The following is a 53,850-nucleotide window of genomic DNA, read 5'->3' on the forward strand; positions in this document are numbered from 1 at the left end:
GAGAACCGACCGAGCGTGCACGCCCTCCATCGTCGGTCCCCGTTCTCCGAGACGACGACCGCGCTCATCGCGGGCGTCGCCGCCGCCGTCGGCTACGCCCTGATCGTGCTCGGATACAGCGTCCTTCCGTCGTCGGGTGTCTCGATCTCGGGGACGCTGTGGCACGCGCTTGTGATACAGTCGACGTTCGCGCTCGGAACCGTCGGCGTCCCGATCGTTCTGTGGATTCGAGCGGACCTCCGGAGCCCGGTTGCGCTGCTCGCGGTGATCCTTCTGTTCTGGCACGTGTTGGTCGAGTTCCCGCCGTTCGGGAGCGGGCAGGGCGACTCGCCGGGGTTCCTCTTCGTGTTCGTGTTCGCGCCGTTCTACGTCCTCGCGTACGCGCTGCTCGCGGGCGGCGAGTACTGGCTCAGGATACGTGACGTGTCGATTCCGGACTGAGGGCCGATCGAACGCTCAACGCGGACGGCGGACGATCCGGTCAGGCCTCGACGCCGAGGCGCAGCGCCTCCTCGCTCAGATCGACCGTCACGTCGTTGCTCGTGTGGGTGTTGATCTGCTCGACGTTTCGCGTGAGCACCTCGAGGATGTCCTTCGGCTCGGGATACACGAGCATGTTGCCGTCGTCGTCCTCCATCACGAGCTGCGTGTCCGACAGCTGGATCTGGTTCCCCTCGATGCTGGCGACGACCGCCGGCAGCGCCTGGGCGGCGCCGCTGTCGCCCTCGGTCACCTTCGTGATGTAGATGCTGTCCAGTCCGATGAGGTCCTTGTACTCGCGGACGGTCTCGGCGCACTCGACCATGTCCTTCGACACCTCGGTCTTCGACGGGTTGCCGTGCTCGCCCGCGAGGCAGTGCTTACAGACGCGCAGTTCCATTCGCATACCCCGGCGTCGGCGGCCCGTCCGGATATATATTCGCCCCGCGGCACCGGCCCGGACGTCCCCGAAGGCGGGTCGTCGTCCCCGGAAGATCCCGTCTCGGTACGGACTTTTATTAGGCGGCGGAGTGACCCGCGATTATGGTTTCGACACTCCTGAATACGGTGTACAGCGTCGTGGTGCTCGTCGTGGCGCTCGCCGGGCTGGCGATCGTCTTGCGTATCGGCGGCACCGGCAGCGAGGGGTCGACGCGCATGGAGTTGACCGCGGTGGCGGTGGCGCTGTTCGTCATCGGGCTCGTCGCCAGCATCTTGGGGTACATCTGATCCCGCCGGCGGCAGCGACGCGACCGGGGGAATAGCGATGCTCCGGAACCCTCACGAGTGCGACCGCTGCGGGACGACGATCCGCCCCGGCGACGAGTACGCCGCCGTCGACGGGATCGCTCCCGACGGGGAGATCCGTACGTTGTTGTGCGTGTCGTGTGCGGGTGCCCTGTCGCGGTTCCTCGACGAGGAGTGATCGGACGACCCGGCGGAATCGCCGGACGGACCCGGTTCGCCCGACGGAAGCCTTTACTCGCGCCCGCCGAACCCGGAGGCATGGACGTGGACCTGGACCTCGGTATCCCGCGCGGCGTGCTCGAATCGCTCCCCGACGACGACGGCGCCGCCGAGCAGGACATCCGGCGCGCCGTCGTCGGCTACCGACAGGCGCTGGAGGACGGCTTCGCCGACGCCGCCGACGAGGCGGAGGCCGCCGCGGTCGCGGTCGACTTCTTGGAGTACGCCGAGGACCGCGCGGAGATCTACGACGAGTTCGTCCCGGAACTGCGCGCGTGGGGGCAGTCGCCCATCTACGCGATCGCGTGGCGCGACCTCTATATCGAACTGGCGGCGCAGGTGTACGAGGTCGACTGGCTGGCCGAGCGCATCGACCGGGAACGGAACTATCGGCTCGTGGACGACGGGATCCGGTTCGGGAAGGACTGATCAGGGTTCGTCGACCGTCTTCGTGGCGATCTGACCCCGGCAGCGACAGCGACGGCGACGACAGCCGCGACAGCGACGGCGACGACCGCGAAAGCCCCCGGCCGCCTCGCGGTCGAGTCCTCGCCGCGCTCCTCGGTCGCTCACTCCGTTCGCTCCCTGCGGTGCTCGCGTCGGAGTCTCCCGCGAGACGGCCGGCCCCTTTCAGTCCCACCCGTTGCTTGGACGGTCGATCGTCCCCGGCGGACTGACTCGTGAACAGCCGCGGTCAGTCGGTCCGTCGTCGAACCGCGTCAGTCGTCCGCGGTCGCCGCGTCGCCCGCGCGTTCGCTCACGGGTCGTCCCTCTCCCCGTTCACATCGAGGCCTCACTTCGCTCGGCCTCGCTCCGCGCGCTCGCGTTCGCTGAGGAGGGGGGTCCCGTCGGATCTCGGGCCGAGCGTCGGTCCGAAGGGCGGGCCGTCGTCGGGGTCGATCCGGCGGCGTTCGCGGTAGTCGGTCGAGCGCTCGACGGGGATCCGGCCGACGGAGGTGATCAACTCGACGTAGTCGTCGAAGCTGCGGAATTCGCCATAGGAGCCGCCCGCGCGCTTGGTGATCTCCTCGGAGAGGATGGTGCCCATGAAGTCGTTCGCGCCACAGGAGAGGGTCTTGAGCGCCTTCTCGTCGCCGTACTTCACCCACGAGGTCTGAACGTTCTCGATGTTGTCGAGGAAGAGCCTGGAGACCGCGATCAGGAGTTCGTCCTCGGCGTCCGTGGCGCCGCCGTCGACGACGCCGTGCTCGTACAGCGGCGTGCGCTCGTGGACGAACGAGAGGGGGACGAACTCCGTGATGCCGCCGGTGCGGTCCTGGAGGTCGCGCACCCGCTTCAGGTGCATCGCGCGGTGCATCTCGTTGTCGACGTGGCCGTACATGATCGTCGCGGTGGTGTCGAGGCCCGCGGCCATCGCGCCCTCCATCGCGTCGATCCACCCTTGGGTGTCGATCTTCCCGGGGCAGATCACGTCCCTGACCTCGTCGACGAGGATCTCCGCGGCCGTCCCGGGCGCCGAGTCGAGGCCGGCGTCAGCGAGCGTCCGGTACACCTCCTCGTAGCTCCAGTCGGTGCCGCGGCGGGCGTGGTACGCCTCCTCGGGCGTCATCGAGTGGAGGTGAACGCCGTCGACGCTCATCGCCGCCATCTGCTCGACGTAGGTGCCCGGATCGGTTGCGTACGCCTCCGGGGGCTTGTAGTTCGCCGCGCTCGCGGCGTCGTCGATCTCACGGAGGATCTCGTGGTGCTCGTCGTTTAGGGCGAACGCCGGGTGCAGTCCCGAGACGGACGTGACCTCGTAGACGCCGCGCTCGACGGCCGCCCGGACCGCCGCGCGCGACTCCGCCGGCGTCTTCGTGAACCCCGCGTGCTCGTGCCCGTAGTCGGCCTCGAACTGGTGGGCGGTGTCCTTGAAGTTACAGAACAGACAGCCCGTGTTGCAGGCGGTCGTGACGTTGTTGTTGAGGTTCGCGACGAACGTCACCTCGTCGCCGACGACCTCGGCGCGCCGGCGGTCGGCCGCCTCCAGCACCGCCTCCTTGCGTTCGCGGTCGATTCCGGGGGCGTCGCTGCCGGTCGTGAGCAGTTCGACCGCGTCGTCGACCGTCAGCCGGGCCCCGTCACGCGCCTTCGCCAGCGCGTTCTCGAACGACTGGTCGGTCTCGGGGACGTGCTCGAACCCGAGATCGTCGGGGTCGAGGTCGGCCGCTGACGGTCGCGTCATCGTCGGATCGGTGTGGGTACGGTGTGAAAAACGGGGCGGTCGCGGCCACCCTGACCGTCACGCTCGGACGTGTTCCAATATCTGGAGAAATCGGAACGCGAGCTCGTTCCGCTGGGCGTACGTCGAGGCCGCCGTCGCCCGCAGCTCGTCGACGCGGTCGGCGTACCCGTCGTTGACGACCAACTCGAGCTCGGCGTCCGTCCGCGAACCGAAGTCGGTCGCGACCTCCCGGAGGGCGGCCTCGGACGCCGGCGGAACGTTCGGGCTCCAGAACTGGAACCGGTGCGTCTCGGCGGGTCCGAACACGCGGTCGACGTACCGCTCCGCGTGCTTGAACTTCCTCGCCACCCGCTCGCCGTTCTCCTCGGCGGTGCCGTAGCCGAGGCCGCGGAGGTGGGTCGCGACCTCGCAGGGATGACCTCCCGGTCGCCGCTCGGTTGGATGCCGATCACGTCGACCTCCGTCTGTTCGCCCTCCAGCGGGGAGTGCTGTCCGTACGCGACGATCTCGCACTCCTCGATCAGTTTGAGGTAGGCACCCACCAGCATCTCTCCCGCCCTCGGTTGCGTCGCCATGTGCGGGCTCTCTCGGCGCCCGGAGTAAACGTAGCGGGGAGCCACACGGCGATCGATCCGGGGTGGGACCCATCGCACCGACGCGTTGATGACCGCTCGGATACGCGAGTGTGATAATGTCACGCGAGAGAGCGACGGACGGGCCGCCGGATCCACCCCGCTACGAGGTGGGGTTCCTCGCGGACCTCGAACTGGCAGGGGAGATCAGCCTCGGCGACTCCGACCGCGCGGAGCACGCGAGCGACTACGCCACCGACGACGCCGACGCGGTGCGGCCCGACGCGGTCGTGTACCCGGAGTCGACCGCGGACGTATCGGCCGTCGTCGCCGCCGCGGACGACCGCGGCGTCCCCGTGACCGCCTACGCCGCGGGCACTGGGTTGGAGGACGGCGCGGTCCCGGCACACGCGGGGATCAGCCTCGACATGACCCGGATGGACGCGGTCCACGAGATCCGGCCGGACGACCTTCAGGTCGACGTGGGCCCGGGGGCCATCGGCGCCGACGTGGACGAGGCGGTCGCGGCGAACGGCCTGTTCTTCCCGCCGCTTCCCTCCTCGGGCGATATCTCCACGGTCGGCGGCATGATCGCCACCGACGCCTCCGGCATGCGGACGGTGAAGTACGGCGAGGTGGCAGACTGGGTGCTCGAATTGGAAGTCGTCCTCGCGGACGGGTCCGTCACGACCGTGGGCTCGAAGGCCGCGAAGTCGTCCTCCGGATACAACCTGAAGGAGCTGATCGTCGGCAGCGAGGGGACCCTCGGGATCGTCACGCGCGCGACGCTCGAACTCGCGGGCAGACCCGAGCAGATCAGGGGCGGCCGGGCCACCTTCCCGACGCTCGACGACGCGACCGCCGCCATCTCCGACGCCGTCACCGCCGGCGTCGACGTGGCCAAGATCGAGCTGTTCGACGCCGAGACGGCGATGCTCGCGAACGACTACAGCGACGCCGACCTCCCCGAGTGCCCGATGGTCTTCGTGGAGTTCCACGCGAACCACGGGATCGACGAGGAGATCGACTTCTGCCGGGCCGTCTTCGAGGCCCACGGCGTCGAGGAGTTCGAGATGGCCGGCGGCGAGCGCATGGAGGAGCTGTGGCAGGCGCGCAAGGACATCACCTACGCGGCGGAGGCGTACGACCCCGACCGCGAGATGGGCCAGCCGGGCGACGTGACCGTCCCCATCGGCTCGTACCCGGAGATGATCCGGGCGGTAAAGGACGTCGCCGACGAGTACGACCTGTTCGTCCCGTGCTTCGGCCACGCCGGCGACGGCAACCTCCACTACTTCGTCCTGCAGAACCCGGACGACCACGACGAGGTCGCACGCGCGGAGGCCGCCTACGGCGAGTTGGTCGAGCGCGCCCTGGAGTTGGGCGGCACCGCCACCGGCGAACACGGCATCGGCGCGGGCAAACGGAAGTATTTGGAACGGGAGCACGGCGCCGCAGCGGTCGGGGCGATGCGGGCGATCAAGGAGGCGCTCGACCCGAACGGGACGCTCAATCCCGGGAAGGTCGTGCCTGACGAGCAGCAGCCGCGATCGACCCACAAACGTGGATAAATAGGATCCAGTCTCCGCTGAGATACGCACGTGAGTGGAAGGGTTCTTGCCCTCCCCGCCCGCGCTCTCCACCATGACGAGCGTCAAGGAGTTCGTCGTCGAGCGCGAGCCGACCGCCGACGGCCTCGGCGCCGGCCGGTTCGCCTTCACCGACGACTACTCGGTCTTCGATTGGGGGAAGATGCCCGACCCGATCCCGGGAAAGGGGGCGTCCCTGTGCACGATGGGGGCGGACAACTTCGAGCTGCTGGAGGACGCCGGGGTCCCCACGCACTACCGCGGGGTCGGCCCGAACGCCGAACCGCTGTCGGCCGTCGACGAACCGCCCCGCGAGCTCGCCATCGAGCTGGCGACGGTGCCGGATCTCCCCTTCGTCGACGGCGCGTACGACTACGACGCGTTTCACGAGGAAGCCCGCGAAGCCGCCGGCTCCGTCGTTCCCCTCGAGATCGTCTTCCGCAACACCGTCCCCGTCGGCTCCAGCCTCCGATCGCGGGCGGCCCCCAGCGACGTGGGCCTCGACCACGAGGAATGGCCGGCCGAGGTCGTCGACCTCCCCGATCCGGTCGTGGAGTTCTCCACGAAGTACGAGGAGCAGGACCGCTACCTCGACGCCGACGAGGCCGATCGGATCGCCGGCGCGGCGCCGCTGACGGAGCTGGAATCGGTCGCCCGCGAGGTGAACGACCTGGTCACCGAGCGCGCCGCCGAGGCGGGGTTCGTCCACGAGGACGGCAAGATCGAGTGCGTGTACGCCGACGGCGAGGTCCGCGTCGCCGACGTGGTCGGGACGTTCGACGAGAACCGCTTCGCGTACGACGGGCAGGAGGTGTCCAAGGAGGTCGTCCGCCAGCACTACAAACAGATCGCGCCCGAATGGGTCGAGGCCGTGAGCGACGCGAAAGCGCGCGCGGGCGAGGAGGGCGTCGCCGACTGGCGGCCGCTGTGTGCGGTCGATCCCCCCGCGCTCGACCAGAGCGTGATCGAGCGCGTCGCGGACATGTACGCCGCGGGGACGAACGCGTACACCGGCAGGGAGTGGTTCGACGCGCCGGCCGTCGGCGACGCGGTCGACGCCGTCCGCAACCTCTGAGCGGCCGAACGGATTGCGGTGTCGGCGGTCGATCCGGCTCCCTCACAAGGCGGGCAGCGGATCGGGCAACGAGCCGAGCAGGTCGGTCGTGTAGTACAGCAGCAGCGCCAGCGCGACGAGCGCCACGACCAACAGAAACAGTGTCAGGGCAGCGTCGACGGTCCCCGACGCACCGGAGCGCCCCGGCATAGATATCGAGTGAAGGGGCCGTGGCCGCTAAACGGTGCCGGCGATCGCCCTCACTCCGGTCCCGCCGCGACGCCGCCCAGATCGTAGGCGTCCGGATCGACGCCCTCGCGGAAGTGAGTGCGGCCGCGCCGGACGACGATGGCATCGTCGAGGTGCGCCTGTAGCCCGGCGACGAGGGCCTCGGCCTCCAGCGGCTGGCCACGTTCTTTCAGATCCTCGGGACCGTCGTCGGGGGCGACAGAGAACGCCCGTTGGGCGATGATCGGCCCCTGATCGAGGTCGGTCGTCACGTAGTGGGCGGTGGCGCCGTGGACGCGCGCGCCGCCCTCGACGGCCTGCCGGTACGCCTCCGCGCCGGGGTACGCCGGCAGCAGCGAGGGGTGGACGTTGAGGATGCGCCCCTCGTAGCGGAAGACGATCTCCGGCGAGAGGATGCGCATGAACCGCGCGAGCACGAGACAGTCGACGTCGTACTCGTCGAGCACGCGCAACAGCTCGCGCTCGTCGTGGGAGCCGCCGTCGTCGCCCACGTCGACGAACGGCACGTCGTACTCGTCGGCGAGCGACCGGAGGGTGTCGTGGTTGCCGATCATCACCGGCACCTCCGCGTCGAGGGTGCCGTCCTCGCACGCCTCGAGCACGGCGCGCGGGGCGTGTGCCTCCTTCGTCACGAGCAGCGCGGCCTTGCGCGCCGCGTCGGCGTCCGCGAGGCGCACTCGGATGTCGACGCCGAGCTCGGTTCCGAGGTCCTGCAGGTCCTCCTCCAGCGTCGCGGGCTTGCACACCATCCCGTCGGTGTCGGCGTGCAGGCGCATCCGGAACACCCCGCCGCGCACGTCCTGGTCCAGGTCCTCGATGTTGCATCCCCGCTCGAACAGCAGCGAGGTGACGCGGGCGACCAGTCCCGTCGCGTCGTCCCCGACGACGACGATCTCGGTGTCCCAGCGCCTCGGATTCGGGCGGTCGGCCGCGGTCATACCGACTGTTTCCTCTCCCGCGAGTAAACAGGTGTCGCTCCGCGCGACGACTGCCGTACACGAACGTGGATATCGAATCCGTCCCGAAACGGATTTTGCGCATGAACTCGCAGAGTCGAACGATGACCGGTTACACCGCCACGGTGACGGTCCGCCTGAAGCACGGCGTGCTCGACCCGGAGGCTGAGACGACGCAGCGGGCGCTCGAACGGCTCGGCTTCGAACTGGATGACCTGCGCTCGGCCGACCGCTTCGAGATCGACCTGGACGCCGCCGACGCCGACGAGGCGGGCGAGCGCGCCGGCGAGATGGCCGACCGGCTGCTCGCGAACCCGACCATCCACGACTACGAGGTGGCGGTCGAGGAGCGCGAATGACGGTCTCGGTTCATCCGACTGCGACGCTCAGTGGCCGTCTCCCCGGAGGTGGGACGGCGTGACAACGGTCGTTTCACTCCCTGCTCACGAACTCCACCGGGGGTGGAGTTCGTGACCGTCGCAGTCGTCCAGTTCGGCGGCTCGAACTGCGATCGCGACGCCGTCCGCGCGCTCGCGCACCTCGACGTCGACGCCGAGCGAGTCTGGCACAAGGACGGCCTTCCGGACGACACCGACGGGATCGTCGTTCCCGGCGGCTTCTCGTACGGCGACTACCTCCGCGCCGGCGCGATGGCCGCCCGGCAGCCGATCATGGCGGACGTCCGTGACGCAGCCGAGTCGGGAACCCCCGTGCTCGGCGTCTGCAACGGCGCCCAGATCGGGTGTGAGGCCGGGCTCACCGAGGGTGCGTTCACGACGAACCGCTCGGCGCGCTTCCAGTGTGAGCACGTCCACCTGCGCGTCGAGCGCGCGGACACGCCATGGACCGCAGCCTACGACGAGGGCGACGTGATCGAGGTGCCGATCGCCCACGGCGAGGGTCGCTTCGAGATCCGGGGGGACCGTCTCGAGACGTTGGAGGCGGAGGATCGTGTCCTCTTCCGCTACTGCGACGCCGACGGGAACGTCACCGACGAGGCGAACCCGAACGGGTCGACCGCCAACGTCGCGGGCGTGCTCGGCGCCCACGACACGGTCGCGGTGATGATGCCTCACCCCGAGCGCGCGACCCTCCCGGACGTGGGCGGGACGGACGGGCAGGGCGTCCTCCGCGCGTTCGCGGAGTAGCGACTCCGACGGCGAGACGGACCGCAGTAAGCCGTTCATACTACTGACTAAAGCACCCGAATTCGGCGGGTAGATCACCCTCGGACCGCGGGCTGAGACGAGCTGTATCAGTAGCTCCTTACCTACGTTGACGGCTGTATAACAATCCGGATACGAGCCGGGTGTTCGGTTGTGAATGACGACCGACGGTCCCTCCTCCGTCGACTTGCCGTCCTCTCGGCCGGCGTCGGTCTCGCAGGCTGCGGGTCGGTGACCGACCCCGGGCCGGGCGAGGACGACACACCGACCGAAGGGGCGACCCGAACGACCGAAGGGGCGACCCGAACGACCGAACGATCGACGCCCGGACGGCTCGCCAACGAGTGGGGGTTCGACGACGTGGTCGACCTCGTCGATGCGGGCGCGGATCCGACGGGGGAGACGCCGATCGACGACGTGTTCGAGGACGCCATAGGGGCGGAGACGCTCCTGTATCTCCCGCCGGGGACGTACCGCCTCGAGGGATCGGTCGCGGCCGACGACGCCTCGCGGATCGGCCTCGCGGGCGACGACGCGACGGTCGTTCCGCCGGACGGCAACGACGACGTCCTGTTCGGGTTCGGCTGGTCCGAGCCGATCGACGCGGCGTTCTGCCGGGGGATCACCTTCGATTTCACCGCCGAGAACACAGGCGGACGGCCGCTACTCGCGCGCGCGAACGACGCCGTCTTCATCGAGGACGTCACGGTTCGAGGAGAGGCGGATGTCGACCAGGACCTCGTTCGCGTCGACGTGACCGGCTCGGGCGGTTCGGGAATGGTCAGGCGGCTCCACCTCCCCGACGGCGCGCTGGGTGACACCAAGGTAACCGGCTGTGAGGTCGGCGACAGCAACCGCGGCGACGTGTCGTTCGTCGACTGTCAGATCGACGGCTTCCCCGACAACGGCCTGTACGCGAACCCGCCGAAGGGAAGCGTCCACGTGATCGGCGGGCGCTACCGAAACAACGGGATAGCCGGCGTTCGTGTCGAGGTCGACGACGACGCGATCGTTCGGGGAGTCCACGTCCGCTGTGACGACGCGGAGGGGGCCGGCCAGAACATGCGAGGGATCCGCCTCCGTGCGGGTCACTCGGTCCTCGTCGAGGACTGCGTCGTCGAGATGTTGGAGGTCACCTCCAGTGACGGCGGGATCACGTTCGCCTCCGAACTGGGTGGCGGGACCGTCAGGAACTGCCTGATACGCGTCGACGCCGACGACGTGAACGGGCTCCGGATCAAGCGCGCTGCCAACGCCGAGAGTCAGCACGGGCCGTTCGTTTGCGACTCCATCACTATCACCGGCACCGCCAGCGGCGGCGGCGCCATTCAGGCGTCCGACCGGACCGGGCTGTCCTTCCGCGACATCTGTATTCACCAACCCGGTGCCGACCGAGACGGACTGCACGCGGACTACGTCGACGGGGAGTTCGTCGACTCGCGGGTGTCGGTGACGGGCGACGCGTTCGTCCTCACCGAGTCGCGGATCGACCGGCGAAACGTGACGGTGGCGGACGGCACGGCGGACGACGATGGTGGCGCCAGCTCCTGCGGGGCTGCCGACGTCGGCAGCGACGAGTCTATCGACGTCTGAGCTGCGGGCGTCCGATACGGCGACTCGTCCGCTTACTGCGCGCGCTCGGTCGCGGCCGACTCGGCGCCGGCGCGGTGCCGTTCGAGCGGTCCGACGACCGTTCCACATCCCGGACACACCGGGTAGCCGAGGCCATCGTACTCGATCCCGAACGACGGGGCCGATGCCCCACAGTCGTCGCAGGTGAAGATCGCTCGGTCGACTATCTCCATGTACGTGTCATATGAAGCCAAGGTACATAATTGTATGCCGAGCGTCTGACGACGGTGGAACGGACGTGTGAACCACCCAACAACCCGGTATTCCGAAACCCGTGGCTGTTCGAGTCGATCACGACTGTGAACCGAGAGTCCGGGCCGGCCGGGCGACCGACCCGACGGCGCCGGTAACCCGGCCCGATGGTGCTGTTGACTGACCCGGGGGTGCCCGCTCCGGACTCAGCGCGCCAGCGGCTGATTGAACCCGGTTTCCTCCTCCAGCACCAGTTCCCAGGTCCGTTCGCACTCGCAGGACACCTGCTCGAACACCGACGGGTCCTGTCGGAGGTCGAAGTCCTTGATCGCCGTCTGGACGCGGTCGTCGCACTCGCCGCAGTTGTGGGGGCCGCGGTCGGAGCCGGCGCCGACCGGGTCCGAGACGACGATCGCGTCGGCGTCCGCGGTGCGCTCCAGCACGGCGGCGACCGACCACAGCCACGGCGGGCGGTAGCCGCCGCGGAAGTGCAGTTCGTCGACCATCGTGTACCGCTGGACGTTGCAGGGGTTCATCGAGACGGTGTGGCAGTTGTCGACCGCGGCACAGCGCTCGACCGAGGAGATCATGTCGTCGAGGGCCTCGGATTCCGCGAGGAACGGCGGTTTCATCAGGAGGTACGCCTTCACGCCGGCGCCGGCGTCCGCGGCCTCCGCGCAGGCGTCCTCGAAGTCCGAGAAGGCGAAGTACTTGTTTACGCAGTCGTGGCGGACGCGGTCGGTGGCGGTTTCGAGCCCGACCGCCACGTCGGTCTCGAGGCCGTGGCCGGTGAACTCCGAGAGCTTCTCCGCGGAGACGAAGTCGGGCAGCGACTCAACGACCATGCGCTCGCGGTCTGCGAACGTCTCGGCGATGGCCCGGCGGCTCTCGGCGGGTACCTCGCGCTCGTCGAGGAACGAACCGGAGGTGTAGATCTTGATCAGGTCGGCTCGCTCGGCAGCGTCGACGGCGTCGCCGTCTTCGCGTGGCGTCTCCGACGCCCCGATGTTCTCGGCTTCGTGCTCCAGACACACGTCGATCTGGTCCATCAGCGCCTCGTGGGAGACGCTGCCGCCCTCGACGGACTCGGCGACGTAGCCGCACATCGTACAGCCGCCCGCGCGGGCCCACCGACAGCCGCCGGTGTTGAGGATGATCGTGAGGCTGGTCTTGACGCCGTCGGGGGTGTTGTCCTCGTCGAGCCACACGCGGGTGGGCTCGTGGGCGTCGTACGTCTCGTCGCGCTCGGCGCGGATGTCGCGCATGACCGCGTTGTGGGCGTCCATCCCGCGGTCCCGCTCGTGGACCTCGGGGCTCGGCTGGCTCATTGTCTGGTCTGGGCGGCAGCCGCGGAAAACCGCTTCGCTCACGCGACGCGGGTTCGCACTGGCGACTGTTCACCGCCCTCGTGGCGTCGCCAACGTCGTCGCTACGGGTCGCCGCCGCGCCGCCGCCACAGCAGCGCCCCGACGACCGCGCCGACGGCGTTGGCGATGCCGTCGAGCAGGGAGGGGTCGCGCCCGGGGACGGTACCCTGCGCGAACTCGACGCCCGCGCCGACCGCCGTCGCCGCCGCGGCGACGCCGACGAGCACGATGATCGACGGCCCGTTCCCGTCGGGTCGTAGACTGTTCCCGTCGCGCCGGAGCCGCGCCGGGAGCGCTCGCCCCAGGGTGTACGCGACGGCGGCGTAGCCGACGCCGTGGACCAGTTTGTCCGCCCCCGACGGCACCGGAACTCCGTCGACCGCGGACGCCTGGCCCGACGTCGTCGACATCGGCACGAGCGACGAGGTAACGACGATACCCGTCACCGCGGCAAATATGACGAGCCGTCGAACGCGGGTGTCCATCGATCGGATCCGGCGACTGCACGGGAAAAACCCACCCCATCTCGACGCGGACGGCGACCGGAGTGTGTAACCAACTACGGTTACGCCGCTGTGGCAACGGCTAACAGAATCCGGTCCCATATAACTAGCGTAGATTACCATGACAGACCTCGGTGGCTTTCAGGACCACGTCGCGCACGTGGACCTCTCGGCGGGCGACGTATCGTACGCGGGTATCGACGACGAGGACGCGAAGAAGTACATCGGCGCGCGCGGCCTCGGCGTGAAATATGTCTTCGAGGCGGGACCGGACGTGGACCCGCTGGGCCCGGAGAACCGACTGGCGTTCATGAACGGGCCGCTCACGGGCACGCAGACCGTGATGAGCGGCCGAATCGCGGTCGTCACGAAGTCCCCGCTGACGGGCACCGTCACCGACAGCCACCATGGCGGCTGGTCGGGTGCGCGACTGAAGTGGTCCGGCTTCGACGGCCTCGTCTTCGACGGCGCCAGCGACGACCCGGTGTACGCCGTCGTCGAGGACGGCGAGGTCGAACTGCGCGACGCCTCTCACGTGGCGGGCATGGGCGTCCACGACACCATCGACACCCTCGGCGAGGAGGTCGACGGCACCGTCGGCCGCAACGTCTCGGTGATGGCGATCGGTCCCGGCGGCGAGAACGGCGTCAAGTACGCCTGCATCATCAACGAGGACGACCGCGCGTCCGGGCGCGGCGGCACCGGCGCGGTGATGGGCTCGAAGAACCTCAAGGCGGTCGTCGTCAAGTCGGGTACCAGGATGCCCAAGCCGGCGAAGCCCGACGTGTTCCAGGAGGGGTATCAGCAGGCGATGCAGGTCATCCAGGAGTCCGACGTGACCGCGCCCAACGAGGGCGGCCTCTCGCTGTACGGCACGAACGTCCTGATGAACGCGGGCGAGGAGATGGACGGCCTCCCGACGAAGAACGGGAAGTACACGTCCACGGCCGCGATGCGCGACGCCGAGGGCGCAGACATCGACGCCGAGCGCGTCTCCGGCGAGAACGTCCGCGAGAACATCCTCGTCGACGAGCCGACGTGTCACTCCTGCCCGGTCGCCTGCAAGAAGGAGGTCGAGGTGTCGGTGATGCACAAAGGCGAGGAGCTGAACGTCCGCACCGAGTCCTACGAGTACGAGTCGGCGTACGCGCTGGGCCCCAACTCCGCACACACCGAGCGCGACGAGATCGCCGTCATGATCGAGCGGTGCAACGACATGGGCGTCGACACCATCGAGATGGGGAACATGATGGCCATGGCGATGGAGATGTCCGAGGAGGGCAAGCTCGACGACCTCGACGAGCAGCTCGACTGGGGCGACACCGAGCGCATGATCGACCTCATCGACGAGACGGCCCACCGCGAGGGCGAACTCCCCGACGCGCTCGCCGAGGGCGCCAACGGGCTCTCCGAGCGCTTCGACGCCCGCGAGAACTCCCTGGACGTGAAGGGACAGACCATCCCGGCGTACGACCCGCGCTGCATGAAGGGCATGGGTATCGCGTACGCGACCTCCAACCGGGGAGCGTGCCACCTGCGCGCGTACACGCCCTCGGCCGAGATCCTCGGCATCCCGCAGAAGGTCGACCCCTACGAGTACGAGGGTAAGGGTGAGCTCACCGCGACGTTCCAGGACCTGCACGCCATCTCGGACTCGTTCGACATCTGCAAGTTCAACGCCTTCGCCGAGGGGATCGAGGAGTACGTCATGCAGTACAACGGCATGACGGGCCTCGACGTGACGGAGGAGGACCTGTTCGAGGCGGGCGAGCGGATCTACACCCTCGAGCGCTACTACAACAACCTCAACGGCTTCGACGGCGCGGACGACTCGCTGCCCGCACGGTTCCTCGAGGGCGGTATCCCCGGACAGGGCGCCTCCGAGGGCGAGTACTGCGAGCTGCCGGAGATGAAAGCGGAGTACTACGAGGTCCGCGGCTGGGTCGACGGCGTCGTCCCCGACGAGAAGCTGGACGAGCTCGGCATCGACATCGGGCCGGGCACGGGCGTCTCCTCGGGCGACTCGGGCGTCGCGCCCGCTGACGACTAGCGACCACTTTTCCGGGGGCATGTCCTCGCGCGCCTCCGGCGCGCTGCGGCCAGACCCCCGCAAAACCCGTCGATGATCAAAAGGCCGCTCGCTCGGGCCTGGCGGCCCTCGCTCGCGGTACAACTGCTGGTGCTCAGTGGCTTCTTGGGTCCGACGCTCATCGCCCCGATTTATCACCCCTCCGGGAGGATCGCGACCCGTGTCCAGCGAGTCCCCGCCCACCCTCCGACAGTCGCTGAGTTCCCGAACCGGGATCGCAGCGGTCGTCCTGTTCGTCCTCGTCAGTCTCTATGCGATCCTGATACAGGCGCAGATCCTCGCGATCGTCTACTACGCCTCGGTCGCGCTGCTGCTGTGGCTGCTGTACCGCTTCGTCCGCGCCCACGAGCGCATCGCGGTCGCGCAGGAGCGCCGCGCCGCGGCCGCCGCGAGCGACCGGCGGCGCGACGAGGACCAGTCGACCGCCGGCGGCGACGCGACCGCCGACCCGGCGCCGACGGACGCCGACGGCGTGGACCGTCCCGCCTCAGGCGTCGCCGAACCGGGCGATCAGCCAGACGGTGAGCGCGACCGCGAGGAGTGAGACGCCGGCGACCGCGAGGAACGCTGCCCGACGCCCGGCCGTCTCGATGAGGTAGCCGAACGCCGGCGGCGCGACCGCGTTGCCGAGCATGACGCCGACGGTGATCACCGCGAAGCTCGTTCCGGTCGACCCCGTCGGCGCGAACGCGTCGGTCAGCTTCGAGCGCGCCGGCCCGGCGATCGAGCGCGCGCCGCCGACGAGGAGGACGAGCCCGACGGCCGCGAGCGGGCCGACGGTCCCGAGCGCGAACACACCCACGAGGACGCCCACGGTCGCGAAGCTGGCGATCAGCACCGGCCCGGCGCTGATGCGGTCCGAGAGGTCGCCCCCGACGAAGACGGCGACCGCGCCGACGAGGTACGAGCCCGTGAGCGCGAGGTTCGCCCGCGACAGCGACAGCCCGTAGCCGTCCTGCAGGAAGACGACGACGTAGCTGGTGAATCCCCAGCCCGAGGTGGAGCTGACCAGCGCCAGCAGCGCCAGCGCGAGCACGCCCGGCGCGGCCGCGAGCTCCCGGAGGTACGCTCGCGTTCGCGCGATCCACGAGCCGCGCGAGCGGGAGCCGGCCGAATCGGCGCCGTCCGCGTCGCCGTCGGCGGCCACGTTCGGCGCGGTGACCGCGTCGTCGACGCGGGCGGCGAACAGCCACGTGACGGCGACGGCGTACACGAGTCCGACGGCGCCGATGAGACCGACGCCGATCCGCCAGGAGTAGCCCGCCGAGACGACGCCCGCGATGAGCGCGGGCGGGGTCGCGAAGCCGACCGATCCGCCGAAGCCGTAGAGGCTGTAGGCTCGGCCCATCAGGTCGTCGGGCGTCGCATCGGAGATGAGCGGGTAGTGAGCGGGGTGGTGCCCCGCGACGCCGATGCCGATGACCGCCTGCGCGACGAGGAGCCACTCGTAGGTGGGAGCGGCGGCCGCGGCGAGCACTCCGACCGCCCCGAGCACCGACGAGAGGCCGAGCGCGATCGTTCGGTCGTAGCGGTCCGCGAGCCGGCCGAACGGGAGCTGAAACGCGGTGTTGGTCGCGCCCTGGACGCCGAGGGCGACGCCCAGCGCCGCCAGCCCGACGGTGAACTCCCCCGAGAGCACCGCCAGGATCGGCGGGAACAACACGAGATACGCGTGGTTGAGGTACTGCGAGGCGGAGACGGCGCCGACGACCACCCACGTCTCGCGTGGCGCCCGTCGGGCGGCCGACAGCAGCGACTCGGTCATCGGCGGGCGTTCCGCCGGGAGGGAGGTGTACGCGCGCCCTCCGGCAAGCGCCGCCGTCTCCGCCCGGCTCCGGTCGTCGGTTCCGAGGTCACAACAGGAAGCGCGCGAGGTGGAGTCCGGCCATTCCGGCGGCGACCGTCCACAGCACGTCCTCCGTCCGCCAGGCGGCGGCGATGGCCGCGGCGCCGCCGAGCAGCTCCGGCGTGAGCGCCGCCTCGACGGTCGCGCTCGCGGGCGCGAAATCAGGAGCGACGAGCGCCGCCAACACCGCGGCGGGAACGTACACGAGCGCGCGCTCCAGCCACGGGGGGACCTCGTCGACGCGACCGAACAGGTGGATGAACGACAGCCGGATCGCGAACGTCGCCAACCCGCCGGCGACGATCACCGCCCAGATCGACAGCGGCCCGTAACTCGTCGCCATCAGTGTCCCTCCGCGGGGTCGGAGTCGCCTCCTTCGCCGCCGGCACCGGCGCTTCCGAGATCCGACTCCTCGAGTGCGATCCCCGTCGCGACGCCGACGACGGCACCGACGATCAGCCCGGCGTTGAACGGGAGGCCGGCGCCGAGCACCGCGACCGCGCCCGCGACGACGGCGGCCCCGAGGCTCGGCGCGTCGGAGACCGCGGGGACCAGCAGCGCGAGAAACACGAGCGGGACCGCGAAGCCGAGGCGCCAGCTGTCGGGGACGGCGGCGCCGAAGACGACCCCGACGACGGTGCCCGTCTGCCAGACGATCCACAGCGTGAGCGCGACGCCGAGATAGTAGTACGGGCGCCGGGTCGTCGTACTACGGTCGCGGTCGCCCGCGTAGCGGGCCAGCGCCAGCGCGTACGCCTGGTCGGTGAGGACGTACGCGCAGCCGGCGCGCACGCGTGCCGACAGCTCGCGGAAGTACGGCGCGATCGACGCGGAGTACATCAGCATTCGGAGGTTCACGACGACGACGGTGAGCACAACGACGCCGAGGGCGGCGTCGCGCCCGAGCAGATCGATGGCGGCGAGCTGGGAGGCGCCGGCGAAGACGACGACCGAGAGGCCGACCGTCTGCAGCGGGGTGAGTCCCGCCTCGACGCCGGCGACGCCGGCGACGAGGGCGAACGGAACGATCCCGAGCAACAGCGGGAGCGCGTCGCGGATCCCGTCGCGCAGGTCGGGGGGAACGCGGCTGTCCATGTGTGTGCGGCGGCGCGCGCACTCAAGGGGGCACCGGTCTCGGCAGCGGAAGCGGGGGACGGCTCGCGCTTGTGGGGAGATGATCCTTGGCGACGGCGACTGCCGCTTCGCGGACGATCACCCTCCGATGACGACCGCTTCGCGAAGCTCTAACGCCGACTCGAACTCCCGCCGTCGGCGTCGCTTCGTCCCGAGCCGCAGGAGGTGCTGCTCGTGGGCCCGTCGGAGCGCGTCGGTCTCGCGGCGCTTCAGGCCGAGCTCGTCGCCGATCTCGCTCCAGTGGCCGTCGGGGACGAGGTACGTCGCGGTGCCGGTGTCGTCGGCGTCGTCGGCCTCGTCGACGCACTCGTAGCTCCGGTCGTACTCCTCGCGTCGCGCTCGGAGGTGCTCGTCGGCGGCCCGGAGGAGTTCCGGGAGACGTCCGGCGCCGACGCTGGCCGTCGCCGCCGCGATCATGAGCGCGTTGGGATCGATCGGGTGTCCCGCCGCTCGTGTGTCCGGATCGTACGACGTATCGGCCGCGTCGTCGGCCCTATCGGGGTCACCGTCGCCGTCGCCACCGTCGTCGCGACCGGACATCACCCACCGGCGCGCATCGCCTTCTGTCCGAAGCGATCGACCAGGTCGTCGAGCACAGCGGGGTCGCCCTCGAAGGTGACCGTCACCTCGGTGAGCGTGATGGCGCCCGCGGCGGCGACTTTCTCCGCGGCGACGGACGCCCGCCAGCCGTCGCCGACGACCTCCCGTACCTCCTCGTCGGGGCCGCCGGCCTCGCCGCCGAGGTGCCGAAGATACCGAACCGCGAGGCGCCGCGAGATGCCGCGGTACGCCTCGACTCGGCTCTCGGTCTCGTCGCCGCCGTCGGTCCGCGCGCCGGAACCGCTGGGGTCGTCGCCAGCGCGGTCGCAGTCGACGGCGCCGCCGGCAACCGGCGGGAACACCGCGAGGGTGTCTCCGTCGGAGACCGCGGTTTCGACGCCGTCCATGTGGAGGACCTCGCGGCCGTTCAGCAGGACGTTGATCTGGGGCTTGAGATCTCCGTCCTCGAGTAGGTTGCCCGCGAGTCCGTCGTACTCGGACTCAAGCGCCGTGAGCACGTCCCCGACGGTGCTCGCGTCCGGAAACGAACGGTCGACGATCTTCGAGCCGACCGCCTCCCGAAAGGTAGCGAAGAACTTCAGCGTGAGCTCCATGCGGACACGTGGGTGGAGGCGAACAAAAAGCTACGCGGGGAGTGCGCGGTCGAACGCAGTGAGACCGCGACAGCGAACGGCGAACGGGGTGAGCCGTGAGAAGTGCGAGGCCGAGCGAAGCGAGGCCCCGAAGCGAACGGGGAGCGAAGGCGAACGGGGAGCGAAGGCGACCCGCGAGCGAGTACGAGCCCGACCGAAGGGACACCGCGAGGCGAACGGGGAGGAACGACCCGCGAGCACGGCGCGGTCGACGCGAAAACCGTCATCGGTATCACTCCGGTGAACCGACAACGCGGTATGACCGACGCTATCGACCAGGACCTCTACGAGCGGACGAAGGCGCTGTTGGAGCCGGGCGACATCGAGCTCCTCGGGATGGTGGTCCACACGTCGCTGGGCGGACAGGAGGACCTGGAGATGCAGGAGCTCACCGTCGATCTCAACGAGGTCATCGCCGAGCACGCCGGCAAGGGCGAGTCGTACATCTACGCCGGCAACGACGACACGGACTTCTCATCGAACCAGTTTCAGGGGCTCACCCTCGAGGACGAGGAGTTCGTCTGGGAGTGCCAGCAGCTGCTCCGCGAGGGGACGTTCGACCTCGTGTTCTACTACGAGGCGGGCGTCGACCAGGGGGCGCTCGGCGAGGACGTGCGCGCGCTCGACGGCGTCACCGACGTGACGCTCGTTCCCTGAGGGGATCTGCGGTCCGGTATCGGGTCACACGAACGCGACGCTTATCCTCACGGCGTCCCGAGCGCGAGTATGGACCAAGTCGGGACGGACGCCGACCTCTCGACGCTCGAGCGCGCCGTCGTCAACGCCTTCCAGGGCGGCTTCCCGGTGACCGAACGCCCGTGGGAGCCGGCCGCGGCGGCGCTGTCCGAGCGGGGCGTCGACGTCGACGCCGACGAACTGCTCGCGACCGTCCGCGATCTGGACGAACGCGGCGTGCTCTCGCGGTTCGGCGCGCTCGTGAACGCCGAGGAGATCGGCGGCACCGCGACGCTCGTGGCGATGCACGCGCCCGAGGAGCGCTACGAGGAGGTTGCCGAGACGGTCAACGGCTTCCGCGAGGTGGCGCACAACTACGAACGCGAGCACCCCCACCTCAACATGTGGTTCGTCGTCAGTGTAGCCAGCGAGGACGAGGTCGAGCGCGTGCTCGCGGACATCGAGGACGCAACCGGGCAGGAGACGTACAACCTCCCGAAGCGGGAGGAGTTCCACGTCGGGGCGAAGTTCCTGCTCGACGGCCCCGTGAGCGATGGCGACCTCGACCTGTCACACCTCGGTCCCGAGGTCGATCCCTCCGAGAACCGCGGGATCACGGCCCGCGAGCGCGACCTCGTCGTCGAGGTACAGGGCGGCCTGCCGATCACCGAGACACCGTACGCGGACGTGGCCGAGGCGATCGACCAGCCCGTCGAGTGGGTGATCGAGACGATCAAGCGCTTCAACGAGGAGGGGAAGGTGCGCCGGGTCGGCGTCATCCCGAACCACTACGCGCTCGGCTACAGCGAGAACGGGATGACCGTCTGGGACGTGCCCGACGAGCTGCTCTCGGAGGTCGGCCCCGCCGTCGCGTCGCTGGGGTTCGTCACCCACTGCTATCACCGGCCGCGCCACGAGGGCGTGTGGCCGTACAACTTCTTCGCGATGACCCACGGCCGCGACGAGGCCGAGTCCCAGCGCCGGATCGAGCAGGTGCGCGAAGTGATGACCGACTTCTGGGACGTGGACGACGACGAGTGGGACTCGCTGTTCTCCACGCGGATCCTGAAGAAGACAGGCATCCGGCTGGACGAGCGCGCCGACGCACAGGTGCGAAGCGAGGACGCCGAGCCCACGGACGCGTGATCGCGATCGAAACGCGGTCGCCGTCCATCGGGACGTGGTCAGGGCCCACCGAAACGCGGTCGCGCTCCACCCCGGGGGGACAACGAGCGCGGCCGCCGGCTCGCCCCGAACAGGTTCGCCCGCGGTCCACGGATCGCGATCCGGAGAGCGACCTTTATGTAGTTCGGGCGAAATCGCCGGACAATGCGGAGGCAGACCCGTGATCCCGCTGCTGCACGACTTCGAGGGGGAGACCGTGCTCGTCGTCGGCGGCGGGCCGGTGGGCGCGCGCAAGGCCCGCACGTTCGCGCGGGAGGCGCGCACCGTCGTCGTCAGCCCCGCGTTCGCCGATCGCGACTTCGGCGACGCGGAGCTGGTACGCGCGGCGCCGGCGCCCGAGGGCGTGACCGACTGGGTCGAGCGCCTCGCTCCGGCGCTGGTCGTCGCGGCGACGAACGACGACGCGGTGAACGAGGCGGCCGAGCGTGCAGCCCGCGAGACGGGGGCGCTCGTGAATCGGGCGGATCGGGCGGGCGGGCGCGACGCCGGCAGCGTCGTCGTCCCGGCGACGGTCCGCGACGGGTCGGTCGTCGCGGCCGTCGCGACCGGCGGCGCGGCGCCCGCGCTCTCGAAGGAGCTGCGGCGGCGGCTCGAATCGGAGATCGAGGGGGCTGGACCGATGGCCGACCTACTCGCGGCGATCAGAGCCGACCTGAAGGCGGCCGATGTCCCGCCGACCGACCGCCGGGAGGCGGTTCGAGCGGTAGTCGGGTCGTCGGACGTTTGGAAGGCTTTACAAGAGGGACTCTCCAACGCCCGGCAGGAAGCGGACCGAGTCATGGAGGCGACCAATGATTGACACCGGCGTCATCGCGGGCGTGAGCGTGAGCCACACGAACGCGTCCGTCGAGGAGATCGAGTCCGCCCAAACCGTGGACGCGACGACGCTCGTGTCGGATCTGCTCGCGCGCGAGGGGGTCGAGGAGGCGTTCGTCATCCAGACGTGCAACCGGGCGGAGGCGTACGTCGCGGCGAACGACGCCGCCGTCGCGCGGGCGGCGGTGGAGGCGCTCTCTCCCGATGTTCGTGAGGGCGTCATCGGTCACCTCGACCACGAAGCCAGCCTGCGACACCTCATGCGCGTCTCGGCGGGGCTGGAGTCGCTCGTGCTCGGCGAGGACCAGATCCTCGGCCAACTGCGCGACGCTGCCGAGGCTGCCCGCCGGGCCGGCGGACTGTCGGGCGGCGTGCTCGACGACGCGCTCTCGAAGGCTCGGCAGGTCGGCAAGCGGGCCCGCGCCGAGACGGCGATCAACGAGGGATCGCTGTCGCTCGGGTCGGCGGCCGTCGAGCTCGCCGCCCGGGAGATCGACCTCGCCGACGCCTCGGCGCTGGTCGTCGGCGCCGGCGAGATGGGCCTGCTCTCGGCGCGGGCACTGGACGCCTCGCCGGTCTCTCGGATCGTCGTCGCAAACCGGACGCTCCGGACCGCCGAGCACGTCGCGTCCGACCTCGACACCGACTCGACGGCGATCGAACTCGACGACCTGTCCGGGGCGGCCGCGCGCGCGGACGTCGTCATCGCGGCGACCGGCGCGGACGACCCGACCGTCCGGGAGGAGACGCTCGCCGACGCGGGCGAGACGCTGTGTATCGACCTCGGACAGCCCCGCGACGTCGTCCCGGACGCCGGGGACGAGCGCGTCGCCGTCCGCGACATCGACGACCTCGAGACCGTCACCGACGAGGCGCGCGAACGGCGCGCCGCCGCGGCGACGGCCGTCGAGGAGATGATCGACGCGGAGTTCGATCGGCTCCTCGAGGAGTTCAAGCGAAAGCGCGCCGACGACGCCGTCTCCGCGATGTACGAGTCGGCCGAGCGGACGAAACAGCGCGAACTGCGCGAGGCGATGGGGAAGCTGGAGACCCACGGCGAGCTGACCGACGACCAGCGCGAGATCGTCGCCGGCCTCGCGGATGCTCTCGTCGGACAGCTCCTCGCGGCGCCGACGAAGAGTCTCCGCGAGGCGGCCGCCGAGGACGACTGGGCGACCATCCACACGGCGATGCAGCTGTTCGACCCCGAGTTCGACGGACCGCCGTCGACGCCCGGCGGCGCGCGATCGCCCGACGGCGGCGTGGACGCTCCCGACGGCGTGCTCGAACAGCTCTCCGAGGACTGAGCCGCGGTCGTTCAGTTTCCGACCGACGTTCGAGAGAATATTTCGTTCCTGTGTCCCCTAGGGGAAACTGTGATGTGCGATGCCGTCACACGTGGATGTATGCAAGGAGCGAGCCACGGTGTCGGTCGACTCTCGACCGAACCGGTCGAACTGGGGGTCGAGTCGGTCTGCCGGGCCACGGCGTGCGGACATCCGGACGTCGCCGTCGGGCTCGCCGTCTTGGGGATGACGGCCGTGCTCGTCTTCGTCGCGGGGGCGGTGCTCACGCGGCTCGACGGCGCACGCGAGGCGCTCGCGCGGGAGGCGACTCGCACGCGCGCCGAGCGGGACGCGTTCGAGCGGTTCCGGCGCCGCGTCGCGAACCTGGAGTCAAGCGAACGCGGGCGTCCAATGCCGACCGGCGGAGGAACCAACGTCCTGACGGTGCCGGCCAGCGGGGCCGCCGTCGGCGGCGACGGGTTGGCTAACGCCCGTCGAGCCTACCGCGAGACTATCATGGCGACGGCCCACTACGAGGAGGAGTACGACGAGACGCTCGCGACGAACGTCGCCGAGGAGTTCTCCGCGCCGGTCGCGAGCGCGCTCGTCGAGGAGGGCGGGACGCTGACCCCGTCGCTACGGACGACGCTCGCGAGCGGCGCCCGGCGGGCGAGCGAGGAGCGCACGGATCTGCTCTCGAAGCTGGAGACCGAGCGGTCCTCGATCGAGGCGGCCGAGTCGACGCTCGCGCCCGCGGTCGATGCGGGCGAGGGCGTCGTCGACCTCGAGCTGTCGCGCGCAACCTACACCGATCTGGTCGCGGAGTACGAGCGCCTGGAGTGGCACGAGGGACGTGTGGAGTCGCTGTTGTCCGATCGGCAGACTCGAATCCACGACGAGGAGGGCGACCGCCGCCACTGGTTCGACTACCTCTACCGTTCGTTATCGTCACCGTATCCGGTGCTGTCTGCGGGTGCGGGAACGCTCTCGTTGATCGACGACGCGAAGTCCGCGCTGGCGTCGGCCGCGTGTAAACGCTGACGCATCCCGGACGCGTCTCGACCCGCTCTGCCCGACCGCTTCTGTCCGACCGCTTCTGTCCGACCGCTTCCGTCCGAGCGTCCGTACCGTTCTCACGGGACGAACCTCCGAGGTACGCTTTTGCCCCGGGCGACCCTCCGTGTACACGTGAGCGACGTACTCGAGGCCGACGAGATCGCGGCGGAACTGCCCGACGGCTGGCACCACGACGCCGACGCCGACGAGATCGCCCGCACCTTCGAGTTCGACTCGTACCTCGGAGGTGTCGGCTTCGCGGCCGGCGCGGGCGGCCTCGCGGAGGAGGCGGTTCACCACCCGTCGATGACGGTCGAGTGGCGCGAGGTCGAGGTCCGGCTCACCACCCACGACGCCGGCGGCGTCACCGGGAAGGACATAGACTTGGCAGAGCGACTGAACCAACTCGTGGAGTGACGGGGGGACGCGATGGACGCGTCGTACGTGTTCCGCGTTCGGTTCACCCTCTCGCCGCGGCGCGCGCGGATCGACCCGGACGCCTTCGAGACGGTGCTTCGGATCCCCGCGCCGCGGCCGGGCGAGGAGGGGTGGCTGCTGTTTCGCGACGCGCTGTGGCGCGGCGAGGCGAACGACGACGAGCACGTCCGCGCGCTGTGTGCCGACCGCCTTCCGGAGGGCATCGAGGTGCTGTCGGCGACGTTCTCGGAGTTCGAGACCGACGAGGCGTACCTCGAGACGCTCCGCGACGCCGTCGGCGACGACCTCGCGGCGTTCCGCGCCGACTCGGTCCGCGAGGCGCTGCACAAGTACTTCGGCTCGTCGATTCGGGTGGACTCGCGGGGAGACAGGGGGAGCGGAGAGCCGACCGACGAGTCGGCGGATTCCGCGGAACGCGGGTAAGCAGTGACAAACCCGGCCGTTAGGGTGCGAAGATATAACAGCGGGAACGACCTACTCCTGGTTCCTCCGATGGTCCCCAACACGTACGACTTCTGGCTGTTCGACCTCGACGGCACGCTCGTCGACGCGGAGTGGTCGTACACCCGCGAGGTGTTCGACCGGGTCGGATCCCGCATCGGCTACGAGTTCTCCGACCGGCAATCGGAAGTGCTGTGGCACGGGTTCGCCGGCGCGCGCGACCCGCTGCTTCGCGAGTGGGGGCTCGACCCGAGCGAGTTCTGGCCGGCGTTCCACGCCGTCGAGGACCCCCAAGCGCGGGCCGAGGCCTCGTACCTCCACGACGACGCCGCGCGGCTGCTCGACGACCTCCACGAGCAGGACGTTCCGGTGGGGCTCGTCACCCACTGCGCGGAGTTTCTCGCGCGACCGGTCACCGACCGGCTCGATCTGACCGCCCGCTTCGACACGTTCCTCTCGTGTTCGGACGAGACGGGGTGGAAGCCCGCTCCCGACCCGCTTCACATCGCGATGGACGACATCGGCGTCGACCCGACGAGCCAGCGGGGCGTCTACCTCGGAGACGGCGACAGCGACGTGGGCGCCGCCTGGAACGCGGGCCTCGACGCCGTCCACGTCGAGCGCCACGGGCACGAGGAGCGGGGGCGCTGCGTCCGGGCGGATCACCGCGTATGGAGCTTCGACGACCTCCCGCGGGCCGGCACCGCCGACGCCGTGTGGAGATCGGGGGCCGCTCGCGCGGACGGATCCGGCTTCGACGGCGACGTGACCGACTGATCGGGCACATCGCTGGACGTGGTCAGTCGCCCGCGCTCGCCCCGGAACTCGAGTTCTCCGCGTTCTCCGTGTTCGCGTTCTCCGCGGCGTCGACCCGTTCGCCGCGCAACAGACGCGCGGCGATGGAGAACGTCTGCTCGCGCGAGCGGCGCGTCGGATAGTGGGCGGCCATGTAGCGCGCGGCGGCGACGAGGCAGTCGCGGCGGTCGTCCGGGTCGTTCCGGGCATCGAACTGCCGACACGCCGCCTCGTACGCCTGAAACGTGTGGAAGTTCGTGTCCTCGACCAGCAGCGCGTTCCCCAGTTCCGCCTTCAGCCGGTCGGGGTCGCCGCCGGCCGCGAGGTAGTCCGCGACGGCGTCGCCCGCCTGCTGTACCTTCCCCTGCTGCTCGAACGCCATTCGGAGCGACTCCACCGCGGCATCCGGATCCGCCTCGGTGTCGCCCGTCGCCGCCGGAGCCGGCGGCGTGTTGAGGAACCGGTCGAGGTAGACGTTCACGGCGGCGTCGAACACGCCGCGATACAGCGCGGTCGACTCCGTCCGCTCGGCCGCGCGGTGAACCGCGTTCGCGAAGGTGAACGTGTGGTGGACCGTGTTCCAGTCGTTGAACTCGTTGCTCGTGGCGAACAGCGCGACGCGCTTGGCGGCCGCAAACGACACCGCGCTCGCGAGCTGTTCGACGGTCGCGCCGTTTCTGATCGCCCCTTCCAGCGCGTCGAACACCGCCTCGGGGTCGGCTGCGTGCAGGCGCTCGGTGAAGTCGTCGGGTTCGCTCCACGTCCTCCCCTCGCCGGCGTCGATGAGGTCGTCGAGGCGGTCGAACGTGTCCTCGCACATCGCCGCGAGGTCGTCCGGCTGCCGCCACGACGAGGTCTCCTCGGCGCGGTCCGCGGTCGCGAGTCCGCGCACGAGCGAGGAGAGCACCTCGGCGGTGAGTTCCTCGTCGTCCCACCCGACGAGATCGAGCGCCTCGGTCGCCTTGTTCACGTAGTCGAAGGTGTGACCCGTGTTCAGGTACCGGTGGTCCGTCGCCGCGGTGACGAGCAACTCGGTCAGCGTCTCGCGGCCGTAGCCGGCGGCGACGGCGGTGCGCAGCACGCGCTCGGCGCCATCGGCGTCGCGGACCTCGACGTTCTCGCGAAACCACGACAGCAGGCGTTCGAAGGGCACGTCCGTGGCGGCGAACGCCTCCTGGTCGAACTTCGGCGCCTCCCCGTCGCAGTCGCCGGCGACCTCCGTGAGGCCCTGGTACAGCGCCCGTTTTCGGTCCTGCTCATCGAGATCCGGAAGGCGGTTCGCCAGCGCCGTGAGGATCGTGAGCCCGGAACTCCAGCCGTCGGCGCGGTTGCGGACGCCGAAGGTGACGCCACGTTCGACCACCTCCTCCGGGTCGACACCGGCGTCCAGCAGCGCGACCGCCGACTTCGCGAGTACGAGCCGGAGGTTCTGCTCGAGACCGTCGTCGAGGCGCTCGCGCCAGTGGACCCCCGGCGGCTCTGCGCGTCGGGGCTTCGGCGAAACGTACACCGTCTCCTCCCGGATCTCGGTCGGGTACGTGTCCACGTCGTCGGCCCACGGATCGAACGTGTCGCCGCAGGAGAGTTCGAACCGGGCGTGGTGCCAGTGACAGGTGAGCACGCCCTCTTCGACGCTGCCCTCCGTCAGCGGAAAGCCCATATGCGGACAGCGGTTGTTCACCGCCCGAACCTCGCCCTCGTGGTAGAACACCGCGATCGGCGTCCCGTCGACGGCGGTCAGCGCGCGACCCTCCTCGCGGAGATCCGCGAGGTCGACCGCCTCGGCGAAGCCGTCTGCCGTGTCATCGACTGCCATGTGTCAGTGGACGGCACGAACCACGAAGAAGCTTCTCGGAACGTCGTTTCTGTAAGAACACTGGGGATTTCTGGAGGTGCGCTCGACCTCGCGTTTTTCGTGGGCGGCTCGCCCGCAAGCTCGCCGTTCACGAGACCTCCGGTCTCGTGAGCGCACAAATCGCGAAACGATTTGTGAACGCCGTTCGTCCGAGACCTTCCTTCGGTCGGTCTCGCGTCAGTCGGCGGTGGCCGGGGTCCGCGACCCGTTCTCCGCCATCTCCAGTACGTCGTCGAAGAAGCTCAGCGAGTCGTGCGGGCCGGGGTTCGCCTCGGGGTGGTACTGCCGGGTGACGACGGCGCACTCGTTGCTTTTGAGTCCCTCGGCGGTATCGTCGTTGACGTTCACCTGCGTCACCTGCAGGTCGCCGGGATCGGCGACCGAGTACCCGTGGTTCTGCGTCGTCATGACGACCTGCCCCGTCTCCAAGTCGCGCACGGGCTGGTTGATGCCGTGGTGTCCGAACGCCATCTTCTCGGTGTCGCCGCCGAACGCGCGGGCGACGATCTGCTGGCCGAGACAGATGCCCGCCAGCGGGATCTCGCCGGAGAGTTCCTCGACGAGCGCCTGCGCCGACTCGAAGTTCGCGGGGTCGCCCGGACCGTTCGAGATGAACAGCACGTCCGGGTCCAGATCCGTGACCGTCTCGGCGTCCACATCGTACGGCAGCACGTGCACGTCCGCGCCGCGCTCGGCCAGCGAGGAGGAGATGGAGCCCTTCATGCCGCAGTCGACGAGCGCCACGTCGTACTCGCCGCCGCCCTCGACGGTGTACGGCTCGTCCGTCGACACCTGCTTGCCGATGTCGAGATGGTCGGACATCTCGACGCACTGCGCCAGCTCTTCTTTGGCTGCCTCGGGAGTCGCGTCCGGCCCGGCGGCGATACCGCAGGCCATCGCCCCCTCCTCGCGCACGCTCGTGACGATGTCGCGGGTGTCGAGGTGGTCGACCGCGGGCACGCCCTCCGACTCGAGCCACTCGGCCACGTCGTCGGTGAACTCGCGGGCGATCGCGGCGTTCGGGTGGACGCGGTCTGACTCGAATCGCTCGTCTCGGACGCCATAGTTGCCGATCAATGGGTAGGAGAACGTCAGGACCTGCTCCTCGTAGGAGGGATCCGTGAGCGACTCCTCGTACCCGGTGTACGCGGTCGTGAAGACCAGTTCACCACGTGTCCGGCCCGGCGCGCGGGCGCGTGCCTCGAAGACACGGCCGTCGGCCAGGGCGACGTAGGCGTCCGCCATTACGAGATACACATCGTCGGCCGGAATATAAGTGCGTCGTTCGAAGTATCGTTACGAAATTCGTAATCTCTTTGCCGGACCTCGGGAAAGGGCGTGCATGGACGACCTGGACCGGCGCATCCTGAATCTCCTTCGACGGGACGCCCGGACGCCGTACACCGAGATCGCCGAGGAGGTCGGCACCAGCGAGGGGACGGTGCGCAACCGCGTCGACCGGATGACCAGCGACGGCGTGATCGAGCGGTTCACCGTCACCACGCGCACGGGGAACGTGAAAGCGATGGTGGAGATCTCCGTCGACATGAACGTCAACACGAGCGCCGTCTCCGAGCGGCTCGCCGACTGGGAGGAGGTGGACTTCGTCTGGCAGGTGTCCGGACAGGAGGACATCGTGCTCATCGTCGACTGCGTCGACACCCGCGCGGTCAACGAGCTCATCTCGCGCGCTCGCAAGCTGGACGAGATCGAGGGGACGAAGACGCGGCTCATTCTGGACGAACGGCTCGGCTGACGCGGGTCCCCCGCGAGTCGTCCCCGTCCCGTGCCCGTCGCCTCACCGATCGCGACCGGTCCCCCGCCGTCGGGCGTGGATAGCGGTGTACGCGCGGTCGACGACGCGCTGGAGGCCGTCGAATCGGAGCGCCGGTTCCGTCCGACCCGCGCGGATCGCGTCCGCGACCGCCCGCGGAGTCGGCTCGTCGCCGTCGACCTCGACGACCGTGTACGCCCGCCCGACCTCGATCGGGTAGTGCGCGTCGCTCCCGCCGACCAGCGGGAGGCCGAGTCGGTCGGCGAGCCGGCGGGTTCGCGCCTCGTGCTCGGGGTTCTTCCCGTTGATCTCCACGGCGTCGAAGTCGGCACCGCTCCTGCGGGCCGTGCTCCCGCGGAACGGGTGCGCGAGGATCGCCGCACAGTCTCGCTCGTGTGCGAGCGCGACGGCCTCCGCGGGGGTGTGCTCCCCGGGCGTCGTCCGCGCCGGCGGGTTCGGCCCGACGATCAGCACGTGTCCCCGCGTCGTCGACACCTCGATCCCCGGCACCGTCGGGAACGTCGTCTCCGCGGAGTAGGCGTAGTCGTGGTTCGTCACGGCGAGCGCGTCGAGGCCGCGTCGACGGGCCATCGCCGTCTGGAGGCGCAGCCCCACCGGGTCGTAGGCGGTCGGGCGGCCGACGCGGCCGTGGAAGAAGCGGGTGTGGCTGTGGAGGTCGACGGCGAACCGGGTCACGGCGGCGATGCTCGCCCCGAGGGCTTCGGTGTTGCGGGTGCCGGCAGAACTTTGTCCGCGCCGTCGACAGCACAGCCATGCGCGTCCTCGTCAGGAACCCCAACAGCGGCGACGGAAAGCGAAGCGCCCGCGCCGCCGATCTCGCCCGCGACCGCGGGTTCGACGTTCGCGACTCGACGAGGGCCGGCGAGACGTACGATCTCGCCCGCGAGGCCGCCGCGGAGGGTGCCGACCTCGTGGCGGCCTGCGGCGGGGACGGCACGCTCAACGAGGTGGTCCACGGCGTCGACGACGCCGACCGCTTAGCCGACACCGAACTCGGTGTGGTCCCCGCCGGCACCGGCAACGACTTCGCCGACAACGTCGGGATCCGCGGGGTCGACCACGCCTTCGAGGTGCTGGAATCGGGCGAGCGGCGTCGGATCGACCTGGGGAGCGTCGACCTCCCGGCGGACCCGGAGATCGACCACGATGACCCGCTCCCGCCGCGACCGTTCCTCAACTCCTGTGTCGGCGGGCTGACCGCCGAGTCGAGCGCGCGGACGAAGCCGGCGTCCAAGCGGCGGCTCGGCGTGCTCGCGTACGTCCTCACGACGATGGCGCACACGCGGAGTTTCGAGGGGATGAAACTGCAGGTCCGTGTGGGGTCCGAGCGCGACCCGACGTGGGAGGGGACGGCCGCGATGCTGCTCGTCGGCAACGGCCGACGATTCCCGGGGGAGCAGCGCCGGCAGGCGAACATGGAGGACGGCAAGCTCAACGTCGTCGTGGTCGAGGACGCGCCCGCGCTCGATTATCTCGCCCGCGGTGCCGCCGACCAGTTCCTGCGGCGCGGCGCGTCCCACCTCACGCGGGTGAAGGCGTCGTCGCTCGTCGTCGACGCCGCCAGGCCGAGACAGTTCTCGCTCGACGGCGAACTCGTGGAACGCCGCCACGTCGAGTTCGGCTGTCGCCCCCGAGCCATGCGGTTCGCCGTCGGCGAGGCGTACGACACCCACCCGGAGGAGAACCCGCCGGACGTTTCCTGACCCGTCGAGGCACCCGTCAGGTCGCGCGGACGCAACCCGCCCACTCCCGCCGCGTCGCGGTCGACCGAAGCGGTCATGGTCCACCCTGACGCAGAACGCGCTATGAGCACAGAGGACGCCGGCGCGAGCGACGCCGCGGCGACCGCGAGCGAGGAGCCGGAACACGAGAACGCCTTCCAGGACGTGATCGCCGTCGACAGCGACGACAACCCGCAGGGCACGGTGAACCGACTGGACGCCCACACCGGCGACGGTATCCGCCACCGCGCGTTCACCTGCCTCGTCTTCGATTCGAACGGTCGGCTCCTACTGGGCCAGCGCGCGCCCGACAAGCGCCTGTGGGGCACCTTCTGGGACGGCACGGTCGCCTCCCACCCCGTCGAGGGCCAGACGCAGAAGGAAGCCACCCGCCAGCGCCTGGAGGAGGAGCTCGGCATCGCCCCGGACCAGTACGACGACGTGACGCTCACCGACCGTTTCGAGTACAAGCGCTACTTCGAGAACGCGGGGCTGGAGTGGGAGGTGTGTGCCGTCCTGAAGGTCACGCTGGAGGACGACGCGCTCGCCCCCGACGAGGACGAGATCGCGGGCCTGCTGTGGGTCGACTACGAGCACCTCCACGAGCATCCCGAGTGGTACCGCCAACTGCGCCTGTGCCCGTGGTTCGAGATCGCCATGCGGCGCGACCTCGAGTAGGTCTCCGACCGTGCCCGCCGATCGCCTCCTGCTGCCGGCGGCCGTCCGCGACGCGCTCCATGAACGCCGGGCGGCGGGCGCGCCCGCGGAGGTATGCGGCGTGCTCGTCGGCGACGTTGGCGACGCGGACGGCGCGGCCAACGCGGACAGCGGGGGCGACGGCGTCGCCGAAACGGACGCGACAGATCGCGTCGCCGAGGCGGTCCCCGTCCCCAACGTCGCCGACGATCCCGAGCGCCGCTACGAACTGGACCCCGCGGAGACCGTCGCCGCTATCGAGGACGCCGAAACTCGCGGGCGCGACGTGATCGGGTTCTACCACAGTCACCCGCGTGGTCCGGCTGCGCCCTCCGACACCGACCGCGAGCGCGCGACGTGGACGGGCTCCGTCTACGCGATCGTCGCGCCGGAGGAGGTCGTCGCGTACCGCTGGACCGGCGAGTCGTTCCAACCGCTCCGGGTCGAAACGCGGTAATGTCCTGACCGTCAACTGCGGGTATGACCGACAGCGACGCCGACGCGGGCGGCGCGGGCACGCCCGCTCGCGACGGCGACTCCCCCACCGAGCCGGATCTCTACGACGACCTCTCGGGACAGGCCGCGCTCGTCACGGGCGCCAACCGCGGCATCGGCGCCGAGATCGCGAGCAACCTCGCCGAGTTGGGGGCGACCGTCTACGCGGGCGTCCGCAGCGTCACCTACGACCTCCCGGACGAGTACGAGCGGGTCACGCTCGACGTGAGTCAGGAGGGCGACATCCAGGACGCGCTCAACCGGATCGGCGAGTCGGAGGACGGCCTCGACGTCCTCGTCAACAACGCCGGAGTCGGCCACTTCGGCGCGGCGCTGCACGAGGAGCGGAGCCACCACGTCGACCACTCGATCTCGGTGAACCTCCGCGGACCGATGTTGCTGTGCAAGTACGCGATCCCGCCGATGCTGAACACGGAGACGCCCCGGATCGTCAACGTCTCCTCGGGGATGGGTGCGCTCGGCGAGGAACAGTCCGGCGGGTCGCCCGCCTACCGCGTGACGAAGACGGGGCTCAATGGACTCACGACGTACCTCAACGGCGAGTACGCCGACGAGGGACTGATCGCCAACTCCGTGTGCCCGGGATGGGTCCACACCGAGATGGGCGGCGAGGACGCGCCGCGAACGCCCGCCGAGGGCGCCGAGACGCCGACGTGGCTCGCGCGGTTCCGCGACGGTCCGGGCGGGCGCTTCTGGCGCGACCGCGAGGTTATCGACTGGTGACCGCAGGGCATCGACTGGTGATCTCGGGTTCGTCGCCGGCGGCGCCGCGCCTCACAGCGGGAGGAGGTCGCGGAACTCTCTGATCTCCTCGTCCATAACGCCGTAGGCGGTGACGCGGCGACCGTTGTGCGAGAAGACGGCGTACCGGGGGCTGCGAACGCCGACGATCCGCTCGGTCGGGATCGAGACGTAGTCGTAGCCGTCGGTGCCGGCCTGATCGAAGCCGACGACCCACGGCCAGCCTTCGATGACGAACGCTGCCGAGAGCACCACCGGCTCGCCGTCCTCGTAGTACACCTTCGCGACCGGGGTCTCGTCGGCGACGGGGGCGTCGGCGTTCGTCATGCCTGCCTCGCCGACCGTCGCCGGGGCCGCCTTGTCGTCGTTCTCGTCCTCCTCGGATCGGGTGTCCCCGTCGTGGGCCGGTGTCTCGTCGTAGGTCAGTGTCTCGTTGTGGGTCGGTGTCTCCGGGTCGTCAGTCATGATCTCCCGTTCGTCGTGACGGGTGATAATCACGTAGTGAGCCGTGTTCGCTCGTCACAACGGCGGACCCGATCTCGGCCGGCTCCGGCGCTATCAAACCGTTTATACCGCCCGGACGGGAATCGCGTGGTATGCCGAGAGAGCAGAAGCAGGTCCGCGAACTGCAAGAGGGGAGCTACGTGATGATGGAGGACTCCCCCTGCAAGATCAACGCCTACAGCACCGCAAAGCCCGGAAAGCACGGCAGCGCGAAGGCTCGAATCGAGGGCAAGGGCGTGTTCGATGACAGGAAACGCTCGCTCTCCCAGCCCGTCGACGCGAAGGTCTGGGTGCCGATCATCCAGCGAAAGCAGGGCCAAGTCGTCTCTATCTCCGGTAACGACGCCCAGGTCATGGATCTGGACACCTACGAGACGTTCACGATGCGCATCCCCGAAGACGAGGACTTCACGCCGGACCAGAACATCGAGTACCTCGAGTACGAGGGACAGCGGAAAGTCGTCGGATAGTTCCATGCGATTCCCCGGGGCGAACGCCGATCGCGACGAGGCGGCGTACGTCCTGACGGGCGCCCCGCTCGACGCGACGACGACGTTCCAGCCGGGGACCCGCTTCGGACCCGATCGGGTCCGAAAGTTCGCTTCGACCTACGACGACTACGACCGACGAACCGACTCGTTCTTTTCCGATCTCCGCGTCCACGACGCGGGCGACGTGCCCGCGTGGGACGCACTCGACGCCTACCTCGATCACCTGAGCGCCGAGCTGCGCGCGGCGGTCATCGACGACGCCGTCCCCCTCCTCCTGGGCGGCGAGCATACCGTCACCTGGGCGGGCGTGCGCGCGACCGACCCCGACGTGCTCGTCACGGTCGACGCGCACCTCGACCTCCGCGACGCATACGACGGCAACCCCCTGAACCACGCCTGCGTCGTCCGTCGATGCCTCGACGGCCACCCGGATGACGGCGCGGATGGCGCGGACAGCGCGGACGCCGGCGACACCGACGACACCGACGACTCCCCGACGGTCGACGAGGTCGTGGTCCTCGGCGCGCGCACCGGCTCCCGCGAGGAGTGGGAGCGCGCGGACGCGCCCGACGTGACGGCCGTCGCGCCCGAGGACGTGGCCGAGTGGACCCGCGCGTTCGACGGCTTCGGCGGCCGCGACGCGTACCTCTCGGTCGATATCGACGGCGCCGACCCCGGATTCGCGCCCGGAACCGGGACGATGGAGCCGTTCGGGCTCTCCCCGCGGGAGATGCGCGACGCCGTCCGCGCGGTCGCGCCCCACTGCGTCGCCGTCGACGCGGTGGAGGTGAACGACCGCGACGACGGCCAGGCGGCGGCGCTGGCCGGGAAACTGCTGCGGGAAGCGGTGTACTCCCACGCCGACGCGAACTGAGTCTCTCCGCTGTTCGGGACGGTCCACACTCGACCCGCGCCCGATCCGCGCCGCCGACGCGGTGGCTACAAACGCCCGCCGGTCGAAGTCCCCTCCATGCAGCGATCCGCGTTCGTCGACCGACTCGACGAGGAGCTGGACACCGACGCGTACGCCGACCTCGACGCCTCCCCCAACGGCCTGCAGGTCGGATCCCGCGAGGGCGAGACCGAGACCGTCGCGTTCGCGGTCGACGCGGTCGAGGCGACCGCCGAGGCCGCCGTCGATCTGGGCGCCGACGTGCTCGTCACCCACCACGGGATGATCTGGGGCGGCCTCGACCGCGTGACGGGTCGCGAGCACGCCCGGATCGAGCCGCTCGTCGCGAACGACGTGGCGCTGTACGTCTCACATCTCCCGCTCGACGGCCACCAAGAGTTGGGCAATGCCGCCGGCGTCGCGGACGTCCTCGGCCTCGTCGACCGCGAGCCGTTCGGCGAGATAGGCCCGGAGTACGTCGGCCAGCGCGGCGTCGCGCCCGACGGCTACACGGCCGAAGAACTCGCTGCGACGCTGGAGGCGGCGCTGGACCACGGCGGCGAGGGGGTGCAGGTACTCGACTTCGGCCCAGCCGAGATCGAGGACGTGGGGATCGTCACCGGCAGCGGGAGCGACTGGCTGCGCGAGGCCGAGGAGCTGGGACTCGACGCCCTCGTCACCGGCGAGGGGAAGGGGAAGGCGTACCACGAGGCGCGCGAGGCCGGCGTCTCGGTGTTCCTCGCGGGCCACTACGGGACCGAGACGTTCGGCGCGCGCGCGCTGCAGTCGCTCGCGGACGAGTGGGGGCTGGAGACGCACTACATCGACCACCCGACGGGGCTGTAACCGACGGCGACACCGGCGGCTGTGGCGACGAGGACACCGGCGGCGACGACGACGGCAGCGACGCCCCTGACGACGGCAACGGATCGGCCGATCACGGCACGGCCGTCGTTCGCGAACCACTCGCTTCAAGCGTCCCCCGGACGCACGCCCGACAATGAGCGACGAGGACACCGGCGACGACGGCGGAGAGTGGAAACCGCCCGAGCGCGAGACGTTCGACCACGACCCGCTGGGACACGCGCGGGTCCGCGGCGGCATGACCGTCGGCGAGTTGGTCGAACAGTACGGCCACGCCGGCATCGGCGCCGAGTCGGTTCACGGGGCCGCTGACGTGCTCTCGGTGATGTGGGCCGACGACGACTGTACCGTCTTCGTCTCGCTCGCGGGCGCGATGGTCCCCACCGGGATGCGTCGCATCGTCGCCGATCTCATCCGCGACGGCTACGTCGACGCGCTCGTGACGACGGGGGCGAACCTCACTCACGACGCGATCGAGGCCATCGGTGGAAAGCACCACCACGGCGCGGAACGCCAGGAGGGCAAAAGTCTCCGCGAGCACGACGAGCAGCTCCGTGACGAGGAAGTCGACCGCATCTACAACGTCTACCTCCCGCAGGAGCACTTCGCGGAGTTCGAGGGACACCTCCGCGAGGAAGTCTTCCCGCCGCTGGCCGAGCGCGAGGGCGCCGTCTCGATCGCCGAGTTGACCGCCGAGTTGGGCCGCGCGAACGCCGCGGTGAACGAGCGTGAGGACATCGCCGAGGGCCCCGGGGTCGCCGCCGCCGCGTACGAACACGACATACCGATCTACTGTCCCGCAGTCCAGGATTCGGTGCTCGGGCTGCAGGCGTGGATGTACAGCCAGACCTCCGACCTGACGCTCGACGCGCTGGCGGACATGACGCCGCTGACGGACCTGGCGTTCGAGGCCGACACCGCGGGCTGCCTGCTGATCGGCGGCGGGGTCCCGAAGAACTTCACGCTCCAGACGATGCTCGTGACGCCGCGCGCATACGACTACGCCGTACAGATCACGATGGACCCGGAGGCGACCGGCGGGCTCTCCGGGGCGACGCTGGAGGAGGCACGCTCGTGGGGCAAACTGGAGAAGGACGCGCGAAACGCGTCCGTCTACGGGGACGCGACGGTCTTCCTGCCGCTGCTCGTCGCGGCGGCGCGCGAGCGGGTCGAGGCGGAGTAGGACGGGTACCCGCTACCCGTCGATCTGTTCCTCGCGTACGTGTCGTTCGAGTTCCGCTGCGGAGTCGAATCCCCTGCCACAGTCGTGACAGAAGACGCGGTCGGAGCCGGTGAGACTCATGTGTATCGGTCGCATACCCCGGACGCTCTTGAAGGCGACGGCTCCCGACAACGGTTGCCACGTCACGTTCGCTCAGTGACACCGTCCGAGCGTCGTGTTCGCCCGAGATCGTTCAAGCGTGCCGCGGCGCGGGGTTGTCGGCGTCTCGGGGCCACGGTAGCCGGTCGCCGACACCGTCAGGGAGCGTCCTGCAGAGGCCGGCGAAGAACGGGCCGGGATCGTCGAGTGTGAGGTAATCGAACCGAGGTTCGCGGACGATCGAGGAACCGATATCCCAGATCGTGCCGGGGATCGAGGGACGCTCGACGTGGGGCGATTCCTCGGTGATGACGCTCCGGAGGTAGCCGAGTTCGCCGTAGAGCATGTGCGTCCCGACGCCCACCCGATACCGGTCGTCGATCTCGTCCGTCCGTCCGGTCGCGGCCAGCCAGTAGTACCAGGGGAAGTCGGCGCCCGCGTGGACCGTCGAGGGGAGCGACTGCCACATCCGCGGGTTGATCTCGGTCAGGACGTACTCGCCGGTCGTGGCGTCGCGCATGTACTCGATGCACGCGAGTCCGTGCCAGTCGAGTTCGTCCAGCAGTGCCCGGCCGACACGCTCCAGTTCCGGATCGGCGATCGACCGTCGATAGACGCCGCCGCCGCCGGTGTAGGAGTTGCCCCGGATCTGTCGGTGTTGGAAGGTCGCGAGCGGCTCGCCGTGGTCGTACAGCCCGGTGAACATGAACTCGCCGTCGGTGCGGACGAACTCCTGGACGATGGGGTCGTGGCACATCTCCTCGCGGATGGCCTCCACGTCGGGCGTCTCGCCGCGGCCGACGTGGTGGATCCCCTTCACGACGTTCACGTCGTCCGGCCCCATGTCGTCGAGGTACGCGTCCGTGAGAACGTTGTAGCGGGACTTGATCAGCAGTTCCGGGGTCCAGTCGTCGACATCGGAGAGGCGCCGGGTCTCCGGCACCGGCACCCCGGCGGCCTCCGCGGCCGCCGCGAGTTGGAGGCGGTCGAACACTCGCTCCAGTTGGGGCATCGACGGGACGACGAGCGAGACGTGCTCGGCGAACGATTCCTCGTATCGCGACAACAGGTAGGCGTCCTCCGGACGAACCGGGACGATCGTCCGCACGTCATCGCGTTCCGCCAGCGCCACGAGCGCGTCCCGATAGCTCGACAATCCCTGCCGTGGCGGCGGCAGCGTGACCGACTCGTCGCAGTATCGCGACGCGGCCGCCGGAACGTTCGACTTCTCTGAGGCGACGACCGCGCCGATCCCCTTCTGCGCGAGCGACCTGACACACGTGCACGTCACCCCGTCGTGCCCCGTCGGGATCAACACGCGGTCGCGTTCTTGGTTCGCAGTGTCCATTCGTTCGCCACGTTGGGCCGTGTCCACGATTAGTATATGCCGTCGATCCACGAGTAATGTGAGAATAACCGACTGATCGCCCGTCTCCCGGTTGACGCGCCGGCCTGGGATTCGGCGTCGACTACGGTACCTGCTGTCGGCTTCGGCTCCGACTACGGCATCGACGACGGTGCGGTCGCCCGACCGGGGTCGACCGCGCGCTCGCCGGGGCCGCGGGGCGTCGCCACAGCTTCCGCCTCCGGTTGGGGACGGACGCTCACGTCCCGGAGGATCGGCGGGTCGGTCCGCCGTTCGCGTTCCTGCTCGCGGTCGTCCGTCGGCTCGTTCGTGCCCGACCCGTTGGCACTCGACTCGTTTTCGGCCGATTCCTGAACGACGTAGCGCTGTCCGACCATCGGATCCAGCAGGCTGTCGACGGGGGCCCGGTCGTCACGCAGGACCGGAACGTCGTCCGTCCGGGGCGCCGCGGCGTACGTCCGGATCTCCGCGTCGAGGTCGATTCCGATGTCGCGTCGCTCGTTGCGCGCGAGCAACTGCGCCTCCGAGATCCGGGTGTCGTTCTTCGTGGCGATCAGTTCGATGTTCTGGACCACGCCGCCCCCGGCGGTCGGGAAGCTGTATACCTGCGGGAACACCCGCGACATGGTTCGGTACTCCGCGCGATAGAACTGCGAGGCCGGGCCGTTGGCGGCCGAGATGACGTTCGCGAAGACGATCCCGTCCTCGTCGAGCCGGTCGCTCGCAAGCGACATGAACTCCCGCGTGGTCAGCTCGAACGGCACCTTGTCCTTCTGGTAGGCGTCGAGGACGATCAGGTCGTACGTGTGGTTCGTCTCCCGGAGGAACTGTCGGCCGCCCTCGTTGTGGATGTTCAGCCGCTCGGACTCCTCGACGCGGAAGTACTCCTTCGCCGTCGCGATCACCGCCGGGTCGATCTCGGCGACGTCGACGGTCACGTCGTCGTACTCGTGGACGAACCGCTTCGGGCCGGTGAACCCGCCGCCGCCGATGAACAGCACCCGATCGATCTCGTCGGGGTCGTCCGCGTAGAGGTACGGGAGGTGGAAGTAGCGTGTGTACTCGAACACGTGCCGGTTCGGCTCGTCCAGGTCCATCGCGCTGTGGCGCTGGCCGCCGAGATAGAGGGTCCGGGTATCGCCGAGATCGACGACCCGGAGGCTCTGGTACGGCGTCTGCGTCTCGTGGACGACCTCGCCTTCGACGGTGTAGCCGGCGGCGCCGGTCGCGGCCGACGCGACGAGCAGCAGCGCGACGAAGCCGGTGACGGTCGCGCGCTCGCGGTCGATCGGCCGACTGATCGCGACCGCGGTCGCGATCGAGATGACCCCGAACGTCAACGCGATCTGGTCGATCCCGAGCGACGGGATCAGGAGGTAGGTTGTCGCGAACGCCCCGACGATGCTGCCGACGGTGCCGAGCATGTACACGTGGCCCGACGCCTCACCGAGCCCCTCCTTCGTGGACAGTTCGGCGGCATACGGGCTAACGTAGCCGAGGAGGTACGTCGGCGGTCCGAACAACAGCGTCACCGCCGGCAGCGACGCGACCCGGCTCGGGAGCGGGAACCCCGACGTGGCACGCAAGAGCACGTCGCCGACGAGGATCAGTCCCGCGACGTAGGCGGCCGTCAGCAGGAACACTCGGGCCATCCGGCCGTTCGTCGCGCGCTCGGCGGCCTGCTTGCCGCCGCGGTGGTAGCCGTAGCTGAGCGCCGCGAGGAACACGCCGATGATGGTGCCCCAGGTGTAGATGCTGCTGCCGAACTGCGGGGCGATCATCCGCCCGGCGAGGATCTCCAAGCCCATGCTCGCGACCCCGGAGACGAACACGGCGATCTCCGGCCTGCTCAGTCGGAGGGCATCGAAGCTGCGGGTCGTACCCATTATCGGTGCCACGGGTCGGAGGGGGATAACTGTTCGACGGGCGCGGCGTCGCCAAGGGTCCGGCCTGTCGTCCGGCAGGAGAAACGCACTTGCGTCGCGGCGGGGTAGGTGTGGATGGCCGATGACGAGGCGACCGCTCCGAGCCCGGGTGGCACCGGCGCGATGGGGAGCCCTATGAGTGCCGAGGCCAGCTTTCTATCCACACATCTCCGAGGGGAAATCGGCATACGTAGATTGATTCCGCCTACTACCTGGTGAGAGTGGACAGCCGTAACTTGCGATCGAATAGAGTACGCTCTGAGTGCCGAGGCCAGCCGCCCAGCCAGAGACCGGCGGCGTCGTGTCGCCGACGGCGCGCTCCAGCGGGTCCGGAACGCAGCCCTCGCAGGCCACCGGCGTGGTTCGCGTTCCGCCGGCCCGGTTCTCGGCTGCGGCCGAGCGATCCAATGCTTGCGACTGAATAGGCCAGAATCCAGAAATGGAAGCTTAGGCGGCATTATACTTCTATTTCTCCAGTTATAATCCACTTACTGAAAAGTAATATCTCCTTTCACGCGTAAAGATTAAAAATCTTGGGCTCATATCTATCGTGGCTTATCGCTTCGAGAGCCACGGACGGTCGAACCCACAACAAGCATCCGGAGTGCGACCTCGTCACCCTCACACAAATGGTAACAATTCTATACACGTTCGACAGGCGTTTCATGTGGAAGACGTTCGAGGCGGTCGACCGACACGTCACGGTCACGGCCGCGGCGCTACCCCTGCGGCCGGAGGCCGCGAACTACCAGTCGTCGATTCCGGAACTGGAGGCGTCCATCGAGAGCGTCGCCGACCTCGACGCGGCCGTCTTCGAGGCCGACCCGGATGTCGTCGTCCAGAACCACCGGTTCGAGGCGGCGGCGCTGGGCGAGCGTCCCGCGTTTCACGACGAGTATCCGGTCGTCCACCTCAGACACGGGGCGTCCGTCGGCCGGGGCGAGATCGACAACACGACGCGTGATCTCGGCGATGTCGTCGACCTCGCGCTTGCCCCGGGCGAGCGGTGGGCCGCCCGCTACCGCGAGGCGTTTCCCGAGAGCGTCGACATCGCCGTCGTCGGGATCCCCGAGGCCGACGACCTCGTCGAGACCGACCCACCCGGCGAACGGTGCGTGCTCTACGCGCCGACGAACCACAACTACGGCGGCGGGTGCTACCTCGAGACGGCCGAGGCTGTCCTCGATACGTTCGCCGACACCGACTACCGACTCCTGTTCAGGCCGCACCCGATGGACCGAATCGAAGAACCCGGCGCGTCGGTCACCGAGCGGTGTCGGGAGCGCATCGCGGACCTCCGCAACGTCGTCTTCGACGAGGCGGACACGCCCCGCGAGAGCATGCTCGCGGCCGACCTGCTGGTCTCCGACTACTCGGGTATCGTCACCGAGTGGCTCCACACGGGGCGGCCGCTCGTCCAGTTGACCGCGGTGGCGAGCGGCAGCGACGTGCCCGAACTGGGCTACGTCACCGACGAGCTCACCCTCGACGTGATCGACCGGCTCTACGAGGACGGCTACCCACCGACCATCGAACGCCGCGTCGACGAGCAACTCGCCGCGCTCGGGATTCCGATGGACGGCCACGCCGGCGAGCGCGCCGCCCGGGAGGTGGTCGGATGCACGCAGTGATCCTGGCCGCTGGCGAGGGATCCCGGATGGGACGCCACACGGACGACGTCCCGAAGGCGTTCATGCAACTCGGCGACGAGACGCTGTACGAGCACCAGCGGGACGTCCTTGCAGATCACGTCGACGAGGTGACGGTCGTCCTCGGCTACGCCGCAGAGAACGTGATCGGGGAGATCGCGTCGGCGCGAACGGTCGTCCTGGAGGACTGGGCCGACTACGAGAACGCCGAGTCGCTCCGGCGGGGGACCGCGGCCGTCGACGACGACGTACTCGTGTTGAACGGCGACGTGATCGTCGCGGAGTCGATCGTTGAACACCTCGTCGACAGGCACGCCGCGTCACCCGGTCGCAGCGTCGTCGCCGCCATCCCCGGCAAGCAGGAGGGATCGACGGCGATCCGCTGTGACGACCGCGGCATCGTCACCGACTACGGGATGATCCGCGGTCATCGTCATGCTGGCATGGGAATCGTCGACCGCTCGCACCTGACGGCTGCGCGGGCATACCTCGCCGCCAACCGACGCGAGTGGTACCCCGGCATCTACACCGTCGTCGAGACGGAGATGATGCGGATCTCGGCCGGCCGACACGTCGAGATCAACTCCCCTAGCGACAAGGTCGCGGCGCGGGATAAGCTCCCGTTAGACCCCGCCGACGGGGTCGACCTCCAGACCTGAACGGCGGGTAACTTCTCGCGCGGACCGTCCTACCGCCGAGACGAAGGAGTTAATCAGACGCTTCGCTTGGACAGTGATAATGGAGATTATCGGGCATCGCGGGTGTGCCGATCAGTATCCTGAGAATACCGTCACCGCAGTAAAGCGCTCCGCGGAGTACGTCGACGCTATCGAGGTCGACGTCCGGCGATGTGCGTCCGGCGAACTCGTCGTCTTCCACGACGAGACCGTCGACCGCCTGACCGAGGGGAGCGGTCGCATCGATGACCTCACCTGGGCGGAGCTCTCGTCGCTCGAAGTCCTCGACTCCGGAGAGACGGTGCCGCTGCTCTCGTCGGTGCTGTCGGTCTTCCCCGACGGCGTCCGCGCCCAGATCGAACTCAAGGACTGCGGGTTGGCGGCCGACCTCCGCGAGGTCGTCACCGGAGCCAATCCCGACGTCTCGGTCTCGTCGTTCCGTCCGGCGGCAATCGAGGAGGTCAACGAACTGGACTGGGACGTGCGGACCGGTTACCTCTTCGAAGACGATGCGGAGGGGAACCTGAACAGGGCAGTCGGCCTCGGATGTGATACCCTGCACCCCCACTACGACCTCTGTCTCCGGACCGACGTCGTCGACGCCGCCCACGCCGAGGGGATGGAGGTCGTCGCGTGGAAGGCCGCCCGCACGAGCGACGAGGTCGCGGCGCTCCGAGCCGCTGGAGTCGACGGCGTCACCGCCGACCGCTGGGACATCGCGTAGGGCGTGCGGGTCGGGGCGGAACCGGACGCGGCCGACGAGCCGACCCCGCTGCGACCGATCCGCTACGTCCGGTCTCGCCCCTCAACTCGAGGCTCGCTATATTCAGGCTCTCCTGACGAAGAGGGGTAGTGGAGTACATACGGACATGAGTTACGGATTAAACGCCGTCTATAGACGCGCTAAACGCATTCACTCTGAATAGAGTGCGGGTCGTGAGTGCCGAGGCCAGTGTCCCATCCGATACCCGCGAGGGAACGTGTACGATCCCGAGACGCTCAAGTCACTTCAGGTGCGGCTCCCGGAGCACTTCTCGCCCGTCCGCAGTCCTGACGGTGATCGTGTCACCGTCGTCGTCCCAGACCGCGCTCGTGGCGCCCCAGTAGACCTCGGTATCGGCGTCGGACCCGCGGCCGCTGTGCACCGTGACGTTCTGGCCGGCGTCGAGGGTGAACCCGTTCGGGAAGACGAACCGCTTGCCGTCCTCGTTTTCGACGACCCAGCCCGAGAGGTTCAGCGTCTCGTCGCCCGTGTTCCGAAACGTCACGTACTCGTCCTCGACGTCGTCCGCGAGGCCGCGCCCCTCGTGAATCTTGTCGAGGACGAGCGCACCTGTCTCGACGCCGTGCGACGACTCGGACATCGCGGTGTCCCGTTCAGCCGCGTCGTCCGCTTCCCCGTCCGAGGTCGGTGTTTCGCTCCGCGTCGCCGCCTCGTCGCTACGGGCGGCTGTCTCGCTGTCGACCCGTGTGACGCCGGTCCCCTCCGTCCCTGGGGGAGTCGACTGACGTTCGCCCTCGTCCTCTCGCGTGTGTGCCTCGGGGGAGTCGGGGGACCCCTCTCTGCCGTCCCCTTCTCCGGTGATCTCGTCTCTGTCCACGAACTCGTAGGCCGGCTGGCCCTCTCCCCTGGTCGCCGTCTCTCGGTACCGGAGCGCCAACGATTCGGCCTCGAAGCGATCGAAGAACCGATCCCAGGACAGCCGTTCGCCGCGGTCGTCGTCAGGGTTCGAGAGCAGCCGCAGGTCGGTCCCGCCCGTCCCTTCGGCGAGTACGGGCTCCGTCTCGTGCCCCTCGGCCCACTCTCGGATCCGTTCGCGGTCGGTCGTCACCTGCCACGCAGCGCGGTCGGAGTTATCGGACATGGCATCGTCTCTTGGGAGGTACCAGTTAACTAATCACACCGTTTCGCGAGCTGTCCGATGATAGCACGCGATTACTCGGACGAGCAGCGAACGGGACTGTCGCGGACTCAGCAGATAGCGTTGCTGCGCACATTCACTATGGATAGTTTGTGAGTCGTAAGTGCCGAGGCCTGCGGTCTATCCGGATCGTTTCGTGAAGAGACGAGCAACCGGCGGCGAATCGCGGCCGTCGTTCTCACGGTATCCGAATCCTACCGTCTCTAGCAGCCGAATAGTGATTAGCACACGCCGACGTAATCGACCAATCAGGTTGACAGTATTATTTTCGATCAAGTCACAGAGACAGCCGAGACAGGAGCTGATTCCGACTCTTCCGGGACCGGCCCTCGGAACCCGATCTCCTGGGTGGTTCGGTGGGTGTTCCTGTCCGGGGATCGACGAGTGCTCACACTTGTCATGGGGATTGTCATTCTGTCGACGCTTCTGGTCGGCGGAACCGTCTGGGAGTTTGAGATGGAACGACTCGTTACCGAAACGCGAGCGGTCCAGACCCTGTTCAACACGCTGCTGGGGGGGATCATCCTCTTCGTCTCGGTCGTCCTCTCGATCAATACTGCGGCCCTCGCCCAGGAGTTCGCTCCCCTCCAGGTCAAACTGGCCAGCATCGAGGATTCCATCGAGTTCCAGATCGAACTGGAGGAACTCGTGGAGGACGGCATCAGTCCGGCCGGGCTACAGCCGTTTCTCCAGTACGTTATCGATGCGATCCAGTCCGAAACGGGATCGCTCCGGACCACCGATGGCTCGACGACCGACGAGCGAGCGCGGGCGGACCTGCTTGCCTTCGTCGACGATATCGACTCACGACTGTCCCAGATCGAGCGGCGAATCCAGCAACGCGACCCTCGAGTGTCGATCCTCCTCTTGAGTACGCTCGATTACCCCTACGCCCGCCACATCAACGTGGCCCGCCGCCTGAAAGCCACTCACGGGGACGCGCTCACCGAATCGGATCACGATTCGCTCGCGACACTCCTCCGGGTACTCACGATCCTCGCGTCCGGTCGAGAGTACTTCACGACGCTGTATTTCAAGCGGGAACTCCGGAACCTCTCGAGTGCCCTCCTCGTTCTCTCGCTCCCGGTCATCGTCTTCACGTCGTACGTTCTGCTGGCGATGGACGCCGGCCTCTTCCCGCAAACGACGCTCCCGGGAGTCCGACCGCGACTCCTCTATGTCAACCTCGCGTTCGTCATCACGCTTTCCCCGTACGTCCTTCTCAGTTCGTACATGCTTCGCATGCTTACCGTCTCGAAACACTCGCTCGAATCGACGGTGTTCACCCTCGAGGCGGATGTCGGACTGGAGTCCGACCGGTAGTACACCGGCGTCTTGCCAACGAACGGAACGACACGGATCACGTCGCAGTCCATGAAACTGTGATTCAACGAGCGGGCTCTCCGGTGGCGCTGAACGTACGCAGCACTTCCGACGGCTCCGGAGTCACTCCCCCGGCCACTCGTCGGCCGAGAGCGGTTCGCCCGAGAGGAACGCCTCGATCCCCTCGCTGGCGTCGGCAGTCGTACACAGGCCGGCGAACTGCTCGTTGGAGTAGTCCAGCGCCTCGTGGTAGGGCATGTCCTCCATCTCGTAGTACGCCTGCTTCCCCATCTGCACGGCCGCGGGACTCTTCGAGGCCATGGTTTCCGCGAGTTCGACGGCGCCGTCGACGTGGTCGCCCTCGGCGGTGACTCGGTTGATGACTCCCCACTCCAGGGCGGTCTCCGCGTCGATCAGTTCACCAGTGAGCACCATCTCCAGACATCGCTTGCGCGTGAGCGTCTTCATCAACGGGACAGACGGTCCCATGCAGAACAGCCCGACCTTCGGCGCGGTCGCCCCGAACATCGTCCCCTCGGCGGCCACGGCGAGGTCACACGCCGCCACCAGCCCGAGCCCGTTCGCTGCCGCGTGGCCGTGTGCCGCGGCGACGACGGGTGTGTGCATCTCCGCGAGGGTATGAAACGGGTCTTCCATCCGTGCGACCCACTCCTCGTACTCGGCTTTCGTGTCGTAGTCGCCGTGCTCGGAGACGTCGATGCCCGCGGAGAACGCGTCGCCCGCGCCGTCGATGACGACCGCTCGCACGTCGTCGCGCTCGTCGAGCTCGTGCAGCGCGTCGTCGAGGTCGATCGCCAACTCGGTGCTGAACGTGTTCATCGCCTCCGGCCGATCGAGGGTGATCCGACCGACGTAGCCGTCGCGGGCGACGTCGACGGTGTCGTACGCTCCGTCCCCGAGTGGATCGGTCTCTGATGCCATGGTTGGCGATCCGTGAGCGCCACCATAGTAGTTCGCTCCCACCGCGTCGCGATTACCGGGACCTCCCGTCAATCCGTCCGTGCAGACGCGGCTGGCGCCGCGGCGGCGGTGTCGAATCGGTCGACGACGCCGGCGTGTGAGGTTCTTTACCCCTCGGCGTCGCATCCGGCAGTATGGACGGCCACGCGTCCGGTGGTGCACCGCGAACGTCCCGCGAGCGGGTGCGGTTTTATCTGCTCGATCACCGGACGAGAGTCGGACAGGCGATCGACATCACGCTATTGGTGCTGAACCTCGCGTTCGTCGGCGTGTTCGTCGCTCAGAGCTACGATCTCGCCCAGTCGGCTCGGGACGTGCTGTGGCGCGTCGAGGTCGCTATCGCTGCCGTGTTCGCCGTCGAATACGTGCTCCGACTGTACGGCGCTCGCGACCGCGTCGGCGAGGCGACTGATCCGTACACGATCGTCGACCTGTTGTCGGTGGTGCCGACGCTCTTGGCGATCCTTGCCGTCGGTCCCGTTCTCGGCGTCAACATCGGCTTTCTCCGGGCGCTCCGCGTCGTCCGCGTGTTACGTTTCTATCGGTTCACTCGCGACGAGGAGTTCTTCTTCGGCACCGTCGAGACCGGTACGCTCCGGGCGACGAAGCTCCTGCTTACGGTGCTCGTGATCTTCTTCGTCGGCGCGGGCCTGTTCTACAGTGCCGAGTCGGCTGTGAATCCCGGCGTCGAGAACTTCGGCGACGCGTTCTATTACATGGTTATCGCGCTCGCGACCGTGGGCTTCGGCGACATCATTCCGCAGACGGAGCTCGGGCGGTGGATAACCGTCGGGGGCGTTCTCGCGGCCATCGTCCTCGTCCCGTGGCAAGCGAGCAAGATCGTCCGCGCGTGGACCCGCGGCGACCGTGTCGACGTGACCTGCCCGAACTGCGGGCTCACGGGCCACGACCCCGACGCATCTCACTGTAAGGCCTGCGGCCACGTCATCTATCAGGAGTACGACTCGGACGAGTGACCCCCCGTGGGTGCAGCTTCCGCCCACGGTGCGGGTCGGTCGAGAGATCTGACACCGAATCTGTGTGCTGTGGGTACACGGACCGGGCGTCAGTAGCTCACACGGGTCTGACACATCCGAATCCGGCGGATCGTCGCCTCGTTGTGACGGATCGGGCACCGTACTCCTACGGTGAGGTCGATTTCTTCAACGACACTGGCGGCTACGGTTTCATCGTGACTGAGGACTCCGACGACGACGTGTTCTTCCACATGGAGGATGTCGGCGGCGAGGATCTGACGGAAGGGACCGAGATCGAATTCGACATCGAACAGGCCCCCGAGGGCCCGCGCGCGACGAACGTCGTCCGCGCATAATTCCGGCTCACACCGTCGCCTGACGGCGACATCACTGTGATTCCGTTTCTTCACCGACCCAACTGATCGATAGCGACGCTCCCGTTCCGGCAAAATATCGGAAAAACGGGGCGTCCGAGAGCGACCGATCCGCGGCGTTCGATCCGCGCCGCGGTCACGCTCGTTCGTCCCGAAATGAGGTGCTGAGCGTCGCGAACGGTTCGTGACTTACTCCGGCGCTTCGGTCGCGGTCGCCGGTGCCTCAGTCACGGTCTCGTTCGCCGACGACCCCGTCTCGGTTTCGTTTTCCGTCTCGGTGTCGTCCGGCAGTTCGGTGCTCATCGGCGTCTCGGTTTCGTTCGCGGGCATTTCCGTCTCGTTCGCCGGCATCTCGGTTTCGTTCGCCGGCATCTCCGTCTCGTTGTCCTCGCCGGCGTCGCTCGGGAGCGTCACCGACGTGGTCGCGTCGTTCACGAGCGAGACCTGGAAGCCCGGTCCGCTGGCGTCTTCCGCGCTGGTGTCTTCCGCGCTGGCGTTCTCCGTATCGCTGGCGTTCTCCGTATCGCTGGCGTTCTCCGTATCGCTGGCGTTCTCCGTATCGCTGGCGTTCTCCGTATCGCTGGCGTTCTCCGCGCTGGCGTTCTCCGCATCGCTAGCGTTCTCCGTACCACTGGCGTTCTCCATGCCACTGGCGCTCTCAGAGTTGAGGTACCCGACCGCGTACGCGGTGTACGCCGAGCCGTCCTCAAGCGACACGTCGACCGTGGTGACGACGCTCCCGTCGTTGTCCTCGGTCGCCTCGCGGACCTCGAGCGTGTAGTCGCCCGCGGGAACCGTCATGTAGTCGGACACGCCGGCGTAGGAGACGTTGTCCGCGATGACCGTGTCGGTACCTTCGACGGTGACGTCAACGGTCGGCGCGTCCGGCGAGAAGTGCGCGACGGCGACGGCCGCTTCACCCTCGGCGGGTTGGAGCGCGTCGTCGCGGATGAACAGCGGCGCGAACGACTGGCTCGCGTTCTCGCTCACCTCGCCGCTGGCGGCGATCGTCGTCACCGACCGCGGCTCGACGCTGACGTTCGCGTCGTACACGACGTCGCCGGACTCGGCGGCGGTGATCGTCAGTCTGTGTTCCCCGGCGGCGATCTCAAGGTAGTCGGACGCCTCGCCGAGCTCGACGCCGCTCACGACAGTCTCGTTGTCGAGTGCGACGTCAACGGCGGGTGCATCGGCCGAAGCGTGGACGACGCGGAGATACGAGGTCTCCTGCGTCGACGGCCCGTCGGTCGCTTGTTGCATGGCTGCCGGTGTCGCCCCGGCCAGCCCGCCGAGGGTCGCCCCGCTGACGACCACGCTCCCGGCGAGGATTATCACGAACGCTACCGCAAGTGTCTTTGTTGGTGGATCGCGCATCGCGTTTGAATGACACGTCTGCACGGTGGTTTGTTATGGACCGACCCGCACGATGTGACCGACTCGACGGGACTCGCGGTCGGCGCGTAGCGTCGTCGTACTCTCGTCGGTGGAACATCCCGATCGCGGTCGACGGAACCGCCGACGGCTGTGGGTACGTTCGTCCTTCGTGTCGGTACGCTCGCCGTTCGCGAAGAAATGAGCCGTTTTTGGCGCCGGCGTCGACCCCGCCGGACCGGTGCTCCCGGGATCAGGCGGATCCTTCCGTGCTCGTTTCGGTGCCGGCCTCCGTTCCGGTACCGGCTCCGGCCTCCGTTCCGGTACCGGCTCCGGCCTCCGTTCCGGTGCCGGTTCCGGTCTCCGTTCCGGTGCCGGTTCCGGTCTCCGTTCCGTTCTCCGTCCCGGTGGGCGTCCCGGTCTCCGCCGCGGCGGCGCCGGAGTCGACCGTGAGCAGCACCTCGAACGGGGCTTCGGCCGCCTCCCCGTCCGGGGTGATATACCCGGTCGCGAACGCCGACGACACCGTCCCGCCGACGAGTTCGACGTCGACGGTCGCGATCGGTCCGGAATCGCCCGCCATGCCCGTCGCCGCGGATTCCGTACCTGTCGCCGCGGACTCCGTTCCCGTGGCCGCGGACTCCGTCTCTGTGCCCGCAGCCACCGTCTCGGTGCCGTTTTCGGTCCCCGCTGCGGTACCGTTCTCGGTCCCCGTCGCGGTACCGTTCTCGGTCCCCGCCTCGGCCTCCTCGGCGGCGGCGATCTCGAGGGAGTACGATCCCTCGGGCACCTCCGCGTAGTCGCTGGCCTCGCCGAACGCGACGCTCTCGACGAGCGTGTCCCCGTCGGCGACGCCGACGCTGACCGGCGGCGCGTCCGGCGAGGCGTGCACCACGCGCACCGCGGCGGTGTCGTCGGCGGGCGGTTCGACGCGGTCGTCCAGCGACGTCACGGCGAACTCCTGGTTCTGTTCGGCCACCTCGCCGAAGGCGGCGACGGTGAACGCGCCGTTGTCGAACTCCACCTCCTGCTCCAACACGGCCTCCTCCTCGCCGGCGACGGAGACCGTTACCGGGTAGGTCCCCGGTTCGAGCGCGTAGTAGTTGCTCACCGAACCGTACGCGACGTCGGTGAGGATCTCCGACCCTGCGACGGACACGTCGACGTTCGGCGCGTCCGGCGAGAGGTGCGCGATCCGAACCACGGCCATTCCCTCCTCGACTGCGCTAGCCGGATCGTCAACCTCCTCCGGCTCGGCCATCTCCCCTTCGGTTTCGGTCTCCTCCGCTTCGGTCTCCTCCGTCGGCGTCTCCTCGTCGGTCCCTTCCTCGACCGTGCCGACGGTTTCGTCGGTCGCGTTCGTGGTGTTGTTCGTTCCCGCGCCGCAGCCGGCGAGACCGACGCCGACTGCCGCACCGAGCGCTGCTGTAAGCTGTCGTCGTGACACCGTTCGTCGAGTCATGCAGTCGTTCCTGACTGGGTCCTCTCGCTTTGTTATGCATCGGCGGGGAGATAACACGGGCAGATTACGTCCGGGAGACGACGCCGACGGCTTGATCGCTCGGCTCGAACGCTCCCGTCGTCGGCGTGAGCGCCGTCTCCGGGCGGACGCTCAGCCGATCGACGCGTGGGATCCGTAAGCCGTCCGTACGTGCGATCGTGGGCGAGCCTACCCGGTCGTGATGACCTCGACCACGTCGCGGTGGTCGAGGACGGTGTCCGCACCCACCTGTCGGCCGCTCCGGCAGTCGATCCCGTGGAGGAAGCCGTCGCCGATGTCCGAGTGCAGCGTGTACGCGAAGTCCTCGGCGGTGGCGTAGCCGGGGAGGACGAAGCAGTCCCGGAACGGCCCCTTGCTCCAGGTGCCGCTCGCGCTCCCGGGGAAGACGGCCTTCGCGTCGAGTTCGCCGAACAGCGCCGCCTCGATCACCGACTGGACGCCCGTGCCGCCGTACTCGGCGACGAACTCGCGGATGGCCTCCAGCCCCTGTGCCTGCTCGTCGCTCACGTCGCCGACGATCTCGAAGTCCGCATCCCCCTGTGTGTAGTCGACGACGCCGGCCTCGTCGGCCTTCTTCAGCGACCCTTCGGCGTGGGCGCTGGCGGGAACGACGGTGAGGTGCTCGTACTCGGGATCGGTCGTGATCTCGTCGTAGTTCTCGCGGGCGGCGGGCGTGTCCATTTTGTTCGCCGCGATCACCATCGGCTTCGTGCGCTTGCGGATCTCGCGAGCGAGGTCGAATCGGTCGCCGTCGTCCCACGTCCCCGGATCCAGCTCCAGATCCAGCGAGAGGACGACCTGCTTGATCTCGTCTTTGTTCGTGCGGAACGCGCTCATCTGCTCGGCGAGCACCTCCTCGACGCCGATCTCGTCGCCGGGGTTCGGCCCCTGATACATCGACTCGTACTTCTCGATCCCCTTCCCGAGGACGTCGAGGTACCACTGGTCGAGTTCCGCCTCGAGGAAGTCGATGTCCTCGCGGGGGTCGTGGCCCTCGGTGGGCTCGCCCTCGATGTCCGTCTCGCCGGAGAAGTCGACGACGTGGACGAGCACGTCCGCCTCGTTGAGGTCCGAGAGGAACTGGTTTCCGAGGCCCTTCCCCTCGTGTGCGCCGGGAATGAGCCCGGCTACGTCGACCAGCTTGACGGGGACGAACCGGGTGTCGTCGCGGCAGAAGCCGTGGTTCGGCTCGCACGTTTCCTCGAACTCGGGGGCCGGGCAGTCGACGCCGACGTACGCCTCGCCGACGCTGGGGTCGATCGTCGTGAAGGGATATGCGCCCTCGGGCACGTCGTTCATCGTCGCCGCGTTGAAGAAGCTCGATTTCCCGACGGACGGCTTCCCGACGAGACCGATCTTGTAGCTCATTACCCACGCTGGGCCGTGGCGACTGAAACCCGTTTCTACCGCAGGGCGCCTGTGTCGTCCGTTCACATGGGATCCGAACGGGACCGGTTCGACTGGAACGACAGCGGCTCCGCCGACGGGGACGGCGATTCGCCGGACGGCCGCGACCACGGCACCGACTCTCTCGGAAGCCCTATACGTGAAACTGCTCTCTTCTGTGTATGAACTACGCCGACGCACTCGACCGAGCCTACGACGAGTTACCAGAGACCCCGGCCGAGGCCGGTGACCGACTGGACGTGCCCGACCCGGAGGGCCAGACCGACGGCGCCTTCACCCGGCTCACGAACCTCTCGGACATCGCCGACGCGCTCTCGCGGGACCCCGAGCACCTCCACAGCGCCATCCAGCGCCAACTGGGGACGAACGGACAGTTCGAGGAGGGCGTCGCCCGGTACAACGGGTCGTTCTCGATCAAGGACTTCACCGACGCCATCGACGAGTACGTCGCCGAGTTCGTCACGTGCTCGGAGTGCGGCCTCCCCGACACCGTCCTCAAGACCGAGGACGGCGTCCGGATGCTCCGATGCCAGGCCTGCGGCGCGTTCCGCCCGGTCCAGAAGCGCTCCTCGGCGGCCACGTCCCACTCGCAGGGCCCCGAGATCGAGGAGGGCAAGACGTACGAACTGGAGATCACCGGCACCGGCCGCAAGGGCGACGGCGTCGCCGAGAAGGGGAAGTTCACCGTGTTCGTCTCGGGCGCTCAGGAGGGCCAGACCGTCCAGGCGTACGTCCACAACACCTCCGGCAACCTCGCGTTCGCCCGCCTCACCTGAATCGACGCGCCGCCACCGAGCACCGACGAGTGCGATCGACGGACCCGACTTCTCACCGCTGACAACCGGGACACAACGTACTTGACACGGAGCGACCGCCTCCCCGTATGGCGCGTCTCGACATCTCCGAGGGCTTCGACGTCCACGACTACCGGAGCAAGCTGAAGCTCCGCAAGCAGGACGCCGGGTCGATGACGCTCGACAACAGAGAGGGGCTCGGCTGTCCCGCCTGCGGCGACCCGTTCGAGCAACTGTTCGTCAGCGACGACGAGACGGTAACCTTCGCGTCGGCGCCCAACGGCCCCCTCTGTCTCGCGCGCACCGACGAGCGGCTGCTCGT

59 protein-coding genes and 1 pseudogene (1 of these 60 only partly in view) are annotated in these 53,850 nt (G+C 68.8%); 36 read left to right on the forward strand and 24 right to left on the reverse strand.

Annotated features, from left to right (window positions below):
- Positions 1 to 15: 15 nt before the first annotated feature.
- Positions 16 to 441 carry a hypothetical protein gene (locus ABJD39_RS09495; protein ID WP_348607601.1) on the forward strand — a complete coding sequence of 142 codons (426 nt, stop codon included), beginning with the start codon at positions 16 to 18 and terminating at the stop codon, positions 439 to 441.
- A gap of 40 nt (positions 442 to 481) precedes the next feature.
- On the opposite strand, the gene ABJD39_RS09500 is transcribed toward ABJD39_RS09495, so the two are convergent.
- Entirely contained in the window at positions 482 to 886 is a 405-nt protein-coding gene (locus ABJD39_RS09500) for a hypothetical protein (RefSeq protein WP_222913295.1), read from the reverse strand.
- A 137-nt stretch (positions 887 to 1,023) separates the two neighbouring features.
- On the opposite strand from ABJD39_RS09500, the gene ABJD39_RS09505 reads away from it, so the two are divergent.
- The 3 genes from ABJD39_RS09505 (at position 1,024) to ABJD39_RS09515 (ending at position 1,875) form a co-directional block, all read left to right on the forward strand.
- Positions 1,024 to 1,209, forward strand: a complete 186-nt coding sequence (locus ABJD39_RS09505; RefSeq protein WP_348607604.1) for a hypothetical protein — start codon at positions 1,024 to 1,026, stop codon at positions 1,207 to 1,209.
- 37 nt (positions 1,210 to 1,246) lie between these two features.
- Complete coding sequence (locus ABJD39_RS09510; protein ID WP_348607607.1) at positions 1,247 to 1,405, forward strand: hypothetical protein; 159 nt, start codon at positions 1,247 to 1,249, stop codon at positions 1,403 to 1,405.
- Positions 1,406 to 1,485: 80 nt separating this feature from the next.
- Positions 1,486 to 1,875: a hypothetical protein gene (locus tag ABJD39_RS09515; RefSeq protein ID WP_348607609.1), complete on the forward strand. Its 390-nt coding sequence runs from the start codon at positions 1,486 to 1,488 to the stop codon at positions 1,873 to 1,875.
- A 364-nt stretch (positions 1,876 to 2,239) separates the two neighbouring features.
- Here the strand turns inward: ABJD39_RS09515 and cofH are convergent, their stop codons facing one another.
- Together cofH and ABJD39_RS09525 are read right to left on the reverse strand one after the other, a co-directional pair.
- The gene (cofH, locus tag ABJD39_RS09520) at positions 2,240 to 3,631 is read right to left on the reverse strand and encodes a 7,8-didemethyl-8-hydroxy-5-deazariboflavin synthase subunit CofH (protein ID WP_348607612.1); all 1,392 of its coding nucleotides are present in this window, start codon (positions 3,629 to 3,631) and stop codon (positions 2,240 to 2,242) included.
- Positions 3,632 to 3,688: 57 nt separating this feature from the next.
- Complete coding sequence (locus ABJD39_RS09525) at positions 3,689 to 3,979, reverse strand: hypothetical protein (RefSeq protein ID WP_348607615.1); 291 nt, start codon at positions 3,977 to 3,979, stop codon at positions 3,689 to 3,691.
- A gap of 343 nt (positions 3,980 to 4,322) precedes the next feature.
- On the opposite strand from ABJD39_RS09525, the gene ABJD39_RS09530 reads away from it, so the two are divergent.
- Positions 4,323 to 5,774 (forward strand): FAD-binding oxidoreductase, encoded by a 1,452-nt coding sequence (locus ABJD39_RS09530; RefSeq protein WP_348607617.1) that lies wholly within the window; start codon positions 4,323 to 4,325, stop codon positions 5,772 to 5,774.
- A 73-nt stretch (positions 5,775 to 5,847) separates the two neighbouring features.
- On the forward strand, positions 5,848 to 6,867 hold the full coding sequence (locus tag ABJD39_RS09535) for a phosphoribosylaminoimidazolesuccinocarboxamide synthase (RefSeq protein WP_348607619.1): 1,020 nt from the start codon (positions 5,848 to 5,850) through the stop codon (positions 6,865 to 6,867).
- A gap of 42 nt (positions 6,868 to 6,909) precedes the next feature.
- Here ABJD39_RS09535 and ABJD39_RS09540 read toward each other — a convergent pair whose 3' ends face one another.
- Positions 6,910 to 7,056, reverse strand: coding sequence for a hypothetical protein (locus ABJD39_RS09540; protein ID WP_348607622.1), 147 nt, complete (start codon positions 7,054 to 7,056; stop codon positions 6,910 to 6,912).
- Positions 7,057 to 7,106: 50 nt separating this feature from the next.
- On the reverse strand, positions 7,107 to 8,033 hold the full coding sequence (locus ABJD39_RS09545; protein WP_348607625.1) for a formyltetrahydrofolate deformylase: 927 nt from the start codon (positions 8,031 to 8,033) through the stop codon (positions 7,107 to 7,109).
- 122 nt (positions 8,034 to 8,155) lie between these two features.
- On the opposite strand from ABJD39_RS09545, the gene purS reads away from it, so the two are divergent.
- The 3 genes from purS to ABJD39_RS09560 all read left to right on the forward strand — a co-directional run bounded on the left by purS (position 8,156) and on the right by ABJD39_RS09560 (position 10,810).
- Entirely contained in the window at positions 8,156 to 8,410 is a 255-nt protein-coding gene (purS, locus tag ABJD39_RS09550; RefSeq protein WP_348607628.1) for a phosphoribosylformylglycinamidine synthase subunit PurS, read from the forward strand.
- 111 nt (positions 8,411 to 8,521) lie between these two features.
- Positions 8,522 to 9,199 carry a phosphoribosylformylglycinamidine synthase I gene (gene purQ / locus ABJD39_RS09555; RefSeq protein WP_348607631.1) on the forward strand — a complete coding sequence of 226 codons (678 nt, stop codon included), beginning with the start codon at positions 8,522 to 8,524 and terminating at the stop codon, positions 9,197 to 9,199.
- A 171-nt stretch (positions 9,200 to 9,370) separates the two neighbouring features.
- Positions 9,371 to 10,810 carry a right-handed parallel beta-helix repeat-containing protein gene (locus ABJD39_RS09560; protein WP_348607634.1) on the forward strand — a complete coding sequence of 480 codons (1,440 nt, stop codon included), beginning with the start codon at positions 9,371 to 9,373 and terminating at the stop codon, positions 10,808 to 10,810.
- Positions 10,811 to 10,842: 32 nt separating this feature from the next.
- Here ABJD39_RS09560 and ABJD39_RS09565 read toward each other — a convergent pair whose 3' ends face one another.
- The 3 genes from ABJD39_RS09565 to ABJD39_RS09575 all read right to left on the reverse strand — a co-directional run bounded on the left by ABJD39_RS09565 (position 10,843) and on the right by ABJD39_RS09575 (position 12,893).
- Positions 10,843 to 11,022: a hypothetical protein gene (locus ABJD39_RS09565; protein WP_348607637.1), complete on the reverse strand. Its 180-nt coding sequence runs from the start codon at positions 11,020 to 11,022 to the stop codon at positions 10,843 to 10,845.
- Between the two features lie 225 nt (positions 11,023 to 11,247).
- Positions 11,248 to 12,369: an archaeosine biosynthesis radical SAM protein RaSEA gene (locus ABJD39_RS09570; protein WP_348607640.1), complete on the reverse strand. Its 1,122-nt coding sequence runs from the start codon at positions 12,367 to 12,369 to the stop codon at positions 11,248 to 11,250.
- Positions 12,370 to 12,470: 101 nt separating this feature from the next.
- Complete coding sequence (locus ABJD39_RS09575; RefSeq protein ID WP_348607642.1) at positions 12,471 to 12,893, reverse strand: VanZ family protein; 423 nt, start codon at positions 12,891 to 12,893, stop codon at positions 12,471 to 12,473.
- 139 nt (positions 12,894 to 13,032) lie between these two features.
- Between ABJD39_RS09575 and ABJD39_RS09580 the strand changes: the two genes are divergently transcribed.
- On the forward strand, positions 13,033 to 14,961 hold the full coding sequence (locus ABJD39_RS09580; RefSeq protein ID WP_348607644.1) for an aldehyde ferredoxin oxidoreductase family protein: 1,929 nt from the start codon (positions 13,033 to 13,035) through the stop codon (positions 14,959 to 14,961).
- Positions 14,962 to 15,160: 199 nt separating this feature from the next.
- Positions 15,161 to 15,544 carry a hypothetical protein gene (locus ABJD39_RS09585; protein WP_348607647.1) on the forward strand — a complete coding sequence of 128 codons (384 nt, stop codon included), beginning with the start codon at positions 15,161 to 15,163 and terminating at the stop codon, positions 15,542 to 15,544.
- Here ABJD39_RS09585 and ABJD39_RS09590 read toward each other — a convergent pair.
- From ABJD39_RS09590 to ABJD39_RS09610, 5 genes and pseudogenes are all read right to left on the reverse strand, one after another.
- Positions 15,488 to 16,765, reverse strand: coding sequence for an MFS transporter (locus ABJD39_RS09590; RefSeq protein WP_348607650.1), 1,278 nt, complete (start codon positions 16,763 to 16,765; stop codon positions 15,488 to 15,490). The two genes, ABJD39_RS09585 and ABJD39_RS09590, sit on opposite strands and share 57 nt — an antisense overlap.
- Positions 16,766 to 16,853: 88 nt before the next feature.
- Positions 16,854 to 17,189 carry an AzlD domain-containing protein gene (locus ABJD39_RS09595; protein ID WP_348607653.1) on the reverse strand — a complete coding sequence of 112 codons (336 nt, stop codon included), beginning with the start codon at positions 17,187 to 17,189 and terminating at the stop codon, positions 16,854 to 16,856.
- On the reverse strand, positions 17,189 to 17,941 hold the full coding sequence (locus ABJD39_RS09600) for an AzlC family ABC transporter permease (protein WP_348607656.1): 753 nt from the start codon (positions 17,939 to 17,941) through the stop codon (positions 17,189 to 17,191). Before ABJD39_RS09600 ends, ABJD39_RS09595 begins: the two co-directional genes overlap by 1 nt.
- Before the next feature lie 117 nt (positions 17,942 to 18,058).
- Complete coding sequence (locus ABJD39_RS09605) at positions 18,059 to 18,520, reverse strand: hypothetical protein (protein WP_348607659.1); 462 nt, start codon at positions 18,518 to 18,520, stop codon at positions 18,059 to 18,061.
- A gap of 335 nt (positions 18,521 to 18,855) precedes the next feature.
- Positions 18,856 to 19,134: pseudogene (locus tag ABJD39_RS09610) on the reverse strand (ubiquitin-like small modifier protein 1); the annotation flags it as partial.
- Between the two features lie 297 nt (positions 19,135 to 19,431).
- Between ABJD39_RS09610 and ABJD39_RS09615 the strand changes: the two are divergent.
- The 8 genes from ABJD39_RS09615 to ABJD39_RS09650 all read left to right on the forward strand — a co-directional run bounded on the left by ABJD39_RS09615 (position 19,432) and on the right by ABJD39_RS09650 (position 25,847).
- Complete coding sequence (locus ABJD39_RS09615; protein WP_348607662.1) at positions 19,432 to 19,830, forward strand: DUF5778 family protein; 399 nt, start codon at positions 19,432 to 19,434, stop codon at positions 19,828 to 19,830.
- Positions 19,831 to 19,899: 69 nt separating this feature from the next.
- A complete protein-coding gene (ahbB, locus tag ABJD39_RS09620) occupies positions 19,900 to 20,994 on the forward strand; it encodes a siroheme decarboxylase subunit beta (RefSeq protein WP_348607665.1) in 1,095 nt (364 codons plus the stop codon).
- 199 nt (positions 20,995 to 21,193) lie between these two features.
- Complete coding sequence (locus ABJD39_RS09625; protein WP_348607668.1) at positions 21,194 to 21,832, forward strand: precorrin-2 dehydrogenase/sirohydrochlorin ferrochelatase family protein; 639 nt, start codon at positions 21,194 to 21,196, stop codon at positions 21,830 to 21,832.
- Positions 21,825 to 23,156 (forward strand): glutamyl-tRNA reductase, encoded by a 1,332-nt coding sequence (gene hemA / locus ABJD39_RS09630; RefSeq protein ID WP_348607671.1) that lies wholly within the window; start codon positions 21,825 to 21,827, stop codon positions 23,154 to 23,156. The genes ABJD39_RS09625 and hemA overlap by 8 nt, the downstream gene beginning before the upstream one ends.
- A 99-nt stretch (positions 23,157 to 23,255) precedes the next feature.
- Entirely contained in the window at positions 23,256 to 24,176 is a 921-nt protein-coding gene (locus ABJD39_RS09635; protein ID WP_348607674.1) for a DUF7260 family protein, read from the forward strand.
- Between the two features lie 147 nt (positions 24,177 to 24,323).
- Positions 24,324 to 24,608 (forward strand): 4a-hydroxytetrahydrobiopterin dehydratase, encoded by a 285-nt coding sequence (locus ABJD39_RS09640; RefSeq protein WP_348607677.1) that lies wholly within the window; start codon positions 24,324 to 24,326, stop codon positions 24,606 to 24,608.
- A gap of 12 nt (positions 24,609 to 24,620) precedes the next feature.
- Positions 24,621 to 25,052, forward strand: a complete 432-nt coding sequence (gene lwrS / locus ABJD39_RS09645; protein ID WP_348607679.1) for an LWR-salt protein — start codon at positions 24,621 to 24,623, stop codon at positions 25,050 to 25,052.
- 69 nt (positions 25,053 to 25,121) lie between these two features.
- Complete coding sequence (locus ABJD39_RS09650) at positions 25,122 to 25,847, forward strand: HAD family hydrolase (protein WP_348607682.1); 726 nt, start codon at positions 25,122 to 25,124, stop codon at positions 25,845 to 25,847.
- Between the two features lie 22 nt (positions 25,848 to 25,869).
- On the opposite strand, the gene ABJD39_RS09655 is transcribed toward ABJD39_RS09650, so the two are convergent.
- Positions 25,870 to 27,681 carry a Rieske (2Fe-2S) protein gene (locus ABJD39_RS09655; protein WP_348607685.1) on the reverse strand — a complete coding sequence of 604 codons (1,812 nt, stop codon included), beginning with the start codon at positions 27,679 to 27,681 and terminating at the stop codon, positions 25,870 to 25,872.
- Positions 27,682 to 27,897: 216 nt separating this feature from the next.
- Positions 27,898 to 28,965 (reverse strand): glutamine-hydrolyzing carbamoyl-phosphate synthase small subunit, encoded by a 1,068-nt coding sequence (gene carA, locus ABJD39_RS09660; RefSeq protein WP_348607688.1) that lies wholly within the window; start codon positions 28,963 to 28,965, stop codon positions 27,898 to 27,900.
- A 97-nt stretch (positions 28,966 to 29,062) separates the two neighbouring features.
- Here carA and ABJD39_RS09665 point away from each other — a divergent pair, with 97 nt between their 5' ends.
- Positions 29,063 to 29,476: an Lrp/AsnC family transcriptional regulator gene (locus tag ABJD39_RS09665; RefSeq protein WP_348607691.1), complete on the forward strand. Its 414-nt coding sequence runs from the start codon at positions 29,063 to 29,065 to the stop codon at positions 29,474 to 29,476.
- Positions 29,477 to 29,518: 42 nt separating this feature from the next.
- On the opposite strand, the gene ABJD39_RS09670 is transcribed toward ABJD39_RS09665, so the two are convergent.
- Positions 29,519 to 30,190, reverse strand: a complete 672-nt coding sequence (locus tag ABJD39_RS09670; protein WP_348607694.1) for a PHP-associated domain-containing protein — start codon at positions 30,188 to 30,190, stop codon at positions 29,519 to 29,521.
- A 77-nt stretch (positions 30,191 to 30,267) separates the two neighbouring features.
- Between ABJD39_RS09670 and ABJD39_RS09675 the strand changes: the two genes are divergently transcribed.
- The 4 genes from ABJD39_RS09675 (at position 30,268) to ABJD39_RS09690 (ending at position 33,171) form a co-directional block, all read left to right on the forward strand.
- Complete coding sequence (locus ABJD39_RS09675) at positions 30,268 to 31,218, forward strand: diacylglycerol/lipid kinase family protein (protein ID WP_348607697.1); 951 nt, start codon at positions 30,268 to 30,270, stop codon at positions 31,216 to 31,218.
- Between the two features lie 102 nt (positions 31,219 to 31,320).
- A complete protein-coding gene (locus ABJD39_RS09680; RefSeq protein ID WP_348607700.1) occupies positions 31,321 to 31,914 on the forward strand; it encodes an NUDIX hydrolase in 594 nt (197 codons plus the stop codon).
- Positions 31,915 to 31,924: 10 nt separating this feature from the next.
- On the forward strand, positions 31,925 to 32,389 hold the full coding sequence (locus ABJD39_RS09685) for a desampylase (protein WP_348607703.1): 465 nt from the start codon (positions 31,925 to 31,927) through the stop codon (positions 32,387 to 32,389).
- A gap of 23 nt (positions 32,390 to 32,412) precedes the next feature.
- On the forward strand, positions 32,413 to 33,171 hold the full coding sequence (locus tag ABJD39_RS09690) for an SDR family NAD(P)-dependent oxidoreductase (protein ID WP_348607706.1): 759 nt from the start codon (positions 32,413 to 32,415) through the stop codon (positions 33,169 to 33,171).
- Between the two features lie 51 nt (positions 33,172 to 33,222).
- Here the strand turns inward: ABJD39_RS09690 and ABJD39_RS09695 are convergent, their stop codons facing one another.
- A complete protein-coding gene (locus tag ABJD39_RS09695) occupies positions 33,223 to 33,654 on the reverse strand; it encodes a hypothetical protein (RefSeq protein ID WP_348607709.1) in 432 nt (143 codons plus the stop codon).
- 131 nt (positions 33,655 to 33,785) lie between these two features.
- On the opposite strand from ABJD39_RS09695, the gene ABJD39_RS09700 reads away from it, so the two are divergent.
- The 4 genes from ABJD39_RS09700 to ABJD39_RS09715 all read left to right on the forward strand — a co-directional run bounded on the left by ABJD39_RS09700 (position 33,786) and on the right by ABJD39_RS09715 (position 37,123).
- A complete protein-coding gene (locus ABJD39_RS09700; protein WP_348607712.1) occupies positions 33,786 to 34,163 on the forward strand; it encodes a translation initiation factor IF-5A in 378 nt (125 codons plus the stop codon).
- A 4-nt stretch (positions 34,164 to 34,167) separates the two neighbouring features.
- On the forward strand, positions 34,168 to 35,058 hold the full coding sequence (locus ABJD39_RS09705; protein WP_348607715.1) for an arginase family protein: 891 nt from the start codon (positions 34,168 to 34,170) through the stop codon (positions 35,056 to 35,058).
- A 96-nt stretch (positions 35,059 to 35,154) separates the two neighbouring features.
- Positions 35,155 to 35,922 (forward strand): Nif3-like dinuclear metal center hexameric protein, encoded by a 768-nt coding sequence (locus ABJD39_RS09710; RefSeq protein WP_348607718.1) that lies wholly within the window; start codon positions 35,155 to 35,157, stop codon positions 35,920 to 35,922.
- Between the two features lie 154 nt (positions 35,923 to 36,076).
- On the forward strand, positions 36,077 to 37,123 hold the full coding sequence (locus ABJD39_RS09715) for a deoxyhypusine synthase (protein ID WP_348607721.1): 1,047 nt from the start codon (positions 36,077 to 36,079) through the stop codon (positions 37,121 to 37,123).
- Between the two features lie 232 nt (positions 37,124 to 37,355).
- On the opposite strand, the gene ABJD39_RS09720 is transcribed toward ABJD39_RS09715, so the two are convergent.
- Both ABJD39_RS09720 and ABJD39_RS09725 read right to left on the reverse strand, forming a co-directional pair.
- Positions 37,356 to 38,609 carry a carboxylate--amine ligase gene (locus ABJD39_RS09720; protein WP_348607724.1) on the reverse strand — a complete coding sequence of 418 codons (1,254 nt, stop codon included), beginning with the start codon at positions 38,607 to 38,609 and terminating at the stop codon, positions 37,356 to 37,358.
- A gap of 152 nt (positions 38,610 to 38,761) precedes the next feature.
- On the reverse strand, positions 38,762 to 40,513 hold the full coding sequence (locus tag ABJD39_RS09725) for a spermidine synthase (RefSeq protein WP_348607727.1): 1,752 nt from the start codon (positions 40,511 to 40,513) through the stop codon (positions 38,762 to 38,764).
- A 704-nt stretch (positions 40,514 to 41,217) separates the two neighbouring features.
- Between ABJD39_RS09725 and ABJD39_RS09730 the strand changes: the two genes are divergently transcribed.
- From ABJD39_RS09730 to ABJD39_RS09740, 3 genes are all read left to right on the forward strand, one after another.
- Positions 41,218 to 42,183 (forward strand): CDP-glycerol glycerophosphotransferase family protein, encoded by a 966-nt coding sequence (locus ABJD39_RS09730; RefSeq protein ID WP_348607730.1) that lies wholly within the window; start codon positions 41,218 to 41,220, stop codon positions 42,181 to 42,183.
- A complete protein-coding gene (locus ABJD39_RS09735; protein ID WP_348607733.1) occupies positions 42,171 to 42,860 on the forward strand; it encodes an NTP transferase domain-containing protein in 690 nt (229 codons plus the stop codon). The genes ABJD39_RS09730 and ABJD39_RS09735 overlap by 13 nt, the downstream gene beginning before the upstream one ends.
- Positions 42,861 to 42,939: 79 nt before the next feature.
- Positions 42,940 to 43,602, forward strand: coding sequence for a glycerophosphodiester phosphodiesterase (locus ABJD39_RS09740; RefSeq protein ID WP_348607736.1), 663 nt, complete (start codon positions 42,940 to 42,942; stop codon positions 43,600 to 43,602).
- A 280-nt stretch (positions 43,603 to 43,882) separates the two neighbouring features.
- On the opposite strand, the gene ABJD39_RS09745 is transcribed toward ABJD39_RS09740, so the two are convergent.
- Positions 43,883 to 44,743, reverse strand: coding sequence for a lamin tail domain-containing protein (locus tag ABJD39_RS09745; protein ID WP_348607739.1), 861 nt, complete (start codon positions 44,741 to 44,743; stop codon positions 43,883 to 43,885).
- A 456-nt stretch (positions 44,744 to 45,199) separates the two neighbouring features.
- On the opposite strand from ABJD39_RS09745, the gene ABJD39_RS09750 reads away from it, so the two are divergent.
- A complete protein-coding gene (locus ABJD39_RS09750; RefSeq protein WP_348607742.1) occupies positions 45,200 to 46,123 on the forward strand; it encodes a hypothetical protein in 924 nt (307 codons plus the stop codon).
- Between the two features lie 123 nt (positions 46,124 to 46,246).
- Here the strand turns inward: ABJD39_RS09750 and ABJD39_RS09755 are convergent, their stop codons facing one another.
- Positions 46,247 to 47,065, reverse strand: coding sequence for an enoyl-CoA hydratase/isomerase family protein (locus tag ABJD39_RS09755; RefSeq protein WP_348607744.1), 819 nt, complete (start codon positions 47,063 to 47,065; stop codon positions 46,247 to 46,249).
- A gap of 173 nt (positions 47,066 to 47,238) precedes the next feature.
- Here ABJD39_RS09755 and ABJD39_RS09760 point away from each other — a divergent pair, with 173 nt between their 5' ends.
- Complete coding sequence (locus tag ABJD39_RS09760) at positions 47,239 to 48,081, forward strand: ion transporter (RefSeq protein WP_348607747.1); 843 nt, start codon at positions 47,239 to 47,241, stop codon at positions 48,079 to 48,081.
- A 143-nt stretch (positions 48,082 to 48,224) separates the two neighbouring features.
- Complete coding sequence (locus ABJD39_RS09765; RefSeq protein ID WP_348607750.1) at positions 48,225 to 48,437, forward strand: cold-shock protein; 213 nt, start codon at positions 48,225 to 48,227, stop codon at positions 48,435 to 48,437.
- A 207-nt stretch (positions 48,438 to 48,644) separates the two neighbouring features.
- Here ABJD39_RS09765 and ABJD39_RS09770 read toward each other — a convergent pair whose 3' ends face one another.
- The 3 genes from ABJD39_RS09770 to ABJD39_RS09780 all read right to left on the reverse strand — a co-directional run bounded on the left by ABJD39_RS09770 (position 48,645) and on the right by ABJD39_RS09780 (position 52,695).
- On the reverse strand, positions 48,645 to 49,790 hold the full coding sequence (locus ABJD39_RS09770; protein ID WP_348607753.1) for a DUF4397 domain-containing protein: 1,146 nt from the start codon (positions 49,788 to 49,790) through the stop codon (positions 48,645 to 48,647).
- Positions 49,791 to 50,079: 289 nt separating this feature from the next.
- A complete protein-coding gene (locus tag ABJD39_RS09775; protein ID WP_348607756.1) occupies positions 50,080 to 51,273 on the reverse strand; it encodes a DUF4397 domain-containing protein in 1,194 nt (397 codons plus the stop codon).
- 222 nt (positions 51,274 to 51,495) lie between these two features.
- Positions 51,496 to 52,695, reverse strand: coding sequence for a redox-regulated ATPase YchF (locus tag ABJD39_RS09780; protein WP_348607759.1), 1,200 nt, complete (start codon positions 52,693 to 52,695; stop codon positions 51,496 to 51,498).
- A 200-nt stretch (positions 52,696 to 52,895) separates the two neighbouring features.
- Between ABJD39_RS09780 and ABJD39_RS09785 the strand changes: the two genes are divergently transcribed.
- Entirely contained in the window at positions 52,896 to 53,510 is a 615-nt protein-coding gene (locus ABJD39_RS09785; protein ID WP_348607762.1) for a translation initiation factor IF-2 subunit beta, read from the forward strand.
- Between the two features lie 107 nt (positions 53,511 to 53,617).
- On the forward strand, positions 53,618 to 53,850 hold the 5' portion of the coding sequence (locus tag ABJD39_RS09790) for a DUF7385 family protein (RefSeq protein ID WP_348607765.1). The gene runs 13 nt beyond the window's last position; the window shows 233 of its 246 coding nt (coding positions 1-233); its start codon is at positions 53,618 to 53,620; the stop codon falls past the right edge of the window.

This window comes from Halobaculum rarum (assembly GCF_040025155.1).
GTDB classification, from domain to species: domain Archaea; phylum Halobacteriota; class Halobacteria; order Halobacteriales; family Haloferacaceae; genus Halobaculum; species Halobaculum rarum.

Coding starts and splice junctions, on each gene's coding strand:
- ABJD39_RS09500 (WP_222913295.1), bottom strand. CDS start 886: ATGCGAATGGAACTGCGCGTCTGTAAGCACTGCCTCGCGGGCGAGCAC.
- ABJD39_RS09505 (WP_348607604.1), top strand. CDS start 1,024: ATGGTTTCGACACTCCTGAATACGGTGTACAGCGTCGTGGTGCTCGTC.
- ABJD39_RS09510 (WP_348607607.1), top strand. CDS start 1,247: ATGCTCCGGAACCCTCACGAGTGCGACCGCTGCGGGACGACGATCCGC.
- ABJD39_RS09515 (WP_348607609.1), top strand. CDS start 1,486: ATGGACGTGGACCTGGACCTCGGTATCCCGCGCGGCGTGCTCGAATCG.
- cofH (WP_348607612.1), bottom strand. CDS start 3,631: ATGACGCGACCGTCAGCGGCCGACCTCGACCCCGACGATCTCGGGTTC.
- ABJD39_RS09530 (WP_348607617.1), top strand. CDS start 4,323: ATGTCACGCGAGAGAGCGACGGACGGGCCGCCGGATCCACCCCGCTAC.
- ABJD39_RS09535 (WP_348607619.1), top strand. CDS start 5,848: ATGACGAGCGTCAAGGAGTTCGTCGTCGAGCGCGAGCCGACCGCCGAC.
- ABJD39_RS09540 (WP_348607622.1), bottom strand. CDS start 7,056: ATGCCGGGGCGCTCCGGTGCGTCGGGGACCGTCGACGCTGCCCTGACA.
- ABJD39_RS09545 (WP_348607625.1), bottom strand. CDS start 8,033: ATGACCGCGGCCGACCGCCCGAATCCGAGGCGCTGGGACACCGAGATC.
- purS (WP_348607628.1), top strand. CDS start 8,156: ATGACCGGTTACACCGCCACGGTGACGGTCCGCCTGAAGCACGGCGTG.
- ABJD39_RS09565 (WP_348607637.1), bottom strand. CDS start 11,022: ATGGAGATAGTCGACCGAGCGATCTTCACCTGCGACGACTGTGGGGCA.
- ABJD39_RS09570 (WP_348607640.1), bottom strand. CDS start 12,369: ATGAGCCAGCCGAGCCCCGAGGTCCACGAGCGGGACCGCGGGATGGAC.
- ABJD39_RS09575 (WP_348607642.1), bottom strand. CDS start 12,893: ATGGACACCCGCGTTCGACGGCTCGTCATATTTGCCGCGGTGACGGGT.
- ABJD39_RS09580 (WP_348607644.1), top strand. CDS start 13,033: ATGACAGACCTCGGTGGCTTTCAGGACCACGTCGCGCACGTGGACCTC.
- ABJD39_RS09590 (WP_348607650.1), bottom strand. CDS start 16,765: ATGACCGAGTCGCTGCTGTCGGCCGCCCGACGGGCGCCACGCGAGACG.
- ABJD39_RS09595 (WP_348607653.1), bottom strand. CDS start 17,189: ATGGCGACGAGTTACGGGCCGCTGTCGATCTGGGCGGTGATCGTCGCC.
- ABJD39_RS09600 (WP_348607656.1), bottom strand. CDS start 17,941: ATGGACAGCCGCGTTCCCCCCGACCTGCGCGACGGGATCCGCGACGCG.
- ABJD39_RS09605 (WP_348607659.1), bottom strand. CDS start 18,520: ATGTCCGGTCGCGACGACGGTGGCGACGGCGACGGTGACCCCGATAGG.
- ABJD39_RS09615 (WP_348607662.1), top strand. CDS start 19,432: ATGACCGACGCTATCGACCAGGACCTCTACGAGCGGACGAAGGCGCTG.
- ahbB (WP_348607665.1), top strand. CDS start 19,900: ATGGACCAAGTCGGGACGGACGCCGACCTCTCGACGCTCGAGCGCGCC.
- hemA (WP_348607671.1), top strand. CDS start 21,825: ATGATTGACACCGGCGTCATCGCGGGCGTGAGCGTGAGCCACACGAAC.
- ABJD39_RS09635 (WP_348607674.1), top strand. CDS start 23,256: ATGCAAGGAGCGAGCCACGGTGTCGGTCGACTCTCGACCGAACCGGTC.
- lwrS (WP_348607679.1), top strand. CDS start 24,621: ATGGACGCGTCGTACGTGTTCCGCGTTCGGTTCACCCTCTCGCCGCGG.
- ABJD39_RS09650 (WP_348607682.1), top strand. CDS start 25,122: ATGGTCCCCAACACGTACGACTTCTGGCTGTTCGACCTCGACGGCACG.
- ABJD39_RS09655 (WP_348607685.1), bottom strand. CDS start 27,681: ATGGCAGTCGATGACACGGCAGACGGCTTCGCCGAGGCGGTCGACCTC.
- carA (WP_348607688.1), bottom strand. CDS start 28,965: ATGGCGGACGCCTACGTCGCCCTGGCCGACGGCCGTGTCTTCGAGGCA.
- ABJD39_RS09665 (WP_348607691.1), top strand. CDS start 29,063: ATGGACGACCTGGACCGGCGCATCCTGAATCTCCTTCGACGGGACGCC.
- ABJD39_RS09675 (WP_348607697.1), top strand. CDS start 30,268: ATGCGCGTCCTCGTCAGGAACCCCAACAGCGGCGACGGAAAGCGAAGC.
- ABJD39_RS09680 (WP_348607700.1), top strand. CDS start 31,321: ATGAGCACAGAGGACGCCGGCGCGAGCGACGCCGCGGCGACCGCGAGC.
- ABJD39_RS09690 (WP_348607706.1), top strand. CDS start 32,413: ATGACCGACAGCGACGCCGACGCGGGCGGCGCGGGCACGCCCGCTCGC.
- ABJD39_RS09695 (WP_348607709.1), bottom strand. CDS start 33,654: ATGACTGACGACCCGGAGACACCGACCCACAACGAGACACTGACCTAC.
- ABJD39_RS09700 (WP_348607712.1), top strand. CDS start 33,786: ATGCCGAGAGAGCAGAAGCAGGTCCGCGAACTGCAAGAGGGGAGCTAC.
- ABJD39_RS09705 (WP_348607715.1), top strand. CDS start 34,168: ATGCGATTCCCCGGGGCGAACGCCGATCGCGACGAGGCGGCGTACGTC.
- ABJD39_RS09710 (WP_348607718.1), top strand. CDS start 35,155: ATGCAGCGATCCGCGTTCGTCGACCGACTCGACGAGGAGCTGGACACC.
- ABJD39_RS09715 (WP_348607721.1), top strand. CDS start 36,077: ATGAGCGACGAGGACACCGGCGACGACGGCGGAGAGTGGAAACCGCCC.
- ABJD39_RS09720 (WP_348607724.1), bottom strand. CDS start 38,609: ATGGACACTGCGAACCAAGAACGCGACCGCGTGTTGATCCCGACGGGG.
- ABJD39_RS09725 (WP_348607727.1), bottom strand. CDS start 40,513: ATGGGTACGACCCGCAGCTTCGATGCCCTCCGACTGAGCAGGCCGGAG.
- ABJD39_RS09730 (WP_348607730.1), top strand. CDS start 41,218: ATGTGGAAGACGTTCGAGGCGGTCGACCGACACGTCACGGTCACGGCC.
- ABJD39_RS09735 (WP_348607733.1), top strand. CDS start 42,171: ATGCACGCAGTGATCCTGGCCGCTGGCGAGGGATCCCGGATGGGACGC.
- ABJD39_RS09740 (WP_348607736.1), top strand. CDS start 42,940: ATGGAGATTATCGGGCATCGCGGGTGTGCCGATCAGTATCCTGAGAAT.
- ABJD39_RS09745 (WP_348607739.1), bottom strand. CDS start 44,743: ATGTCCGATAACTCCGACCGCGCTGCGTGGCAGGTGACGACCGACCGC.
- ABJD39_RS09750 (WP_348607742.1), top strand. CDS start 45,200: ATGGGGATTGTCATTCTGTCGACGCTTCTGGTCGGCGGAACCGTCTGG.
- ABJD39_RS09755 (WP_348607744.1), bottom strand. CDS start 47,065: ATGGCATCAGAGACCGATCCACTCGGGGACGGAGCGTACGACACCGTC.
- ABJD39_RS09760 (WP_348607747.1), top strand. CDS start 47,239: ATGGACGGCCACGCGTCCGGTGGTGCACCGCGAACGTCCCGCGAGCGG.
- ABJD39_RS09780 (WP_348607759.1), bottom strand. CDS start 52,695: ATGAGCTACAAGATCGGTCTCGTCGGGAAGCCGTCCGTCGGGAAATCG.
- ABJD39_RS09785 (WP_348607762.1), top strand. CDS start 52,896: ATGAACTACGCCGACGCACTCGACCGAGCCTACGACGAGTTACCAGAG.